General features: G+C 43.7%; 54 protein-coding genes (1 of these 54 running past the window's edge). 28 read left to right on the top strand and 26 right to left on the bottom strand.

Annotated features, from left to right (window positions below; genetic code table 11):
- Nucleotides 1-508, bottom strand: partial view of a cation diffusion facilitator family transporter gene (locus HMPREF9065_RS03745; RefSeq protein ID WP_033002586.1) — the 5' portion only. It extends 113 nt beyond the left edge of the window; only the first 508 of its 621 coding nucleotides appear in the window; its start codon is at nucleotides 506-508; its stop codon lies off the left edge, out of view.
- 107 nt (nucleotides 509-615) lie between these two features.
- Here HMPREF9065_RS03745 and HMPREF9065_RS03750 point away from each other — a divergent pair, with 107 nt between their 5' ends.
- Nucleotides 616-1,014 (top strand): MerR family transcriptional regulator, encoded by a 399-nt coding sequence (locus tag HMPREF9065_RS03750; RefSeq protein ID WP_033002584.1) that lies wholly within the window; start codon nucleotides 616-618, stop codon nucleotides 1,012-1,014.
- Nucleotides 1,015-1,121: 107 nt separating this feature from the next.
- Here the strand turns inward: HMPREF9065_RS03750 and HMPREF9065_RS03755 are convergent, their stop codons facing one another.
- From HMPREF9065_RS03755 to galT, 8 genes are all read right to left on the bottom strand, one after another.
- Nucleotides 1,122-1,781 (bottom strand): DNA alkylation repair protein, encoded by a 660-nt coding sequence (locus tag HMPREF9065_RS03755; protein ID WP_033002600.1) that lies wholly within the window; start codon nucleotides 1,779-1,781, stop codon nucleotides 1,122-1,124.
- 54 nt (nucleotides 1,782-1,835) lie between these two features.
- Nucleotides 1,836-2,192 (bottom strand): diacylglycerol kinase, encoded by a 357-nt coding sequence (locus HMPREF9065_RS03760; RefSeq protein ID WP_021616318.1) that lies wholly within the window; start codon nucleotides 2,190-2,192, stop codon nucleotides 1,836-1,838.
- 28 nt (nucleotides 2,193-2,220) lie between these two features.
- Nucleotides 2,221-4,449: a GTP diphosphokinase gene (relA, locus tag HMPREF9065_RS03765; RefSeq protein WP_021616317.1), complete on the bottom strand. Its 2,229-nt coding sequence runs from the start codon at nucleotides 4,447-4,449 to the stop codon at nucleotides 2,221-2,223.
- A gap of 9 nt (nucleotides 4,450-4,458) precedes the next feature.
- Nucleotides 4,459-5,775, bottom strand: coding sequence for a 23S rRNA (uracil(1939)-C(5))-methyltransferase RlmD (rlmD, locus tag HMPREF9065_RS03770; RefSeq protein ID WP_021616316.1), 1,317 nt, complete (start codon nucleotides 5,773-5,775; stop codon nucleotides 4,459-4,461).
- Nucleotide 5,776: 1 nt separating this feature from the next.
- Nucleotides 5,777-6,490 (bottom strand): DNA repair protein RecO, encoded by a 714-nt coding sequence (gene recO / locus HMPREF9065_RS03775; RefSeq protein ID WP_033002583.1) that lies wholly within the window; start codon nucleotides 6,488-6,490, stop codon nucleotides 5,777-5,779.
- 186 nt (nucleotides 6,491-6,676) lie between these two features.
- A complete protein-coding gene (galM, locus tag HMPREF9065_RS03780) occupies nucleotides 6,677-7,708 on the bottom strand; it encodes a galactose-1-epimerase (RefSeq protein ID WP_021616314.1) in 1,032 nt (343 codons plus the stop codon).
- On the bottom strand, nucleotides 7,702-8,856 hold the full coding sequence (galK, locus tag HMPREF9065_RS03785; RefSeq protein ID WP_033002582.1) for a galactokinase: 1,155 nt from the start codon (nucleotides 8,854-8,856) through the stop codon (nucleotides 7,702-7,704). The genes galM and galK overlap by 7 nt, the downstream gene beginning before the upstream one ends.
- Nucleotides 8,857-9,077: 221 nt before the next feature.
- Nucleotides 9,078-10,121: a galactose-1-phosphate uridylyltransferase gene (gene galT / locus HMPREF9065_RS03790; protein ID WP_021616312.1), complete on the bottom strand. Its 1,044-nt coding sequence runs from the start codon at nucleotides 10,119-10,121 to the stop codon at nucleotides 9,078-9,080.
- A 255-nt stretch (nucleotides 10,122-10,376) separates the two neighbouring features.
- On the opposite strand from galT, the gene HMPREF9065_RS03795 reads away from it, so the two are divergent.
- The 4 genes from HMPREF9065_RS03795 to mglC all read left to right on the top strand — a co-directional run bounded on the left by HMPREF9065_RS03795 (nucleotide 10,377) and on the right by mglC (nucleotide 15,241).
- Nucleotides 10,377-11,390 (top strand): substrate-binding domain-containing protein, encoded by a 1,014-nt coding sequence (locus HMPREF9065_RS03795; protein WP_021616311.1) that lies wholly within the window; start codon nucleotides 10,377-10,379, stop codon nucleotides 11,388-11,390.
- Between the two features lie 223 nt (nucleotides 11,391-11,613).
- Nucleotides 11,614-12,606 (top strand): galactose/glucose ABC transporter substrate-binding protein MglB, encoded by a 993-nt coding sequence (gene mglB, locus HMPREF9065_RS03800; RefSeq protein ID WP_021616310.1) that lies wholly within the window; start codon nucleotides 11,614-11,616, stop codon nucleotides 12,604-12,606.
- A gap of 73 nt (nucleotides 12,607-12,679) precedes the next feature.
- On the top strand, nucleotides 12,680-14,212 hold the full coding sequence (mglA, locus tag HMPREF9065_RS03805) for a galactose/methyl galactoside ABC transporter ATP-binding protein MglA (protein WP_051264483.1): 1,533 nt from the start codon (nucleotides 12,680-12,682) through the stop codon (nucleotides 14,210-14,212).
- An 18-nt stretch (nucleotides 14,213-14,230) separates the two neighbouring features.
- Complete coding sequence (mglC, locus tag HMPREF9065_RS03810; protein ID WP_021616308.1) at nucleotides 14,231-15,241, top strand: galactose/methyl galactoside ABC transporter permease MglC; 1,011 nt, start codon at nucleotides 14,231-14,233, stop codon at nucleotides 15,239-15,241.
- A 114-nt stretch (nucleotides 15,242-15,355) separates the two neighbouring features.
- Here the strand turns inward: mglC and HMPREF9065_RS03815 are convergent, their stop codons facing one another.
- Together HMPREF9065_RS03815 and HMPREF9065_RS0109490 are read right to left on the bottom strand one after the other, a co-directional pair.
- Nucleotides 15,356-15,652 carry a DUF5377 family protein gene (locus HMPREF9065_RS03815; protein ID WP_021616307.1) on the bottom strand — a complete coding sequence of 99 codons (297 nt, stop codon included), beginning with the start codon at nucleotides 15,650-15,652 and terminating at the stop codon, nucleotides 15,356-15,358.
- Nucleotides 15,653-15,668: 16 nt separating this feature from the next.
- A complete protein-coding gene (locus tag HMPREF9065_RS0109490) occupies nucleotides 15,669-15,953 on the bottom strand; it encodes an alternative ribosome-rescue factor A (protein WP_033002598.1) in 285 nt (94 codons plus the stop codon).
- Between the two features lie 215 nt (nucleotides 15,954-16,168).
- Between HMPREF9065_RS0109490 and rimO the strand changes: the two genes are divergently transcribed.
- From rimO to HMPREF9065_RS03830, 3 genes are all read left to right on the top strand, one after another.
- Nucleotides 16,169-17,500 carry a 30S ribosomal protein S12 methylthiotransferase RimO gene (rimO, locus tag HMPREF9065_RS03820; protein WP_033002581.1) on the top strand — a complete coding sequence of 444 codons (1,332 nt, stop codon included), beginning with the start codon at nucleotides 16,169-16,171 and terminating at the stop codon, nucleotides 17,498-17,500.
- A 56-nt stretch (nucleotides 17,501-17,556) separates the two neighbouring features.
- Complete coding sequence (locus HMPREF9065_RS03825) at nucleotides 17,557-18,030, top strand: low molecular weight protein-tyrosine-phosphatase (RefSeq protein ID WP_033002579.1); 474 nt, start codon at nucleotides 17,557-17,559, stop codon at nucleotides 18,028-18,030.
- Between the two features lie 127 nt (nucleotides 18,031-18,157).
- The gene (locus HMPREF9065_RS03830; RefSeq protein WP_021616303.1) at nucleotides 18,158-18,376 is read left to right on the top strand and encodes a YdcH family protein; all 219 of its coding nucleotides are present in this window, start codon (nucleotides 18,158-18,160) and stop codon (nucleotides 18,374-18,376) included.
- Nucleotides 18,377-18,728: 352 nt separating this feature from the next.
- Here HMPREF9065_RS03830 and sodC read toward each other — a convergent pair whose 3' ends face one another.
- Nucleotides 18,729-19,298 carry a superoxide dismutase family protein gene (gene sodC / locus HMPREF9065_RS03835; RefSeq protein ID WP_021616302.1) on the bottom strand — a complete coding sequence of 190 codons (570 nt, stop codon included), beginning with the start codon at nucleotides 19,296-19,298 and terminating at the stop codon, nucleotides 18,729-18,731.
- Nucleotides 19,299-19,491: 193 nt separating this feature from the next.
- Here sodC and HMPREF9065_RS03840 point away from each other — a divergent pair, with 193 nt between their 5' ends.
- Entirely contained in the window at nucleotides 19,492-20,247 is a 756-nt protein-coding gene (locus HMPREF9065_RS03840) for a class I SAM-dependent methyltransferase (protein ID WP_021616301.1), read from the top strand.
- 230 nt (nucleotides 20,248-20,477) lie between these two features.
- On the opposite strand, the gene recF is transcribed toward HMPREF9065_RS03840, so the two are convergent.
- Genes recF through dnaA form a run of 3 tightly spaced genes read right to left on the bottom strand, consistent with a single transcriptional unit; the run spans nucleotide 20,478 to nucleotide 24,030 of the window.
- Nucleotides 20,478-21,554, bottom strand: coding sequence for a DNA replication/repair protein RecF (recF, locus tag HMPREF9065_RS03845; RefSeq protein WP_021616299.1), 1,077 nt, complete (start codon nucleotides 21,552-21,554; stop codon nucleotides 20,478-20,480).
- 3 nt (nucleotides 21,555-21,557) lie between these two features.
- Entirely contained in the window at nucleotides 21,558-22,658 is a 1,101-nt protein-coding gene (gene dnaN / locus HMPREF9065_RS03850) for a DNA polymerase III subunit beta (RefSeq protein WP_021616298.1), read from the bottom strand.
- 10 nt (nucleotides 22,659-22,668) lie between these two features.
- Entirely contained in the window at nucleotides 22,669-24,030 is a 1,362-nt protein-coding gene (gene dnaA, locus HMPREF9065_RS03855; protein WP_021616297.1) for a chromosomal replication initiator protein DnaA, read from the bottom strand.
- Nucleotides 24,031-24,457: 427 nt separating this feature from the next.
- Here dnaA and rpmH point away from each other — a divergent pair, with 427 nt between their 5' ends.
- The 5 genes from rpmH to yjgA all read left to right on the top strand — a co-directional run bounded on the left by rpmH (nucleotide 24,458) and on the right by yjgA (nucleotide 27,469).
- Entirely contained in the window at nucleotides 24,458-24,592 is a 135-nt protein-coding gene (gene rpmH, locus HMPREF9065_RS03860; RefSeq protein WP_007241546.1) for a 50S ribosomal protein L34, read from the top strand.
- A gap of 12 nt (nucleotides 24,593-24,604) precedes the next feature.
- A complete protein-coding gene (gene rnpA / locus HMPREF9065_RS03865) occupies nucleotides 24,605-24,964 on the top strand; it encodes a ribonuclease P protein component (RefSeq protein WP_033002577.1) in 360 nt (119 codons plus the stop codon).
- A complete protein-coding gene (gene yidD / locus HMPREF9065_RS09930; RefSeq protein WP_021616294.1) occupies nucleotides 24,928-25,191 on the top strand; it encodes a membrane protein insertion efficiency factor YidD in 264 nt (87 codons plus the stop codon). The genes rnpA and yidD overlap by 37 nt, the downstream gene beginning before the upstream one ends.
- On the top strand, nucleotides 25,191-26,822 hold the full coding sequence (yidC, locus tag HMPREF9065_RS03870; protein ID WP_021616293.1) for a membrane protein insertase YidC: 1,632 nt from the start codon (nucleotides 25,191-25,193) through the stop codon (nucleotides 26,820-26,822). The genes yidD and yidC overlap by 1 nt, the downstream gene beginning before the upstream one ends.
- Before the next feature lie 107 nt (nucleotides 26,823-26,929).
- Nucleotides 26,930-27,469, top strand: a complete 540-nt coding sequence (yjgA, locus tag HMPREF9065_RS03875; RefSeq protein WP_021616292.1) for a ribosome biogenesis factor YjgA — start codon at nucleotides 26,930-26,932, stop codon at nucleotides 27,467-27,469.
- Nucleotides 27,470-27,615: 146 nt separating this feature from the next.
- Here yjgA and fis read toward each other — a convergent pair whose 3' ends face one another.
- From fis to HMPREF9065_RS03900, 5 genes are all read right to left on the bottom strand, one after another.
- Nucleotides 27,616-27,912 (bottom strand): DNA-binding transcriptional regulator Fis, encoded by a 297-nt coding sequence (gene fis / locus HMPREF9065_RS03880; RefSeq protein ID WP_011608721.1) that lies wholly within the window; start codon nucleotides 27,910-27,912, stop codon nucleotides 27,616-27,618.
- Between the two features lie 20 nt (nucleotides 27,913-27,932).
- Nucleotides 27,933-28,895 (bottom strand): tRNA dihydrouridine synthase DusB, encoded by a 963-nt coding sequence (gene dusB, locus HMPREF9065_RS03885; protein WP_033002576.1) that lies wholly within the window; start codon nucleotides 28,893-28,895, stop codon nucleotides 27,933-27,935.
- Between the two features lie 371 nt (nucleotides 28,896-29,266).
- Nucleotides 29,267-30,637 carry a glutathione-disulfide reductase gene (gorA, locus tag HMPREF9065_RS03890; protein WP_021616288.1) on the bottom strand — a complete coding sequence of 457 codons (1,371 nt, stop codon included), beginning with the start codon at nucleotides 30,635-30,637 and terminating at the stop codon, nucleotides 29,267-29,269.
- A gap of 108 nt (nucleotides 30,638-30,745) precedes the next feature.
- Complete coding sequence (locus HMPREF9065_RS03895; protein WP_021616287.1) at nucleotides 30,746-31,591, bottom strand: 23S rRNA (adenine(2030)-N(6))-methyltransferase RlmJ; 846 nt, start codon at nucleotides 31,589-31,591, stop codon at nucleotides 30,746-30,748.
- Between the two features lie 99 nt (nucleotides 31,592-31,690).
- Complete coding sequence (locus tag HMPREF9065_RS03900) at nucleotides 31,691-34,255, bottom strand: penicillin-binding protein 1A (protein ID WP_021616286.1); 2,565 nt, start codon at nucleotides 34,253-34,255, stop codon at nucleotides 31,691-31,693.
- Nucleotides 34,256-34,381: 126 nt separating this feature from the next.
- On the opposite strand from HMPREF9065_RS03900, the gene HMPREF9065_RS03905 reads away from it, so the two are divergent.
- From HMPREF9065_RS03905 to HMPREF9065_RS03940, 8 genes are all read left to right on the top strand, one after another.
- On the top strand, nucleotides 34,382-35,191 hold the full coding sequence (locus HMPREF9065_RS03905; protein WP_021616285.1) for a hypothetical protein: 810 nt from the start codon (nucleotides 34,382-34,384) through the stop codon (nucleotides 35,189-35,191).
- Nucleotides 35,192-35,200: 9 nt separating this feature from the next.
- Nucleotides 35,201-35,719, top strand: coding sequence for a PilN domain-containing protein (locus HMPREF9065_RS03910; RefSeq protein WP_021616284.1), 519 nt, complete (start codon nucleotides 35,201-35,203; stop codon nucleotides 35,717-35,719).
- Entirely contained in the window at nucleotides 35,716-36,249 is a 534-nt protein-coding gene (locus HMPREF9065_RS03915; protein WP_021616283.1) for a hypothetical protein, read from the top strand. Before HMPREF9065_RS03910 ends, HMPREF9065_RS03915 begins: the two co-directional genes overlap by 4 nt.
- Nucleotides 36,249-36,644, top strand: a complete 396-nt coding sequence (locus HMPREF9065_RS03920) for a pilus assembly protein PilP (protein ID WP_021616282.1) — start codon at nucleotides 36,249-36,251, stop codon at nucleotides 36,642-36,644. The genes HMPREF9065_RS03915 and HMPREF9065_RS03920 overlap by 1 nt, the downstream gene beginning before the upstream one ends.
- Nucleotides 36,645-36,653: 9 nt before the next feature.
- Nucleotides 36,654-38,060, top strand: coding sequence for a type IV pilus secretin PilQ (locus tag HMPREF9065_RS03925; protein ID WP_051264481.1), 1,407 nt, complete (start codon nucleotides 36,654-36,656; stop codon nucleotides 38,058-38,060).
- Between the two features lie 222 nt (nucleotides 38,061-38,282).
- The gene (aroK, locus tag HMPREF9065_RS03930; RefSeq protein WP_005715891.1) at nucleotides 38,283-38,810 is read left to right on the top strand and encodes a shikimate kinase AroK; all 528 of its coding nucleotides are present in this window, start codon (nucleotides 38,283-38,285) and stop codon (nucleotides 38,808-38,810) included.
- Between the two features lie 33 nt (nucleotides 38,811-38,843).
- Nucleotides 38,844-39,932 carry a 3-dehydroquinate synthase gene (gene aroB / locus HMPREF9065_RS03935; protein WP_021616280.1) on the top strand — a complete coding sequence of 363 codons (1,089 nt, stop codon included), beginning with the start codon at nucleotides 38,844-38,846 and terminating at the stop codon, nucleotides 39,930-39,932.
- A 5-nt stretch (nucleotides 39,933-39,937) separates the two neighbouring features.
- On the top strand, nucleotides 39,938-40,786 hold the full coding sequence (locus tag HMPREF9065_RS03940; RefSeq protein WP_021616279.1) for a Dam family site-specific DNA-(adenine-N6)-methyltransferase: 849 nt from the start codon (nucleotides 39,938-39,940) through the stop codon (nucleotides 40,784-40,786).
- Nucleotides 40,787-40,812: 26 nt separating this feature from the next.
- Here the strand turns inward: HMPREF9065_RS03940 and selB are convergent, their stop codons facing one another.
- Both selB and selA read right to left on the bottom strand, forming a co-directional pair.
- Nucleotides 40,813-42,672 carry a selenocysteine-specific translation elongation factor gene (selB, locus tag HMPREF9065_RS03945; protein WP_021616278.1) on the bottom strand — a complete coding sequence of 620 codons (1,860 nt, stop codon included), beginning with the start codon at nucleotides 42,670-42,672 and terminating at the stop codon, nucleotides 40,813-40,815.
- Nucleotides 42,669-44,063 (bottom strand): L-seryl-tRNA(Sec) selenium transferase, encoded by a 1,395-nt coding sequence (selA, locus tag HMPREF9065_RS03950; protein ID WP_033002574.1) that lies wholly within the window; start codon nucleotides 44,061-44,063, stop codon nucleotides 42,669-42,671. The genes selB and selA overlap by 4 nt, the downstream gene beginning before the upstream one ends.
- Nucleotides 44,064-44,214: 151 nt before the next feature.
- Here selA and proS point away from each other — a divergent pair, with 151 nt between their 5' ends.
- On the top strand, nucleotides 44,215-45,930 hold the full coding sequence (gene proS / locus HMPREF9065_RS03955; RefSeq protein WP_021616276.1) for a proline--tRNA ligase: 1,716 nt from the start codon (nucleotides 44,215-44,217) through the stop codon (nucleotides 45,928-45,930).
- Between the two features lie 101 nt (nucleotides 45,931-46,031).
- Here proS and HMPREF9065_RS03960 read toward each other — a convergent pair whose 3' ends face one another.
- On the bottom strand, nucleotides 46,032-46,715 hold the full coding sequence (locus tag HMPREF9065_RS03960) for a 2,3-diphosphoglycerate-dependent phosphoglycerate mutase (protein ID WP_021616275.1): 684 nt from the start codon (nucleotides 46,713-46,715) through the stop codon (nucleotides 46,032-46,034).
- 249 nt (nucleotides 46,716-46,964) lie between these two features.
- Here HMPREF9065_RS03960 and HMPREF9065_RS03965 point away from each other — a divergent pair, with 249 nt between their 5' ends.
- Nucleotides 46,965-48,623: a phospho-sugar mutase gene (locus HMPREF9065_RS03965; protein WP_033002573.1), complete on the top strand. Its 1,659-nt coding sequence runs from the start codon at nucleotides 46,965-46,967 to the stop codon at nucleotides 48,621-48,623.
- 69 nt (nucleotides 48,624-48,692) lie between these two features.
- Here the strand turns inward: HMPREF9065_RS03965 and HMPREF9065_RS03970 are convergent, their stop codons facing one another.
- Nucleotides 48,693-49,421, bottom strand: coding sequence for a 3-deoxy-D-manno-octulosonic acid kinase (locus tag HMPREF9065_RS03970; RefSeq protein WP_021616272.1), 729 nt, complete (start codon nucleotides 49,419-49,421; stop codon nucleotides 48,693-48,695).
- Between the two features lie 86 nt (nucleotides 49,422-49,507).
- Between HMPREF9065_RS03970 and HMPREF9065_RS03975 the strand changes: the two genes are divergently transcribed.
- The 3 genes from HMPREF9065_RS03975 (at nucleotide 49,508) to eno (ending at nucleotide 52,805) form a co-directional block, all read left to right on the top strand.
- Complete coding sequence (locus HMPREF9065_RS03975; protein WP_021616271.1) at nucleotides 49,508-50,551, top strand: glycosyltransferase family 9 protein; 1,044 nt, start codon at nucleotides 49,508-49,510, stop codon at nucleotides 50,549-50,551.
- Nucleotides 50,552-50,631: 80 nt separating this feature from the next.
- Nucleotides 50,632-51,294 carry a thiamine phosphate synthase gene (gene thiE, locus HMPREF9065_RS03980; RefSeq protein WP_021616270.1) on the top strand — a complete coding sequence of 221 codons (663 nt, stop codon included), beginning with the start codon at nucleotides 50,632-50,634 and terminating at the stop codon, nucleotides 51,292-51,294.
- Nucleotides 51,295-51,494: 200 nt separating this feature from the next.
- Nucleotides 51,495-52,805, top strand: coding sequence for a phosphopyruvate hydratase (eno, locus tag HMPREF9065_RS03985; protein ID WP_021616269.1), 1,311 nt, complete (start codon nucleotides 51,495-51,497; stop codon nucleotides 52,803-52,805).
- 176 nt (nucleotides 52,806-52,981) lie between these two features.
- On the opposite strand, the gene ileS is transcribed toward eno, so the two are convergent.
- Entirely contained in the window at nucleotides 52,982-55,804 is a 2,823-nt protein-coding gene (ileS, locus tag HMPREF9065_RS03990; protein ID WP_021616268.1) for an isoleucine--tRNA ligase, read from the bottom strand.
- A gap of 39 nt (nucleotides 55,805-55,843) precedes the next feature.
- A complete protein-coding gene (gene ribF / locus HMPREF9065_RS03995; protein ID WP_021616267.1) occupies nucleotides 55,844-56,782 on the bottom strand; it encodes a bifunctional riboflavin kinase/FAD synthetase in 939 nt (312 codons plus the stop codon).
- Nucleotides 56,783-56,950: 168 nt separating this feature from the next.
- Here ribF and lpcA point away from each other — a divergent pair, with 168 nt between their 5' ends.
- Nucleotides 56,951-57,529 carry a D-sedoheptulose 7-phosphate isomerase gene (gene lpcA / locus HMPREF9065_RS04000; protein WP_021616266.1) on the top strand — a complete coding sequence of 193 codons (579 nt, stop codon included), beginning with the start codon at nucleotides 56,951-56,953 and terminating at the stop codon, nucleotides 57,527-57,529.
- Nucleotides 57,530-57,671 lie beyond the last annotated feature (142 nt).

Here is a 57,671-nt window from a genome sequence, read left to right as displayed (position 1 = left end):
GCCAGTTCAGCAACCATGCGCTTAGCCCGGCGATAATGGCGACCAGTGAGCCAAACAGGTCAGCTAATACGTGTAAATAGGCGGCTTTGATGTTTAAGTTTTCATGATCGCCTTTCATCATTAGCCAAGCTACGAAAATGTTTACCAAGAGTCCAGTGATGGCAACGCCTAGCATAGGCAACGCCAACATTGTCGTTGGGTATTGCCAACGTTCTATCGCTTCCACCAAAATCCATACTGCCACCACAATCAGAGAAGTGCCATTTAACAGCGCGAACCTTTTTTGGTTTTGTGCATTTAAAAATAAAGCAATGAGGGCGAGGAGCAACGATAGGCTGTCATTTGCCATATGCCCAGCGTCAGCCATTAAGGCGAGGCTATTAAAATAATAGCCACCTAAAAACTCGATGATCATATAGCTGCTGATAATGACTAAACTAGTGCTTAAAATCTTTTTATTTGTTGGTGTATGAGCGTGTGAATGTTCGTGTTTGTGTTGATGTGGCATCTCGTTCCTTCCTTACTTACTTTGAGTGCAGAACAGCTTAAAGTTCGTAGGGACTACGGGGTCAAGTATTTTTTGTTAGAATGGTAAAAATTTTTGGGGAGGAAGAAATGAAAGTCAATGAGCTGAGTAAACGTACCGGGATTCACTTAGAAACCATTCGTTACTATGAAAAACAAGGCGTCTTACCGGAACCAAAACGACAGGCTAACGGTTATCGATCGTATGATGAAGAAAGTGTGACACAACTTATTTTCATTAAAAATTGTCGTCGGCTTGGTTTTTCTTTGGAGGATATTAAACAACTTAACGCACTCAAATTTCATACCGCTAATCATTATTACGCTGACAAATTGGTACTTAAGCAACTGACGCTGGTAGAAGAAAAAATTTCTCAATTACAAGATATTAAAGTGTTTTTACAATCCATAGCGATTAAGGGTAAACATAGTGAGGATGAATGCAAGGCTATAGCCGGGCTTCAGGCAAAAATAAAGAAGACGGTTTAAGGTGTCTCCTAACAAAATGTGTTCACGATTTTAGTTCGTGCAACAAGTTGCACGCTACGGAGAGATTTCCACACCGAACTGGAGCCTCATAAACCGTTATTTTTGCTTCATTTTAATCTTTTCAACGCTTCCCGTACGCTCAGCGGTGCCATTTTTTCCCTATGTTGTTGCACAAAATTTCTCACCCAATCCGGATGGGTTTTGCCATATTCGCGCAATGCCCAGCCAATGGCTTTGTTAATAAAAAATTCTGACTGACCGAAATTATTTTGAATGACTTCGTTAAGTAATGCCTGATCCGTCTGTCGTTTCAGTGATAATTGACAATCAATAGCGACTCGCCGCAACCAGATGTTGTCGTGTTGGCTCCAGTGAATTAGCTGCGGTCGAATTTCTGGGAAGTTTAAAAAGATACCACCAATAACTTTGTCTAACACATCAACGGTGTCCCACCAGGATTTGCGGATGATTAACCGCTCAATTCGAGATAAATCCTGCGGTGTAAGTTGCTCGACCAACATATTTAAGTAATCCGTCGCAATATATTGCATTTCACGATACGGACTTTCCCAACAGGCTTCCACAAAGTCCCAATCGAGTGCTTGTGGCTTCATCTCTTTAAATAACGACTTGCAAAGTTTACGGCGCAACGGTGTAGGAATACCAAGAAAATCAAACTGATTTTTCATATATGCTGCCATTTCGATAGCTTTGTCGGAATTTGCAGCATTTTGTAACAGGGGGAAAATCGTTTGTATTTTTGGCATATTCACTTTCTGCTTGGTGTTATTTAAAAGTGCGGTCGGTTTGATCTGCATTTTTTAATTAAATAACATGGAAGCCCAGGTAATTACAACGATAACTAACGCAATAAATACCGCTGCAGAGCCTTGATCTTTGGCGCGACCGGAGAGTTCGTGGCGTTCTGTACCAATGCGATCTACCACCGCTTCGATGGCGCTATTGAGTAGTTCCACCACTAAGACTAACAATACACTGCCGATCATCAGTGCTTTTTCAATAGCATCATCGCCAAGCCATAGGGCAAGTGGAATCATGAAAAGGCAGCAGAAAAGCTCGTGGCGAAAAGCGGTTTCATATTTGACCGCACTTTTTAAGCCTTGCATGGAATATTGAGTGGATTTGATTAAGTGGGTTAGCCCCGTCGTTTTGTCCATTAGGTTTTCCTTTGTTTATTTATTGTTATTAGAGGCGTTTAGCTTCAATGACATCATCCAGTTTTTCCAAACGGGATAGAATCTTACTCAACATTTCCACGTTGTTGAGTTCAATTTGCATGTCGATGTTTGCCACTTGGCGTTTTGTATCCGTACGGGAAGACACGCCGAGTACGCTGATTTTGTCGTTTGCCAGCACGGTAGTGATGTCGCGCAATAAGCCGTTGCGATCTGACGCCACAATGCGAATATTGAGATGGAAGCCGTTAGAATAATTATCGCCCCAACGGGATTCCACCACACGTTCCGGGTGAACGCTTTGCAGCTCAAGGAATTGTTCGCAATCACAACGGTGAATAGAAATACCACGCCCCATGGTGATGTAGCCCACAATGCTGTCGCCCGGAATCGGTTGGCAACAACGTGCAATGTGGTGCATCAAGTTGCCGACGCCTTCGACGATAACGCAATCTTTGCGTTCCGTTTTTTGTTGGGCATTAGCCGCACTTTTGGTGCTGACGTGACGCAAGATTTCTTCATCCACTTCCTGCGCGGAGATTTTGATGAATTTGTTTTGCAGGAAGTTGATTAACGGCCCGATACGAATATCACCACCGCCGATGCCTGCATATAAATCGTCGAGGTTTTTCAGGTTATAACGCGGCAAGGCTTGTTGTTCCACTTGTTTTAAGCTGATGCCCAGGCGGTTAATTTCGCTTTCCAACAATTCTTTGCCGGCCGGAATATTTTTATCACGATCCTGTTTTTTGAACCACGCGTGTATTTTTGCACGGGCTTTTGCCGTGTGGGTAAAGCCGAGATTCGGGTTAAGCCAGTCGCGGCTTGGGTTCGGGTTTTTCTGCGTGATGATATCCACCTGATCGCCCATTTGGAGCTGATAGGTGAACGGCACAATGCGTCCGCCCACTTTGGCGCCGATACAACGGTGACCAATTTCACTGTGAATGGCGTAGGCAAAATCCAGCGGCGTGGAGCCGGTTGGCAAATCCACGACTTCGCCTTTCGGCGTAAAGACATACACGCGATCATCAAACACTTGGCTGCGTAATTCCGCCATCACTTCGCCGGAGTCGGTAATATCATCTTGCCACGCCAACAGTTTGCGTAACCAGGCGATTTTTTCTTCGTAACCGGAACGGCCGGCGCTGGCGCCTTCTTTGTATTTCCAGTGTGCCGCGACACCAAGTTCGGCATCATCGTGCATTTGTTGGGTACGAATTTGCACTTCTATTGGTTTGCCGCCTTTACCCAACACCACGGTGTGAATGGATTGGTAGCCGTTCGGTTTTGGATTGGCAACATAATCGTCGAATTCTTTTGGCAGATGTTTGAAGTGGGTGTGTACAATGCCAAGTGCGGTGTAACAGTCTTGCAATTTTTGCACAATAATACGTACTGCACGAACATCATATAAGCCACTAAACTCTAAGTGCTTTTTCTGCATTTTTCGCCAAATGCTGTAAATATGTTTCGGGCGACCGTACACCTCCACATGTGGAATGTTTTCTTGTAAATAACCGGAAAGCTCGGTCACAAAATCGGCGATATATTGTTCGCGGTCAAGGCGACGTTCTTTTAATAGTTTGGCGATGGCGCGATATTGTTCCGGATGCAGATAACGGAAACAGTAATCTTCCAGTTCCCATTTGAGCTGCCCGATGCCTAAGCGGTTGGCAAGTGGGGCGTAAATATTGGCACATTCTTTGGCGGCGAGGACGCGTTCTTCTTCCGTATAATTTTTTTCAGCATCACGCAAAAAGGCGATACGCTCCGCTAATTTGATAATCACACAGCGGAAATCATCTACCATGGCGAGCAACATTCGGCGCACGTTATCCACCTGCAAGCTGCTGGCAGAATGGGTGATGTTGAGTTGGCGGATATTGTCCATTTCGATAACACCGCGTACCAGTTTGCTGATCTGGGCGCCGAAATCTTCTTCAATTTGGGCTAAATCCACCAGTTGATCGCGGACGATAGGGAAAAGCATGGCGGTGAACAAGCTATCGGCATCCATGTTTAAGCTGTTGAGGATTTCCACCATTTCCACACCGAAGGTCAGCAAATGGGCTTCTTCCTGCTGGTGCTCAGCACGCAAGGTCATTTTCTGTTGCGAATAATGCCATGCCGTCATTAAGTTGGCTTTGACATTTTCCGCTACATTCAAGTTAGCGCACCATTTTTCAATCTCAAAATCTTTAGGATTTAATAAATGAGATCCTCTCACAGCGACCATAATGAATCCTTATCTTTTTCGAAATAAACTTATCGACTCCAAATGACCGGTTTGTGGGAACATATCGATCATGGCGACTTTATCCAATTGATAGCCTGCGTCACGCAAGATTTCCGTATCTCGCACGAGTGTTGCAGGATTGCAAGAAACATACAGAATGCTTTCAGCCTGTAACTGACAGAGCGCATTTAAAGCAAATGCTGCCCCTGTGCGTGGTGGGTCGAGCAAAATTTTATTGAAGGGTTGCTGCGCCCACGGTTGACTGATAAATGGTTTATCCAAATCGGTCCGGTAAAATTGGACATTATGACAACCGTTTCGTTCGGCATTGGCACGGGCTTTTTCCACCATCGCAGAAACGCCTTCAATGCCTACCGCACTTTTTACTTTGCGACTCAGCGGTAAGGTGAAGTTGCCCATACCACAGAATAAATCTAACACATGATCCTGTGGATTAAGCTCCAACCAGTCTAACGCTGTTGCGATCATTTGACGGTTTAATTGTGCATTAATTTGAATGAAATCGCGAATATCAAATTGCAAGGTAAGGTCATCGTCCAAACGGTAAAAAGGCTGTTCACCCTGCCAATGTTCAATGCTGTCATGTTCTTGTACAAATAACATGAGTTGGTGTTGTTCGGCAAACCGTAATAATAAAGTGCGGTCGATTTCAGTAATGTTTTTTACATGGCGCAATAACATGGCGATGCCATTGTCTGCTGCAACAAGTTCAATATGCCCCAGTTGTTGTGGTGTTGTCCATTGCGCGAAAAGTGCGGTCAGTTTGAGCAATAAATCATTCAGCGGCTGTTCCAACACCAAACAATGGTCGATAGGAATAATTTGCTGTGAATTTTTACGCCGTAAGCCGATATTCAGTTTACGATTTTTACTGTCCAACAATACACTTAAGCGTACCCGACGGCGGTAATGCCAAGGCTCACCTTGCAATAACGGCATGAAATGAATGGGCTCCGGCTGTAAACGGGATAAGCGTTGAACCAACGCGGTTTGCTTGGCAGAACGTTGTAATTCAATGGGAATGTGTTGATTTTGGCACCCCCCGCATTGTTCAAAATAAACGCATGGCGGTGTTTGGCGATTCGGGCTTTGGCGTAAAATACGCTGCGCTACACCTTGACCGTATTGGCGTTTTTCTTCCAATACGCGAGCTTCTACACTTTCTTGCGGCAGCGCGTTTTCAATAAACCAAGTTTTGCCGTTGATTTTAGCCACGCCTAACCCTTGATAATCTAAATCAAGAATATGTGCGGTGAAATTTGCGGTCTTTTTCTTTGGTTTGTTGTCGCTGTAAAGTAATGCCATGTTATTTTGAATATAAGCTGTGTTGGGTGAATAATTCTCGGCTTTTCAAGGATTTGTCGCCTAAATACGGTTTTAATGCAATGCGCGTGAAGCGTTTGGCTGCCGATAACACGGCAGGATCATCAAATTGGGTTTGCTCGAATGCCAATAATTCATGCCCATAAAAGGTTAAATTATCCTTGATTAAGGAGGCAATGAAGCCTTTTTCTTCGCGGTAACGATAGGTCATGTCCGCTTCCACGGGTTTGCCGGAGCCGGCACAATGAGTGAAATCAATGCCATAACCTAAGGTGCGCAAGAGTTGAAATTCAAAGGTGCGTAGCGCAGGCTCCACGTGAGTTTGTGATACGGCTAATTGCGTTAAACATTGCAAATAGTGTTGGAACAATTGCGGATAGGCTGTTTCCGGTTCCAATACGCGGCAAATGAGTTCGTTTAAATAAAAGCCGCTGTACAAGGCAACATTTTGTAAGGGTAAGGCAATGGCGGCAGGTTCTGCTTTGGTGAGAATTTTTAGATCACCGCGACCGCTCCAACGTAGCAGGAGCGGCGTAAAGGGTTGTAGCACGCCTTTTAGCATGGAACGCTTTGCCCGTGCACCTTTTGCCAATACGCTGATACGCCCGAAATCTTCGGTGAGTAAATCTACCAATAAACTGGTTTCGCTGTAAGATTTGCGATGTAGTACGAAACCGCGTTGCCAATTTTCGATGATGTCGCCCTTTCGTCGATAAAAAACCGGTGTTTATTTTAGCAGATTTCCCACCGCACTTTGTGGGATTTTGTAGGCGATTTTAGAAGAAAAGGAAATGGGATGACAGCATGGCTGACTCAAAACGCCGAAATATCACTCAAGCCAAGATCGTAGCCCATTCTTCACAAGCGACGATCTTCAGCCTTGCTATGCCTTAAAGCAATATTCCGTCCATTGATAATACTCACTGTCGGCTTTTACAATACCGCCGTAATTTTGCCATTCGGGGTGATTTGGCGTGTCCGGAAGACATTGGGTTTCCAATGCAACGCCACTGTAATCCGCGTATTGCGTGCCATGCCGAGTTGGTGTGCCAGCGAGGAAATTACCGGTATAAACCTGTAATGCTGCTTGTGAAGTCAACACTTCCAAATGCAAATCATCATTTGGTGAACTCAGCAAAACACAAGGTTTTTGCCAGGCTTTGTTGATGACAAAAGAATGATCGTAGCCCTTGGTGGCAAGCTGTTCGCCTTGTAGAAAATCCTGTTGAATCGGCTTGGCAACGCGAAAATCAAAACTGGTGCCGACAACGTGTTTTAACGGCGAATTTGGAATCCCTTCGTTATCTACCGGCAAATAGAAATCCGCATTCAGACGCAAGCAGTGATGACGAACATCTGTCCCCTGCTCAGCGTTTTCTAAATTGAAATAAGCGTGGTTAGTTAAATTCAATGCCGTATCCTGATCGCTTTTCCCAGCATACTCGATTTTTACCGAATTCTCTTCCGTTAAGGTGTAAGTTACCGTCACATCCACATTGCCGGGAAAACCTTGATCACCGTCGGCAGAATGCAAAGAAAAACACACGAAATTTTCACCGCACTTTTCTAATGCCCAACGGCGTTTATCAAAGCCGTTTACACCGCCGTGAAGTTGATGCGTTCCTTGGTTGGCGGTTAAGGTCACAATTTTATCATTAAGCGGAAATTGGGCATTGGCAATACGGTTGGCATAACGTCCGACACTCGTCCCTAAATAGGCTTTTTGAACGGGATACGCTTCCAACTTGCAACCCAGCAAGACTTCGCGCAATTCTCCGTTGACCGGCACGCGGCAAGATGTCCAGGTCGCGCCCCAATCGGTAAATTGCACGCGCATTCCTTGCGTATTTTGCAAAGTAAAAAGCTGAAACGGCAAGCCGTCCGGCGCAGTGCCCTGGTCGTGTTGTTCTAGCATACATGCACTCCTTGTGAAGCCGTGCAAACATAAAAGTCTTCTTTCAAGCCTGTTTGTTTTTCGTAATTGTCTGCCACGATTTTACGTACGGCTTCCACTTTATCGTGTGGCGCAAGAGCAACGATACAACCGCCGAAACCACCTCCGGTCATGCGTGCACCACCCTGTTTACCGATCACCAACTGTGCCAATTCCACTAAATAATCAATTTGTGGCACAGTGATTTCAAAATCATCGCGCATAGAATCATGTGACTGCCCCATTAATTCGCCAAGACGGGTTAAGTCATTATGTTTCAAGGCATCTACCGCATCTAACACCCGTTGATTTTCCGTGACCACATGGCGGGCGCGTTTTGCCACCAGCGGATCAATTGCGGTCAATTCTGCTTCTTTTTCTTTAAACTGAGCCACTGACACATCACGCAAGGCTTTCACGCCGAAAAATTCTGCCGCACGTTCACATTGCTGACGGCGGGTGTTGTATTCTCCGGTAACCAAATCATGCGGCACATTAGAGTTCACAATAATCACCGCCACATCTTGTGGCACTGGCGTTGGTTGGGTCTCAAGGCTACGGCAGTCAATCATCAATAAATGATCTTGTTGTCCGAGCGCAGAAATCAGCTGATCCATATTGCCACAGTTAGCGCCAACAAATTTGTTTTCCGCTTTTTGTCCGATAAGTGCAATGTCTGTATGGCTTAAAGGCAAATCGCTCAGCTGCTGACAGAATTTTCCTGTTGCCACTTCTAACGCAGCAGAAGAACTCAAGCCGGAAGAATGTGGCACGTTACCAGAAATCACCAAATCCGCCCCTTGTTTAAAATCAGGGCAACGTTCCTGAATAAATTTCACCACGCCATGCACATAATTCGCCCATTTTTGTTCACTTTGTGGGATGTCTTTCTCTAATGAAAACTCATCAGACAAATCCAAATCGGCGGCATACACATTCCAAACATGATCGTTGCGTTTCGCGCCGGCAATCGCCGTGCCATAGTTAATAGCGCATGGCATCACAAAGCCATCGTTGTAGTCGGTATGTTCACCGATGATATTCACGCGACCGGGCGCATACACGGTCAACTCCGGTTGTTTGTTGTATTTTTGGGTGAAAATGTGTTGGGATTTTTGGATTGGGGTCATGTTATTTCCTTTCTCTTTATCATATCTCTCAAACCACTCCCCTCTTTTGTAAAGAGGGGCAGGGGGAGATTTAATTGTGATATTTAAATTTCGTATGAGGTTGGTATAGCTTCTGCCACAAACGCTTGCGTTTGAACGTTGCTTTAGCAACGGCACGAAGTGCGAGCGAAGCGACTAAATCTCCCCTAACCCCTCTTTGCTAAAGAGGGGAATTGGGTGCATTATTTCAGTTTATAGTGAATTTCACTCAACTCACGCAGTCTTTCTGCTGCTTGTTCTGCTGTCAAATCACGTTGGCTTTCGCCAAGCATTTCATAGCCCACCATAAACTTGCGCACGGTAGCAGAACGTAAAAGCGGCGGATAGAAATGAGCATGCAGTTGCCAATGGTCATTTTCTTCGCCGTTAAACGGTGCGGCGTGGAACCCCATGGAATACGGAAAAGAGGTTTCAAATAGGTTGTCATATTTGGTGGTCAGTTTTTTCAATATCACGGCTAAATCTTTAGCTTGAGCGTCACTTAATTCCGTTAAGCGTTTAACCTGTGCTTTTGGCAGCAACAACGTTTCAAACGGCCAAACCGCCCAATACGGCACCACAGCAACCCAATGTTCTGTCTCCACAACGATACGTTCCTTGCGGGCTAGTTCTTGTTGGACGTAATCCACCAACAGCACGGAACCGTATTTTTCATAATATTGACGTTGTGCTTTATCTTCTCTCGCTACTTCATTTGGCAGAAAACTATTTGCCCAGATTTGTCCGTGCGGATGCGGGTTAGAACAGCCCATTGCCGCCCCTTTGTTTTCAAAAATTTGTACCCATTGATACTTTTGACCAAGCTCACGGAGTTGTTCTTGCCAGACTTTAATGACCTCTTCGATCTCAAGTGCGGTCAATAATGGCAACGTTTTACTGTGATCTGGCGAAAAACAAATCACGCGACTTTCCCCACGGGCTTGTGAACTTTGGAATAACGGATTGTCGTTATTTTGCGGTGCCGGTGTGTCTTCTAACAGCGCGGAGAAGTCATTTTTAAACACATAAGGTTTGTGATAATCGGGATTTAGATCACCGGTAATGCGTTTATTACGCGGGCAAAGATAGCAATTCGGATCGTGACTTGGCTTTTGTTCTTCATTGACTTTCTCTTGTTGTCCTTGCCATGGACGTTTAGCGCGATGAGGAGAAACTAAAACCCATTGGTCGGTTAAGGGGTTATATCTGCGATGCGGGTGATCGGTAGGTTCAAAAACAGTTGTCATAATACGCCTCTATATCTGCTTCTATGCGTGTCTTCTTTATTTATGAAAACGATTACAAAAATATGACATAAAATAGCATATTTCACAAATTAAACTGTTATCAAGATCACAAAAATGCATTTCTTTTTATTTAAGCAATAAGGCTATTAGAAAAACTGTGACAGAGACGACACTTTTAAAAGTAAACGTTTCCAAAAAATCTTTTTTCTGATTATGATTTCCGTTGTTTTCATTTTTATCTAGAAAGGGGTCTGCATGGTTACGATTCGTGATGTGGCAAAACAAGCCGGTGTTTCTGTCGCAACGGTCTCTAGGGTATTAAATAACCATCCTTGTGCAAAAGAACACACCCGTGCCGCTGTATTGAACGCCATTGAACAATTAGACTACCGTCCGAATGCTAATGCGCAAGCCTTGGCTTCGCAAAGTTCTGATACATTAGGCGTCGTGGTGACCGATGTAACGGATGCTTTTTTTGCGATTTTAGTAAAAGCGGTAGATCACGTTGCCATGGAACATGGCAAAAATATTTTGATTGGTATGGGCTACCACCAGGCGGAGAAGGAAAAAGAGGCCATTGATACCCTGCTGCGTAAACGTTGCCATTGTTTGGTCGTGCATTCCAAGGCGTTAGACGATCAAACTTTAGCAGATTATTTAGAAAGTGTGCCGGGCATGGTTATTATCAACCGCTGTATTAAAGGTTATGAATCCCGTTGTGTTGGCTTGGATAATCAAAAAGGCACCTATATTGCGACCAATACGCTGATTAACGCAGGACATCGCCATATCGGTTATATCGGCTCAAACCATAGAATTAACGACGAAGCTGAGCGTAAACAAGGTTATTTGAATGCGCTTACAGAACATGGTATCCCCGTTGTCGAAAATGCCATAGTACATAGCACACCGGATTTCGAAGGCGGTGAAGAAGCCATGATTAACCTATTGAGTTATAACGATAATTTAACAGCCGTTGTTGCCTACAATGATTCTATGGCGGCAGGTGCGTTATCCGTACTCAATGAAAACAATATCAAAGTGCCGAAACAATTCTCTATTATTGGTTTTGATGATATGCCGATTGCACGTTATTTGGTGCCAAAACTTACAACCATTCGCTATCCTATTGATCTTATGGCAAATTATGCCGCAAAACTGGCATTAAGCTTGGTGGATAAAAGCTTATCTATGCCTATTAATCCGCAATTTAATCCAACATTAGTCAGACGTTTTTCAGTAGCAAATAGAGAAGCACGAGAAAAATAGGATTAAAACTGCATTATTTTTAAGCGAAAAGATGTAATCGTTTTCATAAATGTGAATATGATCACATTCTTTCCCCAAAAAACAAGGTATCCTTACCGCCAATTACCCGAGTAGCGATTGCAGTGTAAAAAGGTAAGATGATTGATAATAATGCTTTAATGAATTATCACTGAAACAAAGCCCTCTTATTATTTATACCCACAATGAATGGAGAACATGCATTATGAAAAAAACCGTATTAAGTGCAGTTGCTTTAGCCGTAGCTTTCGGTGCCGGCATCAGTGCAGCACAAGCAGAAACCCGTATCGGTGTGACAATCTATAAATATGACGACAACTTTATGTCTTTGATGCGTAAAGAAATTCAAAAAGACGCAGATCAATTAAAAGACGTGAAATTATTAATGAATGACTCTCAAAACGCACAGTCTATTCAAAACGACCAAGTTGACGTATTACTTTCAAAAGGCGTAAAAGCGTTAGCGATCAACTTAGTTGACCCATCTGCTGCACCAACCATCATCGGTAAAGCAAAACCGGACAATATTCCTGTTGTGTTCTTCAATAAAGACCCGGGTGCAAAAGCAATCGCTTCTTATGATAACGCTTACTTTGTCGGTACCGATCCGAAAGAATCCGGTATTATCCAAGGTGACTTAATTGCCAAACAATGGAAAGCCATGCCGGCATTAGACTTAAACAAAGACGGTAAAATCCAATACGTTTTATTGAAAGGCGAACCGGGTCACCCGGATGCAGAAGCACGTACCAAATATGTGATTGAACAATTAAATGCACAAGGTATCCAAACCGAACAACTCTTCATTGATACCGGTATGTGGGATGCAGCCTTAGCGAAAGATAAAGTCGATGCCTGGTTGTCCAGCTCTAAAGCAAATGACATTGAAGTGATCATTTCTAACAACGACGGTATGGCATTAGGCGCATTAGAAGCAACCAAAGCACATGGTAAAAAATTACCAATCTTCGGTGTTGATGCACTACCTGAAGCATTACAACTGATCAAGAAAGGTGAACTTGCCGGTACGGTGTTAAATGACGGTGTAAACCAAGGTAAAGCCGTTGTTGAGTTATCGAATAACTTAGCGAACGGTAAACCGGCAACTGAAGGCACCAAATGGGAACTTAAAGACCGTGTGGTACGTGTTCCTTATGTGGGCGTAGATAAAGATAACTTATCTGAATTCTTAAAATAAATTTGTTTTATTAATGTAAGGGGAAGCGTAGGACAATACTTATGTCCCTTCCCCTTTATTTATGAGGTTGGATATGACAGAACAAATTCACAGTCAAAGCGGAAGCCAAAATGGCGAAGTCCTGCTTACCATGACTAATGTCAGCAAGTCCTTTCCGGGCGTAAAAGCCTTAGATCACGCAAACTTAAGCGTCCGTTCGCATTCTGTACACGCATTGATGGGGGAAAACGGTGCGGGTAAATCCACGTTGTTAAAATGCTTGTTCGGCATTTACGCTAAAGACGAAGGTGAAATCTTGTTTTTAGGCAAACCCGTGAATTTTAAAACCTCAAAAGAAGCTTTAGAAAACGGCATTTCCATGGTGCACCAAGAACTTAACCTTGTGCGTCAAACCAGCGTCATGGATAACCTGTGGCTAGGTCGTTACCCGCTGAAAGGGCCTTTTGTGGATCACGCGAAAATGTATCGTGATACCAAAGCGATTTTTGATGAATTGGACATTGATGTTGATCCAAGAGAAAAAGTCGCCAAACTTTCTGTTTCACAAATGCAGATGATCGAAATTGCGAAAGCGTTTTCTTACAACGCAAAAATCGTGATTATGGATGAACCGACATCCTCACTTTCCGAAAAAGAAGTAGAACATCTGTTTAAAATTATTCAAAAATTAAAAGATCGCGGCTGCGGTATTATTTACATTTCTCACAAAATGGACGAAATCTTCAAAATTTGTGATGAAATCACCATTTTACGCGATGGCAAATGGATTAACACCATTCCGGTGAAAGGTACAACCATGGATCAAATTGTGTCCATGATGGTAGGCCGTGAACTGACTCAACGTTTCCCGGAAAAAACTAACGTTCCAAAAGAAATCACCTTAGAAGTGGAAAACCTGACAGCGTTAAACCAACCTTCTATTCAAAATGTGTCTTTCAATTTACGTAAAGGCGAGATTTTAGGGATTGCCGGCCTCGTCGGTGCGAAACGTACGGATATCGTGGAAGCCATTTTTGGTGTGCGTGAACTGAAAAGCGGTACGATTAAACTCAACGGAAAAACAGTAAAAAATCACACCGCACTTGAGGCAATCAATAATGGTTTTGCGCTCGTGACCGAAGAACGTCGTTCAACAGGGATTTACTCTAACTTAAGCATTGAGTTCAACTCGTTGATTTCCAACATGAAATCTTATTTAACCCCTTGGAAACTGCTTAGTAATAAGAAAATGAGCAGTGACACACAATGGGTTATTGATTCCATGAATGTCAAAACGCCATCGCACAAAACAACCATTGGCTCACTTTCCGGCGGTAACCAACAAAAAGTCATCATCGGTCGTTGGTTATTAACCCAACCGGAAATTCTGATGTTGGACGAACCGACCCGCGGGATCGATATCGGTGCAAAATTTGAAATTTACCAATTAATTCAGGAACTGGCGAAAAAGGATAAAGGTATCATCATGATTTCTTCCGAAATGCCTGAACTCCTTGGGGTAACCGACCGCATTCTCGTCATGAGTAACGGTAAAGTTGCCGGTATCGTTGAAACGGCAAAAACCTCTCAAGAAGAAATTTTGCAACTTGCCGCAAAATATTTATAAATAACAAAGGAACAAATTATGAGTGCCTTAGAAAAAAATAAATCATTCGATTTCTTAAAGCAAAATGCGATTTATTTTGTGTTGTTGATTTTACTTGGCATCATCATCGCACAAGATCCGACATTTCTTAACTTGGTCAACTTCAGTAACATTCTGACCCAGTCCTCCGTGCGTCTCATTATCGCGCTTGGGGTTGCCGGCTTATTGGTCACACAAGGTACCGACTTGTCCGCTGGTCGTCAGGTTGGTCTTGCCGCGGTAATCTCCGCGACCATGTTGCAATCCATGGAAAACATGAACCGTGTTTTCCCTGACCTCGGTGAAATTCCAATTCCGGTAGTTATCCTTGCTGTTTGTGCGGTAGGTGCAGTCATCGGTTTAGTCAATGGTTTGGTTATCGCTTACTTAAACGTGACGCCATTTATCGCCACCATGGGTACCATGATCATCGTTTACGGTTTCAACTCCCTTTATTACGATGCCGTAGGCGGCTCCCCTATCGCCGGTTTCAGCGAAAACTTCTCCACCTTTGCACAAGGCTTTATCCGTCTAGGTTCGTTTAAGCTTTCCTATATCACCATTTATGCCGCTATTTGTGCTTTCGGTGTGTGGGTGATGTGGAATAAAACACGCTTTGGTAAAAACATCTTTGCTATCGGTGGTAACCCTGAAGCGGCAAAAGTTTCCGGTGTAAACGTTGCTCGTAACCTTGTTGTCATCTATATGATTGCCGGTATGTTCTATGCGTTCGGTGGTATGTTGGAAGCCGGCCGTATCGGTTCTGCAACCAATAACCTCGGTTTCATGTATGAATTGGATGCTATCGCAGCCTGCGTGGTAGGCGGTGTGTCTTTCGCCGGTGGTGTGGGTACGGTTATTGGTGTGATTACTGGGGTAATCATCTTCACCGTCATTAACTATGGTTTGACGTATATCGGTGTAAACCCTTATTGGCAATACATCATCAAAGGTAGCATCATCATCCTCGCGGTAGCTATCGACTCCTTGAAATACGCGAAGAAAAAATAATCTTCCCATTCATGAAACGTTAAAAAACGCCATAAAAAACGACCGCACTTTATATGTTATGGTTCGATGGCATAACAAGAAACCCGATGTAATATCGGGTTTCTTTTTTATCAGTTAATCTTTTACCAGCCCTAAATTGCCGATTTTAATCCCCAAATGCCCCAATGCTACCGGAGAGATTTGCTCACTCAGGTAAATAAATAATTCGTCCACGTCAGTAAAAACTTTTTTAATTTTAATTTGGTCTTCCACTTTACGGGTAAATTCATATTGCACGTTATCGCCGTGAATATGCGCTTCCAAAGTTATGTAAATGGTTTCAAAGAAATGACTTTGTGCACCTTCTTCGCCCGGATCGCTGATTCTGACGTTCCATGTGTTGTTAAATAAAATTTCTGTTTTCACTGTCATAATAACCTCATTTATATCAATACATTACATAAACTTTACGAGTAGAAAAAAGCCCGATAATAAAATCTCTTATCATAGAAATCTTATTATCGGGCTTTTCGTAATAACGATTCGCATGTTTCGCTTGACGTTGATAGCTGCCTTTACCTTTCTTATTTCGTTCAATGCGTTGGCGAAAGAGTTTATCGTGTAATAACGCTTGAATGGCATTCTCTTTAATCACACCGCGCTGATGCTGATAGGTCATCGTTCCTTGCGAATGTTGAGGCGGTGTCTGCAAGGCATGTTTTTGTTTTGCCATGATTTTTCCTCTTGTGAATGAAAATAGAATATGTTTTTTAAAGGTTAAAAAACGGCACACATTATAGCGGATTCCGCTGAAATGAAAAGCCGTTGCACGGAAAGCGAAACGCGAAAACCCAATTTTTATTGGCATTTCACTGTCGCCTTTTTGTACAAAAAAAGGTAGAATTAGCCCCTTTTTTATTACCCGCGATAGACTTTTTGAGAAAATTTATGAGTGCTACCCCAAACATCGGCTTTGTCAGCCTTGGTTGTCCAAAGAATTTAGTGGATTCAGAACGTATTCTGACGGAATTACGTTCCAACGGTTATAACATTATTCCGAGCTATGAAAACGCAGATTTAGTGATCGTGAATACCTGTGGTTTTATTGACAGCGCCGTACAAGAATCTTTAGAAGCCATTGGCGAAGCCTTGGAAGAAAACGGCAAAGTGATTGTGACCGGCTGCCTTGGCGCGAAAGAAGATCAAATTCGCCAAGTGCATCCTAAAGTGTTGGAAGTTTCCGGTCCTCACAGCTATGAAACCGTCATGGCGCAAGTGCATAAATACGTGCCGAAACCGGCCTATAACCCATATGAAAGTTTAATGCCGGCACAAGGTGTCAAACTCACGCCAAAACATTACGCCTATTTAAAAATTTCCGAAGGCTGCGATCATCGTTGCACGTTCTGTATTATTCCATCCATGCGTGGTGATTTGGACAGCCGTCCGATTACTCAAGTCTTGGATGAAGCCAAACGTTTGGTGGATGCCGGCGTAAAAGAATTGTTAATTGTGTCCCAAGACACATCCGCTTACGCCTTAGACCAAACCAAAGAAAACCAAAACAAAACCGTGTTCTGGAACGGTATGCCGATTAAGAATAACTTGATCAATTTGTGTCAACAATTAGGCAACTTGGGTGTTTGGGTGCGTTTGCATTATGTGTATCCCTATCCGCACGTAGATGAACTCATTCCGCTCATGGCGGCAGGTAAGTTGTTGCCTTACTTAGATATTCCACTGCAACACGCCAGCCCGAAAATTCTGAAAGCCATGAAAAGACCCGGCAAAATCGACCGCACTTTAGAGCGTATTAAAGCATGGCGTGAAATTTGCCCCGAATTAACCTTACGCTCCACCTTTATCGTTGGCTTCCCTGGGGAAACGGAAGAAGATTTCCAAATGCTGTTGGATTTCTTGAAAGAGGCCCAGTTAGATCGCGTGGGTTGTTTTAAATTCAGCCCGGTAGAAGGTGCGCCAGCGACGGATATGCCGGATCAAGTGCCGGAAGACGTGAAAGAAGAACGTTATCATCGTTTTATGCAAGTGCAACAAGCCATTTCTGCGGCGCGTTTACAACAAAAAATCGGCAAAACGTTGAAAGTCATTGTGGATGAAATCAACGAAGATGGCATTATTGGTCGTTCCATGGCAGATGCACCGGAAATTGATGGCTTGGTGTATGTAGATAATCAAAGCCAAAGTGCGGTCAATATTGGCGACGTGATTGCGGTGCATATCACGGACTCCGATGAATACGATTTATGGGGAACCTGTTAATTCCTTCAACAAAAATCCTCACATGAGGATTTTTTTATCATGTTAGGAGAAAAAGAATGCAACCAATCAACATCCTTTTCGTCTGTTTAGGCAATATTTGTCGTTCCCCGATGGCGGAATATTTAATGCGGGAAAAAATTAAACAAGCCCATTTGCAAGATAACATTTTTACCGCCAGCGCTGGTACCTCCGGCTGGCATGACGGTGAAGGCATGCACTGTGGCACGGCAGATATACTGGATCAACATAAAATTGCCTCGAATGATTTTGTCAGTCGCAAAGTGCGCTCAAAAGATTGGGCAGATTTTGATTATCTCATTGCCATGGACAATGAAAATCTACGGGATTTGGAAAAGCTATTTGGACATCATCCGGAAAAACTGTTTCAAATCACCGCACTTTGCCCAGATTTAGGCATCGATCACATTCCGGATCCATGGTTTACCAAAAATTTCAATCAAACCTATGAATTATTAGATGCGTGTTGCGATGCGTTGTTAGATAAAATTAAGCAAGAACACAGACTGTAATAAGCGTTATACGTTATACACTTATTTTGTGATCTCTCGCACATTTATTTCCGGTGAGATTTGCTACTATAACCCTAACATAACAGTCGTTATGTCGAATCAAAACTTGATATGAGGTATTTCCACTATGTTTCCTGAATTTAGAGATCTAATTACTAAACTTAAAACTGAAGATGCACATTTTGCCAATTTGTTTGATAAACATAATGAGCTCGATCAACGTATTAAAAACATCGAATCCAATATTGAATTGGGCACGCACAATGAAGTGGAATTGTTGAAGAAGGAAAAATTACGTTTAAAAGATGCCATGTACGAAGTGTTGAAAAAGGCTGACGCAAAATAAGTTAATGGCAGAGAATGCACATGTAAAGTGCGGTCAAAAACTCAGCAATTTATCGCTGACTGCGGCACGATGAAGCTCATTATGCCAACGTGTCTTAAGTAAGATTTAAGCGCCACAGCACGGAATCCAATGTGGAACGTGCATGATGGCGCTTAATTAATGTAAGAAAGACAAGCACTGAGATTGTTAGCATTACGTTAAGTGATCATATCGCAGCTCACTTCAACAGAAATAAAAAGGACTGATTTCGATGTAATATCGTTGTCAGTCCTTAATTTTATTGCCTCGTTTTTCGTGGGCGGATTCAATTCTTAATTATTTTCCACCGCACTTTTGGTGTTTCGTCGTTGGCTTATTTAATTACACCACATGCCATACGTGCACCGCCACCGCCAAGTGGTGCTGGGTGATCAGAGTGATTGTCGCCACCGGCATGGATCATGATGGAATGACCACGAACCTCATCAAGATGTTTAAGGCGTGGCGCAAGAACCGGATTGGTGGCTGTGCCATCATGTAATACGGTTAATGCCGGTAAATCCCCTAAATGGGCGTCATCTTGCCATGGATAGCCATGTTGTTTTGTGCCTTTAGGATCCCAGTGACCGCCAGCGCCTAAGCCTGCGGTGAGTTTTCCTTCTTTTTCTTTGGGTTCACAACTTGGATTTTCATGAATATGGAAACCATGTAATCCTTCGCTTAATCCTTGTAAATTCGGGGTAAACACTAAACCGTAATTGGATTCGGTAATGGTAACGGTCCCCACATCTTTATTACCGTTTACCGGATCAAGTTGTTGTACTTTCACTTCAATGGAAGCACCGGCAGGTGCCATATGGTCGTGTTTATGTTCATGCGCATTGGCGACAGCGCTCGCACAGATTGCGCTGATGCTTACGGCTAAGAGCGTTTTAAATTTCATTTATGTACTCCTTTTATGTTAAAAGTCTTTCCTATTCTAACTAAAATGAGGCATAAATCGAATGTTTTTTAAGAAGTTATTGGCTATTAAAGTTATTTGGCATTTTTATCTAACAGGGTTTTATCTTTTTCTTTCATCAAAATAGGATTGATTTATAATAGGAATCGTTACGATTTCATTTAGGAGGAATACGATGGCGAAAGAAGAAGTGGGTCATAATTTTTTGGCACGTCTAGGTAAAACCCGTTTACGTCCGGGCGGTCGCAAAGCGACAGAATGGTTAATTGCGAGCGGTGACTTTAATAAAGAGAAAAAAGTCCTCGAAGTGGCTTGTAATATGTGTACCACTGCGATTGGCTTGGCAAAACAATATGGTTGTCAGATTGAAGGTGTTGATTTAGATGAAAACGCCTTGGAAAAAGCCAGAACCAATATTGCTGCAAATAATTTACAGGATAAAATCCATGTGCAACGTGCCAATGCGATGAAATTGCCTTTTGAAGACAATACGTTTGACATTGTGATTAATGAGGCGATGCTCACCATGTTGCCTGTTGAAGCCAAAATGAAGGCCGTTGCCGAATATTTTCGTGTATTGAAACCGGGTGGCTTTTTGCTGACGCACGATGTGATGTTAGTAGGAGAGGATCATAAAACCATTTTGGAAAATATGCGCAATGCCATCAATGTGACAGTCACGCCATTAACCAAAGAGGGGTGGAAACAAGTATTTTTAGACAGTGGTTTTCGTAATATTGAAACCTTTTCCGGTGAGATGACACTGCTATCGCCAAAAGGAATGATTTATGACGAAGGTGTGTTAGGTACATTGAAAATTATTAAAAACGCCATGAAAGCAGAAAATCGTGAGCAGTTTAAGCGAATGTTTAGCACGTTTAATGACCCTGAGCATAAATTGCATTTTATTGCGGTTTGTAGTCAGAAATAATCTACTTTCTTGCTTGTGCAAGAAAGTAGCAAAGAACACACCCCAACTTCACCGCTTATCCGATCTTAATTTCAATTTTTTTACGGAAATTTTCGAACTCGCCATGCTATGGCTCGAACAAAGCGAAAATTTCCTAAAAATTGAAAGTCGCTCGGGCGGTTCAGATGGGGATTTTTTAGGTGCACTATTCAAGATACAAAAGATAAAGATTAGATTTGTGGTAATCGTGATCAAATTTCTCTGATATATCCATTTTCTATTTTAAAAGTGCGGTGCTTTTTCGGTTGCATTTCGTTGAGTTGATTTTGTGTAATGGCGGTGACAAAAACTTGTGAGCCACTGTTTTGTAGGCGTTCGGCAAGAAGACTGCGTTTAGTTTGATCCAACTCGGAGGCAAAGTCATCAATGAGGAAAATACAATGGCGTTGTTTTTGTTGCATCAAATGTTCACCTTGAGCTAAACGCAATGCGCACATTAATAATTTCAACTGACCGCGCGATAAAATATCTTCCACCGGCAATCCATTGGCCTTAAAGCGGAAATCCGCTTTTTGCGGACCGGAAACCGTATAGCCTAATGAGCGATCCCGTTCAAAATTACGTGCCAATAATTCGGCATAATTTTGATCTTTTTCCCACCCTTGATGAAAGCTCGCGCGAATGTCTAATTCCGGCAGGAATAAACGGCAGGTTTGTTCAATTTCCGGTTGTAGAGCTTGCGCATATTCGGCTCTGAGCAGACTTACTTGATCGGCAAGTTTTACCAATTCCACATCCCAAATTTTCATTTGTTGATAACTGGAAACTTGCTGTAAGGCAGCATTTCGTTGTTTGAGTAAACGGCTTAAACTCGCCCACAGGTTATAAAAACTCACGTGATGATGAAATAAGCCCCAATCCAGAAAGGCGCGGCGATAGCTTGGACCGCCGTTGAGCAAATTTAAACCTTCCGGCGTAATGATTTGCATGGGCAGCAAGTGTGCGAGATCAGAAATTTTATTGCCATCTTCGCCGTTGATTTTCACGAGCGTGTTGCCTTGGCGGAGTTTTTGCAAGCCGACCGACCATTGATGTTGCTGTTCTTGAATTTGCCCGAAAAGGGTAAAGTGGGGTTGTTCGTAAGAAATAATCCGATTACTGACCGCACTTTTAAAAGAGCGTCCGTGACCTAAATAGAAAATGGCTTCCAGCAAGCTGGTTTTGCCGCTGCCGTTGTTGCCGACCAAAAAGTTAAAGCCGTGATCCAATTCCAGATCCACGGCTTGTAAATTACGAAAATTTTCAACGGTTAAACGTGAAATCGCCATACATTATAAGCGCATCGGCATAATCACATATTCTGCGCTGGCGTCTTCACAATCTTCAATTAAGCAGCTGGAAGACGCATCAGTTAAGCGCATACGCACTTGGTTGCATTTCAACGCATTCAACACATCAAGAATATAGCTAACGTTAAAGCCTACTTCCATTTCTTCGCCGCTGTAAGACACATCAATGATTTCTTCCGCCACTTCTTGTTCTGGGTTGGTGGCAGTAATTTTCAGTTGGTTTTCACTGAGCTGTAAGCGTACGCTACGGAAACGTTCGTTAGATAAAATTGCCGCGCGTACAAAGGCTTGTTTTAAGGTTTCCCAACTCGCTTCAACAATACGGGTTGCATTGCGTGGCAACACACGACGATAATCAGGGAAACGACCGTCAATGAGTTTTGAGGTAAACGTGATGTGATTTAATTGAATGCGCAAGTTGTTCGTACCAATTTGCAAACGCGCGGGTTGATCGCTTGGTTCCAACAAACGTGCCAGTTCTAACACACCTTTACGCGGTAAAATCACGGAATGGGTTTGTAAATCTTGTTCTAATGGGATGGTGCAAACTGCTAAACGGTGACCATCGGTTGCGACGGTGCGTAATAAATTGCCTTCCGTTTCAAATTTCATGCCATTTAAGAAATAGCGCGCGTCTTGGTTTGCCATAGAAAATTGCGTGGCTTCAATTAAACGGCGTAGTGTCGCTTGCTCTAGGGTGAAATCCACTTCTGATTGCCAATCTGTGAGGTTCGGATAATCTTCTGCCGGCAAAGTGGATAAATTGAAGGTGCTGCGACCGGAACGCACAATGGCGCGATCTTCTTCAAATGTGACGGTAATTTCCGCATTGTCCGGCAAGCTACGGCAAATATCTAAGAATTTCTTTGCCGGCATAGTGAATTTGCCATCTTGTTCGGCATGAAGCAATGGTGTTTTGGTGGAAAGTTCCACTTCTAAATCTGTGCCGGTAATGCTTAATTGATGATTCTCAATGTGCAATAAGACGTTATTTAACACGGGAATATTCGGGCGGCTATTTAATACGCCACACACTTGTTGCAACGGCTTCAATAAATTTTCGCGGGAAATAATAAATTGCATTTGGTGACTCCTATACGGATAAAATTCGAATTAAATTAGCCCAATCTTCTTGGATATCCAGCTCGGATTCCCGTAATTCAACCACTTTACGACACGCGTGTAATACTGTCGTATGATCGCGATCCCCGAAAGACTTGCCGATTTCCGGCAGACTACGGTTAGTTAATTCTTTCGCTAAAGCCATTGCTACTTGGCGTGGGCGAGCCACTGAGCGGGAGCGGTTTTTCGATTTTAAATCGGATACTTTAATACGATAGTATTCCGCCACCACTTTTTGAATATTGTCAACCGTGACTAACTTATCTTGCAGTGCCAGCATATCTTTCAGGGTTTCACGCACAAAATCGATGGTGATCGGTTCCCCTTTAAATTCCTGCATGGCTTTCACTCGATTTAAGGCGCCTTCTAATTCACGCACATTGGTGCGTAATTTTTGACCGATGAAAAACGCCACATCGTGGGGTAAATCCACGTTATTTTCTTCCGCTTTTTTCATCAAAATGGCAACACGGGTTTCAAGATCCGGCGGTTCAATCGCTGTCGTAAGCCCCCAGCCAAAACGGGATTTTAGGCGCTCTTCAATTTTTTCAATTTCCCGTGGATAACGGTCTGAAGTCAAAATAATTTGGCGGCCACGTTCAAATAAAGTGTTGAAAATATGGAAGAATTCTTCTTGGGTTTTTTCTTTATCGCTGAAAAATTGAATATCATCCACTAACAACGCATCTAAAGAGCGGTAGAATTTTTTAAATTCTTCCATTTTGTTGTCACGAATATACGCCACAACCTGTTGCACAAAACGCTCGGAGTGAATATATACCACACGCGCCTCCGGATTATTGGCGATAATGCCGTTGCCGATGGCGTGCAACAAGTGGGTTTTACCTAAGCCTGTGCCGCCGTATAAGAAAAGTGGATTTGCGGTTTGTTCGCCGGGATTATCTGCCACTTTTTGTGCTACAGCACGTGCCAGTTGGTTAGATTTCCCCTCAACGAAGTTATCAAACACCAATTTAGTGTTTAAGTTGGAATTATAAGGCGTTTTGCTGGTGTTTTTTTCTTCCGAAAAACCGACCGCACTTTGTTTTTTCGTAGGTTTCTCTACTTTGGGTGCAGTGGGTTTAATGCCTTCAATCACGGATACATTGAGATTAGGGTTTGCGCTGGCTTGACGGGCAACATCCAGAATTAATGGCAGGTAATTATCGATCACCCATTTTTGAACAAAGGCATTTGACGCATAAAGCAAAAGGCTCTCAGCCGTTGCCTCAGCTTGCAACGGATAAAGCCAAATTTTGAAATCGTCTGCAGGAATTTTATCTTGAATTTGTAACAAACAGCTTTGCCAAAGAGCATCAGACCGGTTTTCCACTTTATGTATCCCTAATTAATAGTAATTGATGATTTTCATAGGTGTTTAACCAACCGGCGATATGTTTGTTTTTATATTGTCTAGCTGGCAACAGAATATCCTAAAACGCGGATTTTCGGCTGAAAGTGCGGTTGGAAAGAGGGGCATTTTACAACAAAGGGAAAAAAAGATCTTTAACCGATGATCAAAAAATGCAAAAAAGGTTGCTTGCCATTTTTTGTTAAAAACGTATAATTTCGGGGCTTCTAAATGCATGAGTTGAGGAAAATTTAAACAGTTTTTAGATTTCTCCTTGATTCTTATTTGACGGATGGCGAGTTTACGATTAAAATTCGACTCCTTAATTTTTGAATATTCTTATTTTTTGCGTGTTTTTAAAACATTCAAAATAGAAACTGTTAATTCACTATTTTTTAGGTACATAATAATGAAACGCACATTTCAACCTTCCGTATTAAAACGCAACCGTACTCACGGCTTCCGTGCTCGTATGGCTACGAAAAATGGCCGTCAAGTTTTAGCTCGTCGTCGCGCTAAAGGTCGTAAAAGTTTATCTGCCTAATCGCATATTAATGTGGTTAAGCTAAACTTTCCTAGGGAGTTACGTTTGTTAACTCCCGAACATTTTAAATACGTCTTCCAACAGCCGTTTCGCGCTAGTTCACCTGAAATCACCATTCTTGCCCGCCAAAATCACCTTGAGCATCCACGCTTAGGTTTAACTGTGGCAAAAAAACACCTCAAACGTGCCCATGATCGTAATCGTATTAAGCGTTTATGTCGTGAATCCTTTCGTTTGAGCCAACACCGTTTACCGTCTTATGATTTTGTTATTGTCGCTAAACAAGGAATTGGTCGTTTAGACAACCGCACTTTATGGCAAATACTGGATAAATTATGGCAACGACACATTCGTTTGGCGCAAAAATCCTGATCGGATTCATTCGGTTCTATCAAATTGTTATCAGCCCATTAATCGGCCCTCGTTGCCGTTTTACGCCGACTTGTTCCTGCTATGGCATTGAGGCGTTAAAAAACCATGGCATGGTAAAAGGAGGTTGGCTTACGATAAAACGTATATTAAAATGTCATCCCTTACACGCGGGTGGATACGATCCTGTTCCACCAAAGATCAATAATAACAAAACAGAGAATAAATAATGGATTCAAGACGAAGCCTGCTAGTCATCGCACTACTCTTTATGTCTTTTGTTGTTTATCAGCAATGGCAACTTGATTATCACACGCCAAAACCAACGGTTACCGAGCAAGTAAAAAATGCCGTTTCTGATGTTCCCTCTTCAGCAAATTTAAATGCCGTTGCAGCAACAAACGAAACGTCAACCAACGGTCGTATTATCACCTTAGAAAATGATGTATTCCGCTTGCAAATCAATACAGCTGGTGGCGATGTTATCCGTTCAGAATTATTAAAATACGATGCCGAATTGAATTCTAATACACCATTCGTATTATTACAAAACACACCGGAACACCAGTATGTTGCGCAAAGTGGGTTAATCGGTAAAGACGGCATTGATACCAAAGCTGAACGTGCCTTATACCAAGTGGAAGGCGATACCTTTAAATTGGCAGAAGGACAAAATGAATTGGTGGTTCCTTTTACCTATGAGCGTAACGGGGTAACCTATCGCAAAATTTTTGTGTTGAAACGTGGCGAATATGCGGTTGCGGTTAATTATGAAATTAATAACCAAAGTGATGCGGCAATTGAAGTTGAACCTTATGCTCAATTAAAGCATCGTTTAGTGGACAGTTCCGATAGCATAGCGATGCCAACCTACACCGGTGGTGCTTATTCTTCTTCTGAAACTAACTACAAAAAATACAGTTTCAGCGATATGGAAAATGCCGATCTCTCTATTCAAACAAAAGCTGGTTGGGTTGCGGTATTACAGCATTACTTTGTTTCTGCTTGGATCCCAAATCAAGATGTAGATAACCAGCTTTATACTCGAACGGATAAAGCTAATAATGTCGGCTCAATTGGTTATCGTAGTCCGGCGGTAGTGATTCAACCACATAGCACTGAAACCTTAACCAGCAAATTATGGACAGGTCCAAAATTACAAAATGAAATGGCACAAGTGGCCGATCATTTAGATTTAACCGTGGACTATGGTTGGGCATGGTTCATTGCAAAACCGCTTTTCTGGTTACTTACGTTTATTCAGCAATTAGTCCATAACTGGGGCGTTGCCATCATCTGTATTACATTAATCGTGAAAGCCATTTTATATCCGCTTACGAAAGCGCAATACACGTCTATGGCAAAAATGCGTATGCTACAACCGAAATTGCAAGAAATGCGCGAACGTTTCGGTGATGATCGTCAACGCATGAGCGAAGAAATGATGAAATTGTATCGAGACGAAAAAGTGAATCCATTAGGCGGTTGCTTCCCGTTATTGTTACAAATGCCGATTTTCATCGCTTTATACTGGACGTTCATGGAAGCAGTTGAACTACGCCATGCGCCATTCTTTGGCTGGATTCAAGACTTGTCTGCACAAGATCCGTATTACATCCTACCGATTTTAATGGGGGCTTCTATGTTCTTGTTGCAAAAAATGTCGCCGACACCGGCTGCTGACCCGATGCAACAAAAGATCATGAATTTTATGCCGTTAATGTTCATGGCATTCTTCCTTTGGTTCCCGGCTGGCTTAGTACTTTACTGGTTAGTGTCTAACCTCATCACGATTATCCAACAACAGCTGATTTATCGTGGTTTAGAGAAAAAAGGGTTACATACCCGTCATAAAAAATAAACCTTATGCTTTCAATGAAAGTGAGTAACATCGGGACTGGTTTCTAAGAAACCAGTCCTCTTTTTATCTCAGTTCCCAAAAGAACGACATAGAATCGGAGATAACACATGACAAAACGCAAACAAGATGATTTTGAATGGCAAAATGAAGAACAAGAAGAGATTATTTGGGTTAGTAAAAGTGAAATAAAACGTGATGCCGAAGCATTAAAAAAACTCGGTGAAAAATTGGTTGAGTTAACCCCCGCAAAATTAGACAAAATTCCACTTGATGATAACTTACAAGAGGCGATTTTTCTTGCTCAGCGTCTGCAAAAAGAAGCACGTCGTCGCCAGTTACAATATATTGGTAAATTATTGCGAAGTACAGACGTTGAACCTATTCAAGAGGCACTTGATAAGATTGAAAATAAACACTTACAACAGCAGATAGTCCTACACAAACTAGAATTATTGCGTGACGAACTCATCGAACAAGGCGACACGGCATTAACCCGCTTACTTAATGACTATCCACAAGCCGACCGACAACAATTACGCAATCTTATTCGTTCAGCCAAAAAAGAAAGAGAGCAAAATAAACCTGCCAAAGCGTATCGTGAACTTTTTCAATATTTAAAGGAGATCTTTCTTACGGAGTCGTTTTAGTAGGCGGTGATAAGGCTTTAAAAGCGTGAATGTGGAGTTTAATACAGTCAAATGGTTTTTGGATTGGTTATGACCACAATAAACTACTGAATAAACAAAAAGCCCTTGTCACAGGGACAAGGGCTACGATCAAAATCAGTTAAAAACTAACCCATACCGTATTTTTTTAATTTTTTACGCAAAGTGCCGCGGTTAATACCGAGCATAGTTGCAGCACGAGTTTGATTGCCGCGAGTATATTGCATAATCATATCTAACATTGGGTGTTCGACTTCTGCCAGTACCAATTCATACAGATCATTCACATCTTGACCGTCCAATTGGGATAAATAATTTCTTAACGCTTGTTTTACAGAGTCGCGCAATGGTTTGTTAGTGACTTGAGATTGAGAATTCAGCACTGAAACAGTTAATGCTTCTGCCGGATTACGTTGTTCTAGCATTTTTCTATCCATTAATTAAATCAAATTAAACTAAAAAATCGCTCTAATGCGGACAATTGTGCCGAAGCAGAGGTGAGCGCATTAAAATCTTGTTTAAAAACAGAATCGGGTTGAATGTCCTGTAAATACCAAGCAATATGCTTGCGTGCAATTCGGTAGCCTTTTTCTTCTCCGTAAAAGCGATGCAATTCCCGGATATGCTGTAAAATTACACGACATTTTTCTTCTAAGCTTGGCGCCTTAATAATCGAATGATGTTCCACCAGTCCGACCACAGATTGAAACAACCAAGGTCGGCCTAATGCGCCACGTCCGATCATAATGCCATCAGCACCCGTGTCATCGAGTACCGCTTTGGCTTTTTGGGCAGAAGTAATATCGCCGTTAGCAATCACCGGAATCGTGACTTGCTGTTTCACCAATCGAATATGTTCATACTCCGCCTCGCCTTCAAATTTGCAGGCGCGGGTACGACCATGAATGGTTAACGCTTGAATGCCACTTTGTTCCGCGATTTTGGCAATTTCTACACAATTTCGATTTTCCACATCCCAACCTGTACGAATTTTTAAGGTTACCGGAACCTCAACAGACTTCACCACAGACTCAAGAATTTGTCGAACCAGTTGGGGATATTGTAAAAGTGCGGAGCCCGCCATTTTACGATTCACCTTCTTTGCCGGACAGCCCATATTAATATCAATAATCTGAGCGCCATATTCGACATTGACTTGAGCGGCTTGTGCCATTTCATCGGGATCGGAACCCGCAATTTGTACGGCGTTTATGCCTGCGTCTTGGTGATGAGCCAAACGCAATTTCGATTTCTCGGTATGCCATACCTGCGGGTTGGTTGACATCATTTCTGAGAAAGTCAAACCTGCGCCATACGTAGCACAAATTCGACGAAAAGGTTGATCTGTAATGCCGGCCATGGGTGCCAATAAAATGCGATTTTTTAATTGATAATGACCAATCCGCATTACGACTCCAACATTTCCAACCATTTGACCAAACTCGGCTGCCAACCGACAAGGTGCGCTATCATACGCACTTTTCGAACGTTTGCAAAGGGTAATTTTTATACAAAATGGATTTTTTTGGTCATCTTGTGAAATTAGCAATGAGGTGGGAAGACGTGAAAGTGAGATAAGTCATTGTGAATCAAAAAATCCGGAGAGAAAGTCGTTTTGAAAAGGGGCGGAAATCGGTGAAAAATCGCAGTGGTCTGATGATTGTCGCTATGGCGTTTAGTATGTGTTGACACTATACAAAGTGCGGTCGTTTTTCTCATTGTTTTCGAAAAACAAAGGGCCTGATGATGTTCAGGCCCGAAGTGATTGTTCACAAAGTATTAACGCATGGTCACGAATTCTTCCGAACCGGTTGGGTGAATAGCCACTGTGTTGTCAAAATCCGCTTTTGTTGCGCCCATTTTGATCGCCACAGCAAAACCTTGAATCATTTCGTCCACGCCAAAACCAATGCCATGTAAGCCCACGATTTTTTCCTCTTTACCCACGCATACCAATTTCATGCGACAAGGTTGACGATGTTGGGTGACAGCCGTGTACATCGAGGTAAAAGAAGATTTATACACTTTCACATTTTCCACACCATATTGTTCAATGGCTTGTGGTTCGGTTAATCCCACAGTGCCAATTGGCGGATGACTGAACACCACAGACGGCACTAAATTGTAGTCTAAATGTTCGTTCGGTTTATTGTTAAACAGGCGTTCGGATAAACGACGTCCGGCTGCAACTGCCACCGGCGTGAGTTCAATGCCGCCTTCAATAATATCGCCTACTGCATAAATGCCTGGGACATTGGTGTTTTGGTATTTATCTACCTTGATGAAACCACGCGCATTCGCTTCTACGCCGGCGGCTTGTAAATTAATTTTATCAGTCGTCGGCTCACGTCCAATCGCCCAAATCAGGCAATCTACGGTTTGCTCGCGACCATCCTCTAATTTAAGGGTCACAGAACCGTCTGCATTTTTTACCACTTCGTTTGGAATGGCATGGGTGTGTAACGTAATGCCGTCTTGTTGCATAGATTCCACCAAGGTTTCCACCATCATTGGATCAAAATTACGCAACGGCGCGTGTTTACGCACAAATAAATGGGTTTCCACACCAAGGCTGTTCAAGACGCCGGCCAACTCCACGGCAATATAACCTGCGCCAACAACAGCTGTGCGTTTAGGTAGCTCGGTTAACGCAAAAACGCCATTAGAATCAATACCGTATTCCGCGCCTTTTATTGCAGGAATACTTGGACGTCCACCGGTAGCAATCAAAATATGATCTGCTGTCACTTGTTCGGTGGAACCATCGTCGAAAGTCACTTGAAGGGTATTTTTATTGACAAATTGAGCAAAACCGCGAATCACATCCACGTTATTTTTGGCTAATACGTTATCGTATGAGGTATGAATGCGGGAAATATAAGCTTGACGGCTTTCTACCAACTTGGCGAAATCAAATTTTTTCACATCCACATCAAAGCCATAATCCGGTGCATAATGATGGATGGCTTCTGCAATTTGTGCGCCGTAGAACATCACTTTTTTCGGCACGCAGCCCACGTTAACACAGGTACCGCCTAAATGTTTTGCTTCAATAATGGCACATTTTTTGCCATAACTTGCTGCACGATTAATGGAAGCAATTCCACCGCTGCCACCACCGATGGCAATGTAATCATAATGTTTTGTCATAGTCTGTCCTTAATAAATAAAATCACGCCATATTCTCTAATAAACTGCGTTTTTCACGCAAACTGAATAAATGAATCAGTCTAATCGGTATTATCTCAGTCGGAAGCATTATTCCGGAGTAATCCAATTCATCGACCAACTGCCGGTACCTTGTGGCACAAGTGCGGTAGATAAATACGGCAAAATGGATTTCATCTGCTGTTCTAACATCCAAGGGGGATTTACCACAATCATGCCACTCGCCGTCATGCCACGTTGATCAGAATCCGGGCGCACCGCCAATTCAATTTGCAAAATTTTACGAATCCCCGTGGCCTCTAAGCCTTTTACAATACGTTTAGTTTGCTGACGTAACACCACCGGATACCAAATCGCATAGACACCGGTTGCAAAACGTTTGTAACCTTCTTCAATGGCTTTCACCACCAAATCATAGTCTTCTTTCAGTTCATAAGGGGGGTCAATTAGCACCAAGCCACGCCGCTCTTTCGGTGGCAATGTGGCTTTGACTTGCTGAAAGCCATCGCCGATTTTCACCGTCACATTTTCAAATTCTTTGAAATTATTGCGTAACAAAGGAAACTCGCTTGGGTGCAATTCTATCATCAGCGCACGATCCTGTGGGCGCAATAAATTCGCTGCCAACAAAGGGGAACCGGCGTAATAGCGCAATTCTTTGCCGCCATAATTCAGCTTTTTAATCAGTGCCACATAGCGCGCCACTTCTTGCGGTAAATCCTCTCGCTCCCACAAACGCCCAATGCCGTCCACATATTCAGCCGTTTTCTCCGCTTCTGCACTAAATAAGCGATAACGCCCTGCGCCTGCATGGGTATCTAAATAATAAAAACCTTTTTCTTTTTGCTGTAGGCTTTCGATAATCAGCATTAACACGATATGCTTCAACACATCCGCATGGTTGCCGGCATGAAAACTATGGCGATAACTTAGCATAAATCCTACTTATAACCGTTTCAAAAAACGTTGTAAAAAACCACCGCACTTTTGTGCAGAAAAAAGAAGCCCAACAGCTGTCGGGCCTCCTATAATACACTAGAATAATTCTTCCGGTTGACCACCGGCAGGATTGTTTAACAGCTCACTTGGTACATAATAGCCACGCTCTTCAACATAAACACGGGTTGGTTCAGTGCCTTTAATAAAATATTCCACACGCCCACCATTGGCTAGCAAACCAGAACGCACATCAATGCGTTTTTCCACAATATTCGCCGGTGTCGGTAAATTACGCTCAGGTGTATCTTTCAAAATAGCCTTCATATAACTTATCCATGCCGGCATCGCACTTTTCGCACCGGCTTCGCCACGGCCTAAATTAAATTTATTGTCATCGAAACCAATATACACAGCCGTCGTTAAGTTCGCGCCAAACCCGGCATACCATGCGACCTTGGAGTTATTGGTCGTTCCGGTTTTACCGCCAATATCTTTACGTTTAATTTCGTTTGCCATACGCCAACTGGTGCCTTTCCAGCCCAATCCTTGTTCACCATAGATGGCGGTATTTAATGCGCTGCGAATTAAGAAGGCTAATTCACCGCTGATAACCCGTGGGGCATATTGTGTGGCGGATGAGCTTGTTTTCGCGTCTGCCATAAAATTCAAATTCTCTTCTTTTATAGCATCGGCACGCGGTTGTAATTCCGGAATATCCGGCACATTTTCCCCTTGCTCGATTTCTTCTTCTCCGTTGGTCGCCTCATCACTGCGTTTTAAATTATCCGCAACCGTCAAATCCGTATTTTTAAAGCCATCTAGCTTCTCCGTTTCACCATAAATAACCGGCACATTATCACAAGTTGGGCAAGCTAATTTCGGATTCGCCACAAAAATTTCCTTTCCGGTGTTATCTAAGATTTTATTGATAATATAAGGATCGATTAAATAACCGCCATTATCGAACACCGCATAACCGCGCGCCATTTCGAGTGGTGTAAAGGAGGCTGCACCTAATGCAAGCGCTTCACTGGCAAAATATTGGTCCCGCTTGAAACCGAAACGTTGTAAGAAATCCGCCACGAAATCAACGCCGGTCATTTGCATGGCACGGATCGCAATCATGTTTTTAGATTGCCCCAATCCCACGCGTAAACGTAACGGACCGTCATAACGATCCGGTGAGTTTTTTGGTCGCCATTCTTTTTGACCCGGTTTTTTCAATACAATCGGCGTATCTTGCAACACGCTGGATAGGGTTAAGCCTTTTTCTAAAGCCGCTGCATAAATAAACGGTTTAATGGAAGAACCCACTTGTACCAGAGATTGTGTTGCACGGTTAAATTTACTTTGTTCAAAACTAAATCCACCCACAATAGCTTCAATGGCACCGTTGTCACTGTTTAATGACACTAACGCAGAGTTAGCTTGCGGAATCTGGCCTAAGACCCATTCACCCTTGTCATTTTTACGAATCCAAATTTGATCCCCGGTTTTTACTGGATTGGCTTGTCCGGTCCAACGCATGGCACTACTCGGCAATGTCATCTTTTCCTCAGATGCTAACAGCAATTCTGCGCCGGATTTAGAAACGCTGATGACGGCGGCGGGAATAAACGGTTCAGAATTCGGTAATTTTTTCAAGAAGCCGATAATGGTGTCATTATCCCAAGGGGTTTCGCCTTTTTTCCACAATGGCGCACCGCCACGGTAGCCATGACGCATATCATAAGCAATTAAATTATCACGCACGGCTTTTTGTGCGACTTCTTGGTCGTTAGAAAGCACGGTGGTATAGACTTGATAACCTTTGGTGTAGGCATTTTCTTCACCAAAGCGTTTTACCATTTCCTGACGCACCATTTCTGTCACATAATCCGCTCGAAAATCTAATTTCGCACCATGATAGCTGGCGACAATCGGCTCTTTTAGGGCAGCATCGTATTCTTGTTGTGTGATGTATTTTTGATCCAACATACGCCACAACACAACATTGCGACGTTCCAACGCGCGTTTTGGTGAGGAAAGCGGATTCATTGTGGAAGGGGCTTTTGGCAAACCGGCAATGACAGCCATTTCAGATAAAGTTAATTGATTTAATTCCTTACCAAAATAGGTTTTTGCCGCAGCTGCAACGCCGTAAGAGCGGTAGCCGAGATAAATTTTATTGAGATACAGCTCTAAAATTTCTTGTTTGTTTAACGCATTTTCAATTTCAATCGCTAAAATCGCTTCTTTGGCTTTACGCGTGAAGGTTTTTTCTGATGTTAAAAAGAAGTTTCGCGCTAATTGTTGTGTAATGGTACTTGCCCCTTGAGAGGTGCCACCTTTATTGATCGTCACCATTAATGCTCGCGCGATCCCGATCGGATCCAACCCATGATGTTCATAAAAACGGCTATCTTCTGTTGCCAATACGGCTTGAATTAATTTTTCAGGAATATTTTCCAATTTTACCGGGATACGACGTTGTTCACCGACTTCACCAATTAACTTACCGTCTGAGGTGTAAATTTGCATCGGCTGTTGCAACTCCACCGTTTTCAAACTTTCTACATCGGGTAACTCTGACTTGAACTGGACATAGACTATGCCGACAGCAATACAGCCCAGAATAAATAAGGTTAACAAGGTGCTTAATATTAATTTTGCGATCCGCATCGAAAATTTCTCGCTTACTTAAAGGGGGTTAAGAAAATTAAAATAAAGTTAGCCAATAAGTATAAAGACTACGCGCCTAAAGAAAAAGCGAAAACTGTTGGAAATCGGGGGAATCAGGATAAATTTATGTTCATAAAACGTACACCTTCAATTCAAGTCGGCCTCTGGTTGCGTCATCACGCTATTGATGTGGTTTGGTTCGATAAGGACAATCGTCCGCATAGTGAGTGTTTGGAAAAATTAGATTTACTGGAGCTTCCCGCCACCCTTAATCTCCGGCTTGCTATGCCTGCACGCAGAAAATCGCCTTATAAATTTATTACCGCCATCATGCCGCATCATATCTGGCAAAAAACACTGATTTTGCCGCACAATCTCACCCCGCTGGAATGTGAGCAACAATGTCATTTTACACTTTCCAACGAGCTGCCGTTGCCGCTTGAGGAGATTTGGTATGACTATGCCGCCACCCCATTAAAACAGGGTTTCCGTTTGGAAATCTTCGCGATTCGCCAACAAATTGCAACGGATTACTTACAGCAATTTATGCCGCTACAGATTGAGGTGTTAGACAACATGGCCAAAGCCTTGTTACGTGGCGCAGAATATGTGTTAGGCAAGCCCTTGCCGGCAGAGGCCATTTTCTTATATCAAGATGAACAAGGCGGCTTAGCCGTACAACCCAAACTGCAACAAAATCAAACCTTATTCCAAACAGAGACAAATTTGACCGCACTTTTTGAGCAATATTGCCATCGTTATGACGAAAAACCGGAAGCCGTTTTTTACTTGCAAACGGAAGACACTGAAACAGCAGTGCCGGATCATTGGCATTGTCTCTCAACGGAATTGCCGCTTATCGCCCTTGGTAATGCCTTATGGCAACAAGATACGTATGCCAAATCCACCGCACTTTTCGATGCACCGATAGGTTAAGGAAAGGCGATGAAAAAAGACATTAATCTGTTGCCGTGGCGATTACAGCAACGCCGCCGACAAACCAAAGCCTTGGTGACGAAATGCGTGGCAGGTGCGGTGCTTTGTACGGCGATTAGCGTGGGGTTATACCGTGCTGCCGAACAGTACGCAAAACAGGCGGAAAAATTACAACATGAATACGTTGCATTGCAACGTGAGCTACAACTTACACAACAACACATTCAGCAGATCAGACATCATCAACGTCATGACCAAGAGACCCAAGCAATCACCAAAGAAACGTTTTTTTTATTGTTAAATCAATTAGCTGAGTTACCACTTACACAAGGAGAGCTATCCGCGTTGGCGCTTTCGGAGCATCATTTAACGCTTACCGGCCAAAGTGTTAGCCAAGAGGAGTTCGATCGTCTTAACCATTTTCTGACCGAACAAGCGTTATTTAGCGAAGTGAAACTCACGGAATTTAAACCGCAAGCGCAAGAAATGCGATTTCAGTTTGATCTCAAATTGCAGGTAACCCCATGAAATGGATAGATAAAATGGCGACGACAAACCTATTCAGCCATTGGTATCAGCTTGCTGCTTGGCAACAGACGGCCTTGTTATGTGCGCTGGGTGTTGCCTCACTTTCTTTGCCGGCACAACATTATTGGCAGCAATGGACACAATTAGCACAACTGACAGAACAACAGGAAATGCAACAGGCGACATTAGCGCATCAACAAAAAATTTTGGCAGCACTAAAAGAAAAAGCCGATAAGCATTTACTTACACCAAAATTAGCCGGCAAACTTGCAGCAATTAATCAGCAAATTCAACAGCTTGCCCAATCATTACACATTGAACATAGCCAGTGGGACTTTCATCAAACAGCGTTGTTAACACTGCACGTTCAAGGCTATTTTGATGAGTTAAGTGCATTTTTGACCGCACTTTTAACAGAAAATGCGGGCTTGGCGTTAGTAGAATGGCAGGTGCAAAAACGTACTGAATCGAATAATGACAGTGTCCTTTTTAGCGAACTGTTATTCCAATTCAATCCTGAGGAAAAATAATGGTAAGACAAATGTTATGGTTATTCATCAGCGTGATGATCAGCCACGCCGGTTTAGCGAAAGATCCCTTTGACAAAACTCGCCGGCAAAGTACGACGCAAGCCGCACCGGAAAAACAAAACAGCACGCCAAATTCAACCTGCCACACTGCACCTTCAACCATTTTCCCGCAAACGGCCTTTGAACAGATTCAAGTGATCGGCGTATTACAACATCACACCGATTGGCAAGTCATCTTGCTTGCTGACAATCAAGTCAGCCTTGCCCATCCCGGCGATTTGATTGCTGCCGAGCATATTCAAATTACTAAAATCGACAAACAACACATTGATTTTTTACGTTGGGACACTAGTGCGAACTGTGAGAAAACCACCCCTTTTCAAGTGAAATTTTAAGGAAGATTGATGAAATTAGTGCTTTCCCTCTGCCTAAAGTGCGGTCTGTTTTTCGGATGTTTTGTGAGTCTGGTGATGAGCTTTTCCGTGCATGCGGAACAACCTCGCGTGTTTTCGATTCGGTTGAAGCAAGCACCATTAGTGCCGACGTTGCAACAGCTGGCATTAGCACAAAACGTCAATTTAATTATTGACGATGAATTGCAAGGCACCCTTTCACTTCAACTGGATAACGTGGATTTGGATCAGCTCTTTCGGTCTGTTGCCAAAATCAAGCAGTTGGATTTGTGGCAAGAAAACGGTATTTATTATTTAAGCAAACTTGAGACCGCGGCCAAATTTGCCACCCAAATGGAAACGCCTTTTACGTTGCCTGCCGAGATGACGGAACAACCCACGCAACTCACCACCGCCACCATTAAATTGCATTTTGCAAAAGCCTCAGAAGTGATGAAATCGCTCACCGGCGGTAGTGGTTCGCTCCTTTCTCCCAACGGCAGTTTAAGTTTTGACGATCGCAGTAATTTATTGTTAATTCAAGATGAACCGAAAGCCATTGCGAATTTAAAAAAGATCATTAAAGAATTAGATAAGCCTATTGAACAAATCGCCATTGAAGCCCGAATTGTAACCATTAACGGTGAAAGCCTCAAAGAATTAGGGGTTCGTTGGGGAATTTTTAATCCAACAGAAAATGCGCATCACCTCAGTGGAAGTCTGGCTGGTAATGGTTTTGACAATATCACTCATCAATTAAACGTTAACTTGCCGACGGCGACCACGCCGGTCGGTTCTGTTGCGCTGCAAGTGGCGAAAATCAATGGGCGACTTTTAGACTTAGAATTGACCGCACTTGAGCGGGAAAACAATGTGGAGATTATCGCCAGTCCCCGTTTACTCACCACTAACAAAAAAAGTGCCAGCATTAAGCAAGGGACGGAATTGCCTTACATTATGGTGAATGAAAAAAGTGGGACACAAAGCGTAGAATTTCGCGAAGCCGTATTAGGCTTAGAAGTGACACCGCATATTTCACAGGATAAACAAATTTTGTTGGATTTAGTAGTCAGTCAAAATGCGCCGGGTGGACGTGTGTCATACGGCCTGGGTGAAGTGGTTTCCATTGATAAACAAGAAATTAATACACAAGTTTTCGCCAAGGACGGCGAAACCATCGTGTTAGGAGGTGTTTTTCATGATACCATCACCAAAGGCGTGGACAAAGTGCCTTTGTTGGGGGATATTCCGGGCATTAAGCGCTTATTTAGCAAAGAAAGTGAACGCCATCAAAAACGTGAGCTGGTGATTTTCGTCACACCGCATATTTTACGCCAAGGGGCATTTCCGGAAAGCCTAAAAAAATCATCGCAGGTAACGCCTCAGAATAAACGCAACGAACCGGCAAAAAAACGATAAATTCACTATGAACCTGTCATTTACATGGCGGTAAACGAAATAAATCGCTTGTTTAGGTTGAAAAGAATAGGGATTTATTGAGATAATCTTGGGCAATTTTGGGGTGATCTTTTCCACTTATTCAAAACTTTCACACGACCACATGAATCATCACTTGCGGTCGTTTCTTATTTTCTAAAAGATCACATTTTTTCCGATGACATAAATTTAAGATGAATAACAATGGCAGAAAAACGTAATATTTTCCTCGTGGGGCCTATGGGGGCAGGTAAAAGCACCATCGGTCGCCAACTTGCACAACTACTTAACATGGATTTTGTCGATACCGACGCAGAAATTGAAGAACGTGCCGGTGCCGACATCGGTTGGATTTTTGATGTTGAGGGCGAAGAAGGGTTCCGTAAAAGAGAAGAACGTCTCATTAATGAATTAACGCAACGTCAAGGTATCGTGTTATCAACCGGTGGCGGCGCTGTGTTATCAAAAGACAACCGCAATCATCTTTCCGCACGCGGTATCGTAGTTTATTTGGAAACTACCGTAGAGAAACAATATCAACGCACCCAACGAGATAAAAAACGTCCGCTATTGCAAGATGTTGACGATCCGCGCCAAGTGTTGGAAGACTTAGCTAAAGTGCGCAATCCGCTCTATGAAGAAGTGGCGGACATCACTCTACCAACTGACGAGCAAAGTGCCAAAGTCATGGCGACACAAATTATCGACCTGATTGACAACTACAACGGTTAGTACGAACGGTTAAATACTTCAAAGGCAAAGTAAATGTTGTGTGTAAATGTTGAATTAAAAGAAAGAAGCTACCCGATTTATATCGGTGCCGGATTACTCACGAATACCGATTGCTATCCGCTGCAATCCGGCAATAAAGTCATGATCGTGACCAATCCAACCGTTGCACAACATTATCTTTCCACCGTGACGGATACCTTAGAAAAAATCGGTTGTCTTGTTGAGCACGTGTTATTGCCAGACGGCGAACAATACAAAACCCTGGATTCTTTGAACCTGATTTTCACCGCACTTTTAAAAGCTAACCACGGACGGGATACCACGATCGTGGCATTAGGCGGCGGTGTCATCGGTGATGTAGCAGGCTATGCCGCAGCAAGCTATCAACGTGGCGTACGTTTTATTCAAATTCCGACGACGTTATTAGCCCAAGTGGATTCTTCCGTGGGCGGCAAAACGGCGGTAAACCATGAATTAGGCAAAAATATGATCGGCGCGTTTTATCAACCCACCGCCGTGATTGTCGATACACTCACTTTAAATACCTTACCAAAACGTGAAGTCAATGCAGGCTTAGCCGAAGTCATAAAATATGGGGCAATTTTAGACTTCCCCTTTTTCCAATGGCTAGAACAACACATTGATGACTTAGTCGCCCTTGACCAAAACGCATTACAACAATGTATTGCCCGTTGTTGTCAATTAAAAGCGGATATTGTAGCGCGCGATGAAACGGAAAAAGGCGATCGTGCGCTATTAAATCTTGGTCACACGTTCGGACACGCCATCGAAACCCATTTAGGTTACGGCAACTGGTTACACGGCGAAGCGGTATCCGCCGGCTGTATGATGGCTGCGGCGTTATCAGAAAAATTAGGCGATTTAACACCGCATGATGTCGCACGTTTAGAAAAACTTTTAACCCGCGCCAATTTACCAACGGTTTCACCGGATGGCATGACCGCACAAGATTACTTGCCGCTAATGATGCGTGATAAAAAAGTGCTCAATGGTAAATTGCGTTTGGTACTCCTCAAAGCCCTTGGACAGGCTTATGTGGTGACGGATATCCCACAAGAACAGGTGATTGAAGCCATCAATCGTTGTACGCAAGTTGACTAATCACCATGCCTAAACCCGCTAAACCCACAACAAAAACCAAAAGCCGCCCCTTTCTCAAATGGGCGGGCGGTAAATATCGTCTGACAGACGAAATCAACCGCTTATTACCAAAACGCAAACACTGTTTAGTCGAACCTTTTGTTGGCGCCGGTGCGGTATTTCTCAACAGCCATTTCGAACGCTACATTCTGGCAGACATCAACCCTGATTTAATCCACCTATTCAACATCGTCAAACAGGACGTTGAAGGCTACATCCAAGCGTGCAAACCGGTTTTCTTTCATCCCGATGCCAACACAGAAAGTTATTACTACAGCAAGCGTAAAGAATTTAATCAAAGTACCGATGTATTCCAACGTGCTGTGTTATTTCTGTATTTAAATCGTTTTGGCTTTAACGGCTTGTGTCGCTACAACGCCAAAAACGAATTTAATGTGCCTTTCGGCGCTTACAAAACCCATTATTTCCCGGAAGATGAACTCCGTTTTTTTGCTGCTAAAGCACAAAGTGCGATCTTTATTTGCGCCGATTTTCAACAAACCTTCCAAATGGCGGATGAAGACTGCGTCATTTACTGCGACCCACCCTATGCTCCCATTTCACAAAACAGCAATTTCACCAATTATTCCGGCAATGAATTTTCCATCGCCCACCAACGCGATCTTGCCAACCTTGCCAAAGACACCATAAAACAACGCAACATCCAAGTGGTAATTTCCAATCACGACACGGCATTTACCCGAGAAATCTACCAAGGTGCGAAAATCCGCCGCTTAAAAGTACAACGCTCCATCAGCCAAGCGCCGCATAAACGCGTCAAAGTAAGAGAGTTGATTGCAGTCTTTAACACCTAAAAATAACTTAAAAACTTACCGCACTTTTACAAATCAAACACGTCCGCATCGCGCAATACGTGAATATTGCCTTTGCGACGCAGGAAGCCACAGCGGTCGAAATATTCTACCAATTGCACGGTCATTTTACGTCCGAATTGTAGTGCATCACGTAATTCGTTCACCGATATACCTTCTTTTCCGGCGACAAGCTGTTTGATTAAACGGGCTGTGGCATAAATGTTCTCGGTTAGGAAGAAACGGTCTTTTACCACAGCGGTGAGATAGCCCAATTTACCGGCTTTGTAGAGGAAGTTGCGCATAGCGCTTTCTTCCTGTCCTAATAAGCCTGCAAGATCACGCACCCACAATGCTTGTCCGTTATGTTGCTCAAATTGTTCGAGAACTTGCTGCCATAATGCGCGTTCTTGTTCGTTAAATTGAATTTTATGATCAGCTGTGTGTAGCCAACCACGGGTTTGTTGTAGCTGATTTTCGGCTAATAATTCATCAATAAAATGATAAATCAGTTTTTCAGGCTGATTCAGTGCCGCAATGCGATACAAACGGGCTTTTCCTAAGCCGAGCTGGTCGGGATGTTGTTCGTGATATTGCGCAAGTGCGGTCAATAATTTCGACGTTTGTTGCGTGCGATAATCGGCATTAAAGCACCAACTTTGGAAGCGAATGTCACCATTTTTTTCAAGAATGTCGTTCAGTTGGGAGTCTGTCAGTTGTTCAATCCACATTAACTGTTCGGCTTCTACCGCATGGTTTTGCAGATAAAGTGCGGTACGTTTTTCGGCTGTTTCTGCTTGAATCAGTTGGCGCAAATAATCGAAACGGGCTTCTGTGCGCTTATGCCGTTTCGGTGAATGGATTTCAATCACTTTTGCGCCACCGAGTACGGCGGTCGAGTTGCTGTTGCGTAAGATAATTTTGTCACCATGTGCCAAAAACAACGGTTGTTCTAAAATCAGTTCTGCCAGCGCTTGTTGCTGAGGTGCGAGTTTGGGTTGTTGCAATAACGTCAACTTGCCCGTGGTGTGTGAGGCGGCGTGATAAATATGCACCGATTGGCTTTCGTTCAGTGGAATCTGGTTTTCGAGCCAAACGGTGACGCGATCTGTCGCTTTGGCAGGCGGTTGGGAGAACAACCAATCGCCGCGCTCAATTAACGTGCGGTCAAAATCCAGGTTAATATTTAATGCAAGGCGTTGCCCCGCCAAGCCTTCTGTACTTTGTTCGTTTTGTGCGTGGATATTTTTCACCCGCACTTTCTGCCCATTGCTTAAATACAATTCGTCATCAATGGTAACTTTGCCCGCAAATGCGGTGCCTGTCACCACGGTGCCGGCACCTTTAATGGTGAAAATACGGTCGATGGCATAACGGAACGGTTTTTCTGTCTCCGATAGTTCCGGCAACTGCGCCAAATAATCGCGTAGCGTTTCGATGCCCTGACCGGTGGTAGCAGACGTGACGAAGAATTTACTGTTTGCCAAGATGGCATAGTGTTGGCGTAGCTGTTGTTCTAATGCGTGAATTTGTTGCGCATCGGCGCGGTCGGCTTTGGTGATCACTACCATGATTTCCTGCAATTGCAACAAGCTCAAAATGTTTAAGTGCTCGATGGTTTGCGCTTGCACGCCTTCGTCTGCGGCAACGATAAGCATGGCGTAATGGATGCCGCCCAAGCCTGCCAACATATTGGCAAGAAAACGTTCGTGCCCCGGCACATCAATAAAGCCGAGGATTTGATCTTTTAGTGGCAAATAGGCGTAGCCCAAATCAATGGTCATGCCGCGTTTTTTTTCTTCCGGTAAATGTGCCGTATGCGTGCCGGTGAGGGCTTGTAATAGTGCGGTTTTGCCGTGGTCAACGTGTCCGGATGTGACAATAATCATAATGTCTCCAAGCTATCTAGAAGGCGATCAAGGCTCGCCAAACTGCGTAAATCTAACCAAATTTTATCCCGTTCAATGCGCCCGATAACCGGTTGCGGTAGCGCCAATAAACGGGCGAAAAGTGCGGTGATTTTTGTCGGCATTTTTTCTGTTGCCGGCGCAATGGTGACCGCGATTGACGGAATCCGTGCCAGCGGCTGAGAACCACTACCAACCTGCGCTTCGCTTGGTTCGATCGCAATAACGTAATCTGCATTTAAACGATTTTCCAACCGCACTTTCAGTTGTTCTGCTTGTGCTTGTAATTGGGCGATAGTCTGGGTGAGCAGATGAAGTGCGGTCAGTTTTTCGGTAATTTTTTCCGGTTGCAAATACAAACGTAAAGTGGCTTCCAGCCCGGCAAGGGTGACTTTGTCGCAACGTAGCACGCGTTTAAGCGGATGGGCTTGTAGCTGTTGAATCAATGCTTTTTTACCCACGATAATGCCCGCCTGTGGCCCGCCAAGCAGTTTGTCGCCGGAGAAGGAAATCAAATCCAGACCCTGTTGCAATTTTTCTTGTACCGTGGGTTCTTCCGGCAAGTCAAATTGTTTCAAATCAATTAACGCGCCGCTGCCTAAATCCGTGATGACCGGAATGCCAAATTCTTTGCCTAATTCTGCCAGTGCTTGTTCGTCAACAGAATGCGTGAAACCACAAATTTGGTAGTTACTGCTGTGAACTTTCATTAAAAAGGCGGTATTTTCGTTAATTGCGTTGCGATAATCTTTTAAATGGGTACGGTTGGTGGTGCCCACTTCCACCAGTTTACAACCCGCCTGTGCCATGATGTCGGGAATGCGGAAAGCACCGCCGATTTCAATCAATTCACCACGGGAGATGATCACCTCTTTCCCCTGCGCGAAAGTCGCCAATATCAGTAATACCGCTGCGGCGTTGTTGTTCACCACACAGGCCGCTTCGGCGCCTGTGAGTTGTTGCAGTAAGTCGCTGATGTAGTTGTCCCGATGGCTCCGCTCGCCAGCCGCTAAATCATATTCCAACGCGACATTGCCCTGCATAGCGTCTAGAGCCGCTTGTTGTGCCGCTGGTGACCACAACGCGCGTCCAAGATTGGTGTGTAATACCGTGCCGGTTAAATTATGTACGCTCTTAATGTTCACTTGTTGTTGTAACAATAATTGTTGGCGGATGTACTGAAAGGTCGCCTCATCGGTTTGCAAAAAGTGCGGTAGATTTTCATGGCGTTTTATATGTTCGCGCGCTTGTTGCAACATCTCGCGAGACACACTGACAGTGGCACTATGACCAAATTCTGCCACGAATTGTTCACCTTGCGGGGTTTTGAGTAATTTATCGACGGCGGGAAGGGCTTGATAAAGGGCTGACATGATAATTCCTTTTTTGGGAGTTAAATTGGCATTTTTAGCGGGGATTATAAGGCGTGAAACCTGATTTCTTCTTTGCTTTTGCGTGCGCATTAGATACACTAACGCCAATTTTTTCTCGTATTTTTAAATTCTTGGAATTATAGGTAATTCAATGCGTACAAGTAAATATTTATTATCCACCTTAAAAGAAACCCCGGCAGAAGCGGCGATTGTTAGCCATCAACTCATGTTGCGTGCGGGCATGATTCGCCCCCTAGCTTCCGGGCTTTATAACTGGATGCCAACCGGTTGGCGCGTGCTACAAAAAGTGGAAAACATCATTCGTGAAGAAATGAATAAAAGCGGTGCTATCGAGATTAAAATGCCTGTGGTGCAACCGGCAGAATTGTGGCAAGAGTCCGGTCGTTGGGATCAGTATGGCCCGGAATTATTGCGTTTCACCGACCGTGGCGAACGGAGTTTCGTGATCGGCCCGACCAATGAAGAAGCGATTACCGATTTAATGCGTCGTGAAGTGACTTCTTACCGTCAACTTCCCCTCAATTTATATCATATTCAAACCAAGTTCCGTGACGAAGTGCGTCCACGTTTCGGTGTGATGCGTAGCCGCGAATTTATCATGAAAGATGCTTATTCTTTCCACATGGATAAAGAAAGTTTGCAGCAAACCTATGAGGTGATGTACCAAACTTATAGCAATATTTTTACCCGCTTAGGGTTGGATTTCCGTGCCGTGCAAGCGGATACCGGTTCTATCGGTGGTAGTGCGTCTCATGAATTCCAAGTGTTGGCAAACAGCGGCGAAGATGATGTGATTTTCTCTACGGAATCTGATTATGCGGCCAACATCGAACTTGCTGAAGCCGTGGCTGTCGGCGAGCGTGCCGCACCAACTAAAGCGATGGAATTGGTGGATACACCGAATGCGAAAACCATTGCGGAGCTTGTCGCGCAATTTAATCAACCGATTGAGAAAACCGTTAAAACCTTGATTGTAAAAGGGGCCAGTGAAGAACAGCCGTTAGTGGCGTTAATCATTCGTGGCGATCACGAATTAAATGAAGTCAAAGCAGAAAAATTGGCAGAAGTGTCTTCCCCATTTGAATTTGCTGATGAAGCCGCCATTAAAGCCAAGATTGGCGCAGGCGTAGGTTCCCTTGGGCCGGTCAATTTAAATATTCCTGTGATCATTGATCGCAGCGTGGCGATCATGTCTGATTTCAGTGCCGGTGCCAACATTGACGGTAAGCATTATTTCAACATTAACTGGGAACGCGATGTGTCGTTGCCAAAAGTGGCGGATATTCGTAACGTGGTGGAAGGCGACCCAAGCCCGGATGGCAAAGGCACATTGTTAATTAAGCGTGGTATTGAAGTCGGCCATATCTTCCAATTGGGTGATAAATATTCCAACGCAATGAACGCGACAGTGCAAGGTGAAGACGGTCGTCCTACGGTAGTCACCATGGGCTGCTATGGTATTGGTGTGACCCGCGTTGTGGCAGCCGCCATTGAACAACATCATGATGAACGCGGTATTATTTGGCCGAGTGATGCGATGGCGCCGTTTACGGTAGCGATTGTGCCGATGAATATGCATAAATCAGAAAGCGTGCAAGCATTCGCTGAAGAGTTATACCGCACTTTATTGGCGCAAGGCGTGGAAGTGATTTTTGATGATCGTAAAGAGCGTCCTGGCGTGATGTTTGCGGATATGGAGCTTATCGGTGTGCCGCACATGGTCGTCATCGGTGAGAAAAACCTAGCGAACGGCGAAATCGAATACAAAAATCGTCGTAGCGGTGAGAAACAAATGATTGCGAAAGAGCAATTGATTGACTTCTTAAAAAGCCAAATTAAGGCGTAATCATAAAATAAAGCGGCTATGATAAACAACCGCACTTTTTATTATTCACCGCACTTTTGTGATGAAAGTGCGGTGATTTTTTATGGCAAATTTCGTGAAAATTATAAATAGAATTTTTCGACCACTTTTAGGTTATCGTCTAATTTATAAACTAATGGCTGACCGGTTGGGATTTCTAAATCCATGATATCCGCATCGGAAATGCCTTCAATGTGTTTTGCCAGTGCGCGCAAAGAGTTACCGTGCGCCACCACTAAAACGCGTTTGCCGCTTAATAATGCCGGTGCGATTTGGTCTTCCCAGAACGGAAGTACACGTTCTAGAGTCACTTTCAAGTTTTCACCATTCGGAATAACATCAGCCGGTAGGTTTGCGTAGCGACGATCATTGTGGGCAGAATTTGGGTCTTTCGGATCCAATAATGGTGGTAATGTGTCGTAAGAACGGCGCCAAATGTGAACTTGCTCATCACCGTATTTTTCCGCAGTGGCTTTTTTGTCTAAACCTTGTAGCTCACCGTAGTGGCGTTCGTTTAAACGCCAATTTTTCACTTGTGGAATCCATAATTGGTGAGATTCTTCCAACACGATATTACAGGTTTTGATTGCACGAGTTAAAACAGACGTGAAAGCAATATCGAATTCAAAATTGGCATCCAACAATTTTTTGCCTGCTGCTTTGGCTTCCTCTACGCCACGTTCGGTTAAATTCACATCACGCCAACCGGTAAATAAGTTTTTTGCATTCCATTCACTAAAACCGTGACGAATAAACACTAATTCCATGATAGATCTCCTAAGATTAATTAAAAAAGCTCACTCAGTTATAGCAAAAAAAGCCTTTCTGATAAAGAAAAAATGCCTTTATTTTCTGCCATGTTGTTTGGGGTTGGCGAAGACCTTGATCGTCTTTGGGGGAATTTATGAAATAGATCAAAATGTTGTAATTAATCGGAAATAAACGTTTTACTTTCAGTATTTTTTAGATAGTCTAACAGGTATTTTTAATATTTGATTTTCTAGAAGGAAAACATGATGACAACACTTTTCGAGATAGCACAAAATTGGTTAAACCAAGATCCGGACGCTGAAACGCACGCAGAATTAACCGCACTTTTAAGCGCGGCAAAAGGTGGCGATGCAAAATCCGAAGCTGAACTGGCTGCCCGTTTTGACGGACGTTTACAATTCGGTACTGCCGGTTTACGCGGTCGCCTGCAAGCCGGTTCCATGGGGATGAATCGTGTGTTGGTGGCACAAGCCGCCGGCGGGTTGGCTGAGTATTTAAAAGGGTATGACAAACAGCCTTCCATCGTGATTGGCTATGACGGCCGTAAAAACTCCGATGTATTTGCGCGCGATACCGCTGAAATCATGGCGGGCGCCGGCATTAAAGCCTATTTATTACCACGCAAATTACCAACCCCGGTGTTGGCTTATGCTATTCAATATTTTGATACTACCGCAGGCGTCATGGTGACAGCCAGCCACAACCCACCGGAAGATAACGGCTATAAAGTTTATTTGGGCAAAGCCAACGGTGGCGGACAAATTGTATCTCCGGCAGACAAAGACATTGCTACGTTAATTGATAAAGTCGCGGCAGGCAGTGTGAAAGATTTACCGCGCAGCCAAGATTACGTTGTGCTAGATGATACCGTGGTGGACGCTTATATTGCCAAAACTGCCGCACTTGCGAAAGAACCGCAAACCGACATTAACTATGTTTACACCGCCATGCACGGCGTGGGCTATGAAGTGTTGAGCAAAACGTTGACAAAAGCAGGCTTACCACAACCGCACATCGTTGCTGAACAAGTCTGGCCGGACGGCACTTTCCCAACCGTGAACTTCCCTAACCCGGAAGAAAAAGGCGCGTTAGATTTAGCGATTCAAGTGGCAAAAGCAAACAATGCCGAATTTATTATTGCCAATGACCCGGATGCTGACCGTTTAGCGGTGGCAGTGCCGGATGCTGAAGGCAACTGGAAACCATTGCACGGCAATGTGGTAGGTTGTTTCTTGGGTTGGTATTTGGCGAAACAATATCAAGCACAAGGTAAAAAAGGCGTATTGGCTTGTTCTCTTGTGTCCTCGCCTGCCTTGGCAGAGATTGCGAAACGTTATGGTTTTGAATCCCAAGAAACCCTTACCGGCTTCAAATATATCGGTAAAGTCCAAGGCTTGTTATTCGGTTTTGAAGAAGCGTTGGGTTATTTGGTGGATCCGGACAAAGTACGTGATAAAGACGGTATTTCAGCCGCTATCGTGTTCTTGGATTTAGTGCGTAGCTTGAAGAAACAAGGCAAAACCTTGGCAGATTATGCAGAGGAATTCACCAAAGAATTTGGTGCTTATGTGAGCGGACAAATTTCTATTCGTGTGAGTGATTTGTCTGAAATCGGCAAATTAATGACCGCACTTCGTAACAACCCGCCAAGCCAAATCGGTGGTTTCAATGTGGCACAATTTATCGACCACACCAAAACCGACCGTCAAAGCGACATTTTGGTCTTCGTCTTGGAAAACGGCAGCCGCCTGATTGCGCGTCCGTCCGGTACTGAACCGAAAATCAAGTTCTATCTTGATGCGCGTGGCACAGATCCGAAAAATGCCGATCATGTGTTGGCAGAGTTTGATGCAGCCGTCCGTGCCATTTTACGTCAAGAGGCGTATGGTAAGCAGGATTGCTAATTAAGCTCGACAGTTGAAATAAAAAACGGTAGGTCAATGTACCTACCGTTTTTGTTGCCAATTCAGTGATTATTTTTGTGAATAACCTTCCATTAAGTGCTGCCAATGTTGCCCGTCAAATTGAATGTGCATACGTTCTACTTCTTTGTTAAAGGAACGTTGTAATCGTTGCAAATTGCCTTCCTTCCAAAAACTTCCCGATTTTTCACCGCACTTATCAAAATCAATGAGCCAAAATTTTGTCCCGCCTTCTATTTGTTGGCACAGAATGTTGTGTGCGTTGAGATCGGTGTGACAAATTTGTAAATCGTGTAATTGACGGATTAATCCGCCGATTTGTCGCCATTGGTCGGCGGTAAGACGTTGTGTCTGCAAAAGTGCGGTCAGATCTTGGGCATTTTCGATTTTTTCGCTCAGCAAATCAGCTTGATAACAGACTCCCAAGTTGCCTTTACGAACCCGTGCCCCAATGGGTTTTGGCACCGGTAGTCCCGCCTGATGTAATTGATTTAACAGGTTAAATTCAGCAATGCTACGAGTATTTTGTAGCTGCTGAAAAAGGTAACGATCCTTGTTGAACTTGCCCCATAAGCCACCACGGTAATAATGACGCAGCGCGGTGTTTACACCGAAGCGATCTGCCGAGTGTAAAAACCATGTGGTGCCGCGCCCTTGTGCCGATCCTAAAATGCGGTTTTGTCGGCGCCAAAAATCGGCGTTAAAAAAGTCTTCCTGATGGGGTTCCGGGTGTTCAAAATTAAACAGAAAAAAGTCGTTTTTCAGTTGATATTCAAGCATTTTGCGACCTTGAAAATGAGATAGCGGATGGGCGCATTCTACTTTAAAATAACGCAATTCCCAAATTCAACATCAACGAGAGATCTATGCCGCTTTTCACCCAACCTCCGCAATCCCTTTGTATTTTACGTTTGTCCGCCATTGGCGATGTTTGTCATGCGTTGGCGGCGGTGCAACAGATTCAGCGTTATTGGCCAAGCACCCACATAACATGGGTTATCGGAAAAGCGGAAGCGCAGTTGTTTCGTCATGTGTCGGGGGTGGAGTTTGTGGTGTATGACAAAAAAAGCGGTTGGCGTGGGTTGTGTCAGTTGTGGCGACAGTTGAAAGATCGTCGATTTGATGCGTTGTTAAATATGCAAACGGCATTTCGTGCGTCAATTTTATCCCTGGGGATTAAGGCGAAATATCGTATCGGTTTCGGTAAACAACGGGCGCGGGAAGGGCAGTGGTTGTTTACCCATCGCAAGATTCAAGATCCGACCAATCCTCATGTGTTAGACGGCTTTATGGCGTTTGTGGACTATTTGGGTGTGCCTTGCACAGAACCGCAATGGGATTTACCGGTAGCGGAGGAGGATTTGATCACGGCGCGCCAATACATTGATCCAACCCGTAAGAATTTGCTGATTTCCCCTTGTTCCAGTAAGCCCGAAAAAGACTGGTTAGTAGAACGTTATGCGGAAGTAGCCAATATTGCCCACCAACATAATGTGAACGTGATTTTGTGCAGTTCACCCGCGTCGCGTGAACTGGCGATGATTGAGCAAATTCAGGGCTTATGTCACTTTGCGCCAACCAATGCCGCAGGCAAGTTAACGCTTCCACAGCTTGCAGCATTAATCCGGCAGGTGGATTTGGTGCTTTCACCGGATTCCGGCCCGGCGCATATTGCAACGACGCAAGGCACGCCGGTTATCGGTTTATATGCTTACCACAACCCGTTGCGTACGGGCCCTTATCGCAATCTTGCCAATGTGGTGTCGGTGTATGAAAAAAATGTGCAAAAGGAATTTGGCAAACCGTCTGCGCAGTTGCCTTGGGCAACGAAGTTAAAGGGAAAACATTTGATGGCGCAAATTGAGGTAGCGCAGGTGGTGGAACAGATGAAAAAGTGCGGTTTGTTTTAAAAGAGAAAAACGCCTCAATGTCTGACCGCACTTGCACTGTTGTTGCTATTTCATTCATGTCAACTTAATTGGAGTTTGCTATGGCCGTATCGTTATCTCATTTATCCGAAATCATCCCACCCAAAACCCCTTTTGCGCCCACCGAATTTAAGTTGGGCTTGTATGTCATCGTGGACAGTTACGAATGGATTGAACGACTCATTCATGCAGGAGTGAAAACTTTACAAATTCGCATTAAAGATCGTTCTGCGGAACAAGCAGAAGAGGAAATCGCCCGCTGCATTGCCTTAGCAAAACAACATCAAGTGCGGTTATTTGTAGATGATTTTTGGCAGTTGGCAATTAAGTATCAGGCTTACGGCGTCCATCTTGGGCAAGAGGATCTACTTACCGCCGATTTAAACGCCATCCAACAAGCGGGGCTACGTCTTGGTGTTTCCACCCACAATCAAGAAGAAATCGATCTGGTGTTACCGTTGCGCCCTTCCTATGTTGCCCTCGGGCATATTTTCCCGACGCAAACCAAAGAGATACCTTCCGCCCCTCAAGGCATTGCCAATTTAGCCGTACAGGTGAAAAACCTAGGCAAGATGCCGACCGTCGCCATCGGCGGTATTAATGCCTCACATTTCCCCGATATTTTAGCCACCGGGGTGGGCAGCATTGCCGTGATTTCCGCCGTAACCAAGGCGCAAGACTGGCAAAGTGCGGTGAAAAACTTACTGCAATATTTTGCCGAATAACAGGCTATTTCGTTTAAATTCATGGCGCACTATCTCGAAAAATTTATCTTAAAATTGAACCGCACTTAAGTTGGCGGAAAACATGGCGTAAAATCAATTTGTCTGTAGTTTTTGCAAGACAAAAGAACAAAATAGCTTTATGATACCGACATTTTTAGAGCAAACTAACCCGTTTTAATTAACTTAATGAGGAAAATAAAATGGCAAAAATCGTTAAAGTCATTGGTCGCGAAATTATCGACTCTCGTGGTAACCCAACAGTGGAAGCCGAAGTGCATTTAGAAGGCGGATTCGTCGGTCTTGCAGCGGCGCCATCAGGTGCATCGACCGGTTCTCGCGAAGCCTTAGAATTACGTGACGGCGACAAATCCCGTTTCTTAGGTAAAGGCGTATTAAAAGCGGTTGCCGCAGTAAACGGCCCGATTGCTGAAGCCATTCTTGGTAAAGAGGCGTCTAATCAAGCGGAAATCGACCAAATCATGATCGATTTAGACGGCACGGAGAACAAATCTAACTTCGGTGCAAACGCCATCTTAGCGGTATCCTTAGCAAACGCAAAAGCAGCCGCAGCGTCTAAAGGTTTACCACTTTACGCTTACATCGCAGAACTTAACGGCACGCCAGGCGTTTACGCTATGCCATTACCAATGATGAACATCATCAACGGTGGTGAACACGCCGACAACAACGTGGATATCCAAGAGTTTATGATTCAACCGGTTGGTGCGAAAACATTACGTGAAGCACTTCGTATCGGTGCAGAAGTGTTCCACAACCTTGCGAAAGTATTAAAATCTAAAGGCATGAGCACAGCGGTTGGTGATGAAGGTGGCTTCGCACCAAACTTAGCCTCTAACGCTGACGCGTTAGCCTGTATCAAAGAAGCGGTAGAAAAAGCAGGTTATGTATTAGGTAAAGACGTGACTTTAGCCATGGACTGCGCATCTTCTGAGTTCTATAACAAAGAAACCGGCAAATACGAAATGAAAGGCGAAGGTCGTTCATTCACTTCTCAAGAGTTCACGCACTATCTTGAAGAATTAACTAAACAATACCCAATCGTGTCTATCGAAGACGGTCAAGATGAATCTGACTGGGAAGGCTTCGCATACCAAACTAAAGTGTTAGGCGACCGCGTTCAATTAGTGGGCGACGACCTATTCGTAACCAACACCAAAATCTTAAAAGAAGGTATCGAAAAAGGTATCGCAAACTCCATCTTAATCAAATTCAACCAAATCGGTTCTTTAACCGAAACCTTGGCTGCAATTAAAATGGCAAAAGATGCGGGTTATACCGCTGTGATCTCTCACCGTTCAGGTGAAACCGAAGATGCGACTATCGCTGACTTAGCAGTGGGTACCGCAGCAGGTCAAATCAAAACCGGTTCTATGAGCCGTTCTGACCGTATTGCGAAATACAACCAATTAATCCGTATCGAAGAAGCATTAGAACGCGCTGGCACACCGGCACCGTTCTTAGGTTTAAAAGCGGTTAAAGGTCAAGCTTAATTGCGGATAAAAATAGGCGTAAAAGCCACCGCTCTTTAATGTTTCAAGCTGAGTTCGACTAAAATTGAACTCAGCTTTTTTATGCGACTAAAAAAGGATAAGCCTATCGACTTATCCTTTCTTCATTTTGACTGGCGCATTGACCGAGGTAAATCGGCCAATGCGGAAAGAGCGCCTTAAGCGAAACGTCTCACTTCGCCGTTGCCTGCAACGTTTTCTACGCAACGCGGGCAAAGTGTCGGATGTTCAGGGTTCACGCCGATTTTATCGGAATAATGCCAGCAGCGCGGGCATTTTTCGCCTTGAGAACGGGCAACGCTTACTGCAATCCCCTCTAGCTCGCCAACAGCCACATCTGCCGGTTTATCTGCTAATGCTTTCACTTCTGCTTTTGACGTAATCAACACGAAACGTAATTCATCGCCTAATTGCTCCAACAAGGCACGATATTCATCGTTAGCGTAAACCGTCACTTCTGCTTCCAAACCGCCACCGATCACTTTGTCGTTACGGGCGATTTCTAACACGCGATTTACTTCAGAACGAACTTTGATCAGTTGTTGCCAGTAAGCATCGTCTAATTTTTCATTCTCGCCTAAACCAAATAAGCCTTCGTAGAATTCTTCAGTGAAGACGAATTCTGCACGTGCGGTCGCAGTTTGTGGCAAATAACCCCACACTTCATCTGCGGTGAAGGAAAGGATTGGTGCCATCCAACGTACCAACGCTTCGGCAATGTGCCATAAGGCGGTTTGGCAACTACGACGGGCAAGGCTGTCCGCTTTGGTGGTGTATTGACGGTCTTTGATAATATCAAGGTAGAACGAGCCCATTTCCACAGAACAGAAACGCATTAAGCGTTGCACTACGGCGTGGAATTGATAGTTATCATAAGCATCTTTAATTTCTTTTTGTGCATCTAACGCACAAGCAACCGCCCAACGATCCAAACTCATCATTTCTTCCGGTTTAACCGCATCACGTTGCGGATCAAAACCGTTTAAGTTCGCTAACAAGAAACGTGCCGTGTTACGAATACGACGATAGCTGTCTGCCGCACGTTTTAAGATTTCATCGGAAACGGTCATTTCACCGGTATAGTCGGTAGATGCCACCCATAAACGTAAAATGTCGCCACCGAATTTGTCCATCACTTCTTGTGGCGTCACGATGTTGCCGATGGATTTTGACATCTTACGGCCTTGACCATCCACGGTGAAGCCATGGGTTAATACTTGTTTATATGGTGCTTTGCTGTCTGTTGCGGTAGAAAGCATTAAAGAAGACATAAACCAACCACGGTGTTGGTCGGAACCTTCCAAATACATATCGATATCTTGACCGTTAAATTCCGGACGATTCGCCACAACAGAAGAATAGGTTGATCCTGAGTCAAACCATACGTCAAGGGTATCAGGCACTTTGCGATAGGTTTCCGCATCTGCACCTAATAATTCTTTTTCGTCTAAATCCCACCATGCTTGAATACCGGCTTTCTCTACACGTTTAGCCACTTCTTCAAGTAACTCTAAGGTACGCGGATGAAGCTCTTCGGTTTCTTTGTGCACGAATAAGGTCATTGGCACACCCCAAGTACGTTGACGGGAAATACACCAGTCAGGACGATTTTCCACCATTTTTTCGATACGAGCTTGACCCCAATCCGGAATCCAACGTACACCTTTGATTTCGCCTAAGGCTTGTTGGCGTAAGCCTTTTGTTTCCATACCGATAAACCATTGTGGTGTCGCACGGAAAATAATTGGGGTTTTGTGACGCCAGCAGTGTGGGTAGCTGTGTTTGATTTTTTCCACTTTTAATAAGTTGCCCACTTCTTGTAATTTTTCAACAACCAATGGATTGGCTTCAAATACACCTTTGCCTGCGAAGAATTCAGTGGTCGAAATAAACTTCCCGTCATTAGATACAAGCCCCGCCATTGGTAAATTATATTTTTGTCCAACAATAAAGTCGTCTAAACCGTGGTCTGGTGCGGTGTGAACTAAACCTGTACCGCCATCAGTGGTCACGTGATCACCTAAAATTACTGGTACAGTGAAATCATAGAACGGATGGTTAAAGCGTGCTAACTCAAGCGCTTGACCTTTTACTGCCCCTAAAATTTCAACTTGTTCTACACCCACGGCTTTCGCTACGGATTCAACTAATTCAGCAGCTAAAATCACACGCTCATCGCCAAGTTGTACTAAGTTGTATTCTAAGTCTGCATTTACCGCAATCGCACGGTTAGAGGGCATTGTCCAAGGCGTTGTTGTCCAAATGACTGCAGATAATTTGCCATGGCCTTTGCCTACTGCGTTAAATTTCTCTTCAATTTCTACCGCACTTACCGCCGGGAAACGAACATAAATGGATGGAGAAACTTTGTCTTCGTATTCCACTTCCGCTTCAGCCAAAGAAGAACCGCAATCCAAACACCAGTGCACCGGTTTGGAGCCTTTGTATAAGTGGCCGTTAGCAATCACTTTACCGAGTGTACGGATGATGTTTGCTTCGGTGTTGAAGTTCATCGTTAAATAAGGGTTATCCCAATCGCCCAACACACCTAAACGGATAAAATCTTTTTTCTGTCCTTCTACTTGTTCTGCGGCATATTCACGACATTTTTGGCGGAATTCAGCCGCAGAAATTTTCTCATTCGGTTTGCCCACTAAGCCTTCTACTTTTAATTCAATCGGCAAACCGTGACAGTCCCAACCCGGAATATAAGGAGAGTCAAAACCTAACGCGGTTTTGGATTTCACGATAATATCTTTCAGAATTTTATTCACGGCATGGCCGATATGAATGTTGCCGTTCGCATACGGAGGGCCATCATGCAAAATAAAGGATTTTTTGCCTTTTGAAGTTTCACGAATTTTTTGATAGAGATTTTTCTCATACCAGTTTTTCAACATCACAGGCTCGCGCTTGGCTAAATCGCCACGCATTGGAAAGCCCGTTTCAGGGAGGTTAAGGGTATTTTTATAATCAGTCATTTTATATTCCAGTGTTATGTAAAAATTAAAATTTGTGTTCTATAAAGTGCGGTCGGTTTTAAAGATGTTTTTCGCCGTTTCTACATCCTTCGCAATTTGTGCTTTTAAATCGTCAAAAGAGGGAAATTTCATTTCATTGCGGATTTTATGACAGAGTTCGACATCCAACCATTGGCCATAAAGATCGCCTTGAAAATCAAATAAATGCGCTTCTAATAATTGATTCACACCGTTGATGGTCGGACGGGTGCCGATATTCGCGACCCCATTAAAAAACGCGCCGGATTTTAACCGCACTTTGACGGCATACACGCCTTTGACCGGATTCACCTGACGATGCAAGCGAATATTCGCAGTCGGAAAGCCGATGGTGCGACCAAGCTGATTGCCATGAATCACGCGACCTAAAATACGATAAGGACGTCCAAGTAATTTTTCCGCCAATGTTAAATCGTCATACGCTAACGCTTCGCGTATCGCTGTGCTACTAATTCTCAATTCATCTAAGCAAAAGCTTCGACTGTCTTCTACAGTAAAACCAAACTTTTCCCCAGCTTGTTGCAACAGCGCAAAATTACCTTGGCGTTTGGCACCGAATTTAAAATCATCACCAATGCTTAAAAATTTCACGTTTAATTTGCGTACCAGCCAATCTTCAATAAATTGCTGCGCCGGTAAATCGGCAAAAGTGCGGTCGAATTTTGCGATGATAACCACATCCACACCGGCTTGTTTAAGATAATACAATTTATCGCGTAAACGCATAAGGCGAGCAGGGGCTTTGTCACCTAGAAAAAATTCTCGCGGTTGCGGTTCGAATAACATCACCGCCATGGGCAAATTCAGTTCGTCGGCTTTTTGGCGTAAATGGCGCAAAATCGCTTGATGGCCTAAATGTACCCCGTCAAAATTGCCGATAGTCAAAACACAACTCGACAAACATTGCGATACCTTAGAGAGCCCACGAATTAATTGCATGATATTGCCTGTAAAAAATTAAGATCAATTTTTTCATTATAACGACAAATGCCCACTTCGGAAAGCAAATCATAGACGGCTACATTGAACCCTAAAAAGGAGGTTGTTATTGAGCAATAGGCTAAATTTGATTACAATTCGTTAATTTTTTTATATCAGGAGGACGGGATGTATTTTGACCAAATTAAAGCTGAATTAGACGAGGCGGCAACCGTATTAAACGCGTTTTTATCAGATGAAAAAAATATTCAGGCGGTGCAACAGGCGGCATTATTAATTGCCGATCGGTTTAAACAGGGCGGAAAGGTACTTTCTTGTGGTAACGGTGGTTCTCATTGTGACGCCATGCATTTTGCTGAAGAGCTCACCGGACGTTACCGCGCAAATCGCCCGGGATATCCTGCCATTGCCATTTCGGATGTCAGCCACTTAAGTTGTGTAGGTAACGATTTTGGTTATGAATATGTGTTTTCCCGTTATATTGAGGCAGTCGGTCAACAAGGCGATGTGTTATTTGCACTTTCAACTTCGGGCAATTCCGTGAATATTTTAAATGCCATTCAGGTTGCCAAAGAAAAAGGCATGAAGGTGATTGTGCTAACCGGCAAAGACGGCGGAAAAATGGCGGGCTTAGCCGATGTGGAAGTTCGCGTGCCGCATTTTGGTTATGCCGATCGGATTCAAGAAGTGCATATTAAAGTGATTCATATTTTGATTATGTTGATTGAATTTGAAATGAAAAAATAGATGTCATTAAAATTATCTGCGTAACTCAAGGGGTAAAACTTCATTTATTCAGGCGTAGATATTTATGAATCAGACTTAAAAAAAGAAGATGGTTTCCAAACCATCTTCTTTTTTATTATAGCCAGCCAAAGTCTGGCTATAA

The sequence above is a fragment of the Aggregatibacter sp. oral taxon 458 str. W10330 genome, from assembly GCF_000466335.1.
Classification (GTDB): Bacteria; Pseudomonadota; Gammaproteobacteria; order Enterobacterales; family Pasteurellaceae; genus Aggregatibacter.
Note: the sequence above shows the minus strand (reverse complement) of the source record. Positions and strands in the feature narration are given on the sequence as shown.

Excerpts from the sequence above, each read along its gene's own strand:
- HMPREF9065_RS03760 (WP_021616318.1), bottom strand. The coding sequence starts at position 2,192 with ATGGACAAAACGACGGGGCTAACCCACTTAATCAAATCCACTCAATAT.
- HMPREF9065_RS03915 (WP_021616283.1), top strand. The coding sequence starts at position 35,716 with ATGAAATGGATAGATAAAATGGCGACGACAAACCTATTCAGCCATTGG.
- HMPREF9065_RS03910 (WP_021616284.1), top strand. The coding sequence starts at position 35,201 with ATGAAAAAAGACATTAATCTGTTGCCGTGGCGATTACAGCAACGCCGC.
- gorA (WP_021616288.1), bottom strand. The coding sequence starts at position 30,637 with ATGACAAAACATTATGATTACATTGCCATCGGTGGTGGCAGCGGTGGA.
- aroB (WP_021616280.1), top strand. The coding sequence starts at position 38,844 with ATGTTGTGTGTAAATGTTGAATTAAAAGAAAGAAGCTACCCGATTTAT.
- fis (WP_011608721.1), bottom strand. The coding sequence starts at position 27,912 with ATGCTAGAACAACGTAATCCGGCAGAAGCATTAACTGTTTCAGTGCTG.
- yidD (WP_021616294.1), top strand. The coding sequence starts at position 24,928 with ATGGCAACGACACATTCGTTTGGCGCAAAAATCCTGATCGGATTCATT.
- mglB (WP_021616310.1), top strand. The coding sequence starts at position 11,614 with ATGAAAAAAACCGTATTAAGTGCAGTTGCTTTAGCCGTAGCTTTCGGT.
- ileS (WP_021616268.1), bottom strand. The coding sequence starts at position 55,804 with ATGACTGATTATAAAAATACCCTTAACCTCCCTGAAACGGGCTTTCCA.
- aroK (WP_005715891.1), top strand. The coding sequence starts at position 38,283 with ATGGCAGAAAAACGTAATATTTTCCTCGTGGGGCCTATGGGGGCAGGT.
- recF (WP_021616299.1), bottom strand. The coding sequence starts at position 21,554 with ATGGCGATTTCACGTTTAACCGTTGAAAATTTTCGTAATTTACAAGCC.
- HMPREF9065_RS03840 (WP_021616301.1), top strand. The coding sequence starts at position 19,492 with ATGGCGAAAGAAGAAGTGGGTCATAATTTTTTGGCACGTCTAGGTAAA.
- ribF (WP_021616267.1), bottom strand. The coding sequence starts at position 56,782 with ATGCAATTAATTCGTGGGCTCTCTAAGGTATCGCAATGTTTGTCGAGT.
- HMPREF9065_RS0109490 (WP_033002598.1), bottom strand. The coding sequence starts at position 15,953 with ATGGCAAAACAAAAACATGCCTTGCAGACACCGCCTCAACATTCGCAA.
- eno (WP_021616269.1), top strand. The coding sequence starts at position 51,495 with ATGGCAAAAATCGTTAAAGTCATTGGTCGCGAAATTATCGACTCTCGT.
- HMPREF9065_RS03825 (WP_033002579.1), top strand. The coding sequence starts at position 17,557 with ATGCAACCAATCAACATCCTTTTCGTCTGTTTAGGCAATATTTGTCGT.
- HMPREF9065_RS03970 (WP_021616272.1), bottom strand. The coding sequence starts at position 49,421 with ATGCTTGAATATCAACTGAAAAACGACTTTTTTCTGTTTAATTTTGAA.
- lpcA (WP_021616266.1), top strand. The coding sequence starts at position 56,951 with ATGTATTTTGACCAAATTAAAGCTGAATTAGACGAGGCGGCAACCGTA.
- galK (WP_033002582.1), bottom strand. The coding sequence starts at position 8,856 with ATGACCCCAATCCAAAAATCCCAACACATTTTCACCCAAAAATACAAC.
- mglA (WP_051264483.1), top strand. The coding sequence starts at position 12,680 with ATGACAGAACAAATTCACAGTCAAAGCGGAAGCCAAAATGGCGAAGTC.
- HMPREF9065_RS03940 (WP_021616279.1), top strand. The coding sequence starts at position 39,938 with ATGCCTAAACCCGCTAAACCCACAACAAAAACCAAAAGCCGCCCCTTT.
- HMPREF9065_RS03750 (WP_033002584.1), top strand. The coding sequence starts at position 616 with ATGAAAGTCAATGAGCTGAGTAAACGTACCGGGATTCACTTAGAAACC.
- mglC (WP_021616308.1), top strand. The coding sequence starts at position 14,231 with ATGAGTGCCTTAGAAAAAAATAAATCATTCGATTTCTTAAAGCAAAAT.
- yidC (WP_021616293.1), top strand. The coding sequence starts at position 25,191 with ATGGATTCAAGACGAAGCCTGCTAGTCATCGCACTACTCTTTATGTCT.
- yjgA (WP_021616292.1), top strand. The coding sequence starts at position 26,930 with ATGACAAAACGCAAACAAGATGATTTTGAATGGCAAAATGAAGAACAA.
- sodC (WP_021616302.1), bottom strand. The coding sequence starts at position 19,298 with ATGAAATTTAAAACGCTCTTAGCCGTAAGCATCAGCGCAATCTGTGCG.
- dusB (WP_033002576.1), bottom strand. The coding sequence starts at position 28,895 with ATGCGGATTGGTCATTATCAATTAAAAAATCGCATTTTATTGGCACCC.
- HMPREF9065_RS03795 (WP_021616311.1), top strand. The coding sequence starts at position 10,377 with ATGGTTACGATTCGTGATGTGGCAAAACAAGCCGGTGTTTCTGTCGCA.
- HMPREF9065_RS03975 (WP_021616271.1), top strand. The coding sequence starts at position 49,508 with ATGCCGCTTTTCACCCAACCTCCGCAATCCCTTTGTATTTTACGTTTG.
- HMPREF9065_RS03920 (WP_021616282.1), top strand. The coding sequence starts at position 36,249 with ATGGTAAGACAAATGTTATGGTTATTCATCAGCGTGATGATCAGCCAC.
- proS (WP_021616276.1), top strand. The coding sequence starts at position 44,215 with ATGCGTACAAGTAAATATTTATTATCCACCTTAAAAGAAACCCCGGCA.
- galT (WP_021616312.1), bottom strand. The coding sequence starts at position 10,121 with ATGACAACTGTTTTTGAACCTACCGATCACCCGCATCGCAGATATAAC.
- HMPREF9065_RS03905 (WP_021616285.1), top strand. The coding sequence starts at position 34,382 with ATGTTCATAAAACGTACACCTTCAATTCAAGTCGGCCTCTGGTTGCGT.
- galM (WP_021616314.1), bottom strand. The coding sequence starts at position 7,708 with ATGCTAGAACAACACGACCAGGGCACTGCGCCGGACGGCTTGCCGTTT.
- HMPREF9065_RS03960 (WP_021616275.1), bottom strand. The coding sequence starts at position 46,715 with ATGGAATTAGTGTTTATTCGTCACGGTTTTAGTGAATGGAATGCAAAA.
- dnaN (WP_021616298.1), bottom strand. The coding sequence starts at position 22,658 with ATGCAATTTATTATTTCCCGCGAAAATTTATTGAAGCCGTTGCAACAA.
- relA (WP_021616317.1), bottom strand. The coding sequence starts at position 4,449 with ATGGTCGCTGTGAGAGGATCTCATTTATTAAATCCTAAAGATTTTGAG.
- thiE (WP_021616270.1), top strand. The coding sequence starts at position 50,632 with ATGGCCGTATCGTTATCTCATTTATCCGAAATCATCCCACCCAAAACC.
- rlmD (WP_021616316.1), bottom strand. The coding sequence starts at position 5,775 with ATGGCATTACTTTACAGCGACAACAAACCAAAGAAAAAGACCGCAAAT.
- HMPREF9065_RS03925 (WP_051264481.1), top strand. The coding sequence starts at position 36,654 with ATGAAATTAGTGCTTTCCCTCTGCCTAAAGTGCGGTCTGTTTTTCGGA.
- HMPREF9065_RS03895 (WP_021616287.1), bottom strand. The coding sequence starts at position 31,591 with ATGCTAAGTTATCGCCATAGTTTTCATGCCGGCAACCATGCGGATGTG.
- rimO (WP_033002581.1), top strand. The coding sequence starts at position 16,169 with ATGAGTGCTACCCCAAACATCGGCTTTGTCAGCCTTGGTTGTCCAAAG.
- selB (WP_021616278.1), bottom strand. The coding sequence starts at position 42,672 with ATGATTATTGTCACATCCGGACACGTTGACCACGGCAAAACCGCACTA.
- HMPREF9065_RS03830 (WP_021616303.1), top strand. The coding sequence starts at position 18,158 with ATGTTTCCTGAATTTAGAGATCTAATTACTAAACTTAAAACTGAAGAT.
- HMPREF9065_RS03755 (WP_033002600.1), bottom strand. The coding sequence starts at position 1,781 with ATGCCAAAAATACAAACGATTTTCCCCCTGTTACAAAATGCTGCAAAT.
- HMPREF9065_RS03900 (WP_021616286.1), bottom strand. The coding sequence starts at position 34,255 with ATGCGGATCGCAAAATTAATATTAAGCACCTTGTTAACCTTATTTATT.
- HMPREF9065_RS03965 (WP_033002573.1), top strand. The coding sequence starts at position 46,965 with ATGACAACACTTTTCGAGATAGCACAAAATTGGTTAAACCAAGATCCG.
- HMPREF9065_RS03815 (WP_021616307.1), bottom strand. The coding sequence starts at position 15,652 with ATGACAGTGAAAACAGAAATTTTATTTAACAACACATGGAACGTCAGA.
- selA (WP_033002574.1), bottom strand. The coding sequence starts at position 44,063 with ATGTCAGCCCTTTATCAAGCCCTTCCCGCCGTCGATAAATTACTCAAA.
- rpmH (WP_007241546.1), top strand. The coding sequence starts at position 24,458 with ATGAAACGCACATTTCAACCTTCCGTATTAAAACGCAACCGTACTCAC.